This window comes from Streptomyces sp. MGP-BFMKR1 (assembly GCF_057766585.1).
In genome coordinates this window covers 3,501,763-3,557,549 of record NZ_CM173408.1, presented here as the reverse complement: position 1 = coordinate 3,557,549, position 55,787 = coordinate 3,501,763, and the positions used below count along the sequence as shown (strand labels likewise).

Sequence of the window (55,787 nt, the reverse complement as noted above, 5' to 3'; positions counted from 1 at the left end):
CCGCGTCCGCCGCCGCGCTGGCCGTCCTCGCCGTCATGGCCGCCGCCACGATGGTGGGCTCCGCGCTCGCCGCGCTCGCCCAGGACGACATCAAACGCGTGCTGGCCTACTCGACCGTCGGCCAACTCGGCTACATGACCGGCGCGCTGGCCGTCGGCGACCGCGGCGCCGCCGTGTTCCACCTGATGTCGCACGGCGCGTTCAAGGCCCTGCTCTTCCTCGGCGCGGGCGTCATCATCCACGCCGCCGGCACCAACTCGCTCGCCGCCATGTCCCGGATGGGCGGCCTCGCGCGCCGTATCCCCGACGCGTACTGGACGATGAGCGTCGCGCTGCTCGCGCTCGCCGCGATCCCGCCGTTCGCCGGCTTCTTCTCCAAGGAGGCGGTGCTCGGCGCGGCCGAGTCCGTCGCCACCGGGCACGGCGCCACCGAGCCCGCGTACGACGTGCCCGGCGCCGTCGGCTGGGTCGTGCTCGTCGCCGGCCTGGTGACGGCCCTGCTCACCGCCGGGTACGCCGCCCGGCTGTGGCTCCTCGCCTTCCGCGGCAGCGGCCCCGAGGCGCCCGACCACGGCAAGCAGCCGCTCGCCATGAACGTCGTGCTCTGGGTCCTGTTCGTGCCGGCCGCCGGGCTCGGGGTGGCCACCGGCCACCTCCCGAGCTGGTTCGACGACCACTCGCTCGACCCGACCCTGGCCACCTCCGTGCTCGGCACCGGCTTCGCCCTGGTCGGCGGCATCATGACGTACGCGACCTGGCGGCACACCACCGCGCTCGCCGGCCGGCCCCCGCTCGGCGCCGTCGCCGCGCACCCGCGGGCCGAGCCCGCCGTCTCCGAGGCCGAGGCCATCGCCACCCACGAGCCCGCCTACGGCAGCATCGCCTCCGCGCCCGACCCGGCCGACCCCGGCCGGCTCCTGCTCGGCCCGCTGCACCGGCACGCGGCGGTCGGCTTCCACCTGGACGCGCTCTACGCGGCGGCCTTCGTACGCCCCGTACGCGCCGCAGCCCGCCTCGTCCGCTTCCTCGACCGCGAGGTCGTCGAGACGTACGTCAGGGGTGCCGCCACCGCGCCCGGGCTGCTGGGCGCGGCCGTCCGCAGGACGCAGACCGGCAACGTCCAGACGTACCTGAGCGCGCTGCTCGCCGGCTCGCTGGTGCTCGTCGTCGCCGTCGTCGTCACCGCGACGGGAGGCTGAACCATGCCGCTCCCCCCGTACGCCGCCACCCACGAAGCCGCCGGCCGTCACCCGTACGGCGTAGCCGCGCCGGGTCCGTCTTACGCCCCGCCCGGACGCCGTCCGCTGCCCGGCCCGATCGCGCGCGCCGCACAGCCGGCCGACCGGCCCGGCCCGCTCCGGGTCGACCGCCACCCGGCCGCCACCCCGAGGAGCCTTTGAGGTGAGTCAGAACGTGATGCAACTCCTCCTCGCGGCCATCGTCGTCCTCCCCCTGCTCGGCGCGGTCGCCGCGCTGTTGCCCGCCCCGCCCGGACTGCGCGGGCGCGACCCCGAGCAGGCCGTGCTACGGCACGGCGTCACCGTCACCGGACTGGTCCTCGTCCTGTCCGTCGCCCTCGCGATCGGCTTCGACTACGACCGTGCCGAGGCGATGCAGGCCACCACCGACGTCCGGTGGATTCCGGCCCTGGACATCCGCGTCCACCTGGGCATCGACGGCATCTCGCTCCCCCTGCTCGTCATGACCGCGCTGCTCACCTTCCTCTGCGCGCTCTACAGCTACTTCCGGATGCCCCCGGGTGGCTCCCCGATGGCGTTCGTCGCGCTGCTCCTGGTCCTGGAGGCCGGCACGCTCGCCACCTTCGCCGTCCTGGACCTGATCCTCTTCTTCCTCGCGTTCGAGATGGTGCTCATCCCGATGTACTTCCTGATCGCCCGCTGGGGCGGCCAGGAGAACACGGCGGGTGCTACTCCCACCGCGGCCCAGGCGCCGGCCGGCGCCGACGCCCCGGCCGGCAGCGACCGCGAGCGGGCCGCCTGGCGGTTCATCCTCTACACGCTGCTCGGTTCCGTCGTCATGCTGCTCGGCCTCCTCCTCATCGGACTCAAGGGCGGCACCTTCGACATGGTGGCACTCGCCTCTGACAACGGGGCCGGGCTCAGCCACTCCACGCAGGTCATCGCCGTGCTCGCGATCGGCGTCGGGCTCGCGGTGAAGGCCCCGATGTGGCCGCTGCACAGTTGGCTGCCCGACGCGCACACCGCGGCCCCCACCGTGGGCTCCGTACTCCTGGCCGGCGTGCTGCTGAAGATGGGCACCTACGGCCTCGTCCGCATCGCGCTCCCGATGGCCCCCGACGGCGCCCACACCCTCGCGCCGTACCTCGCCGCCTTCGCCGTCGTCGGCATCCTCTACGGCTCCCTCGCCTGCCTCGCCCTGGCCCTGCCCACCTCGGACCGCGACGACAGGCTCGGCCCAGCCGCCGCGCTGACCCCCGCCCGTCCCAAGGCCGACCTCAAGCGCCTCATCGCCTACTCCTCGGTCGGCCACATGGGCTTCGTCCTCCTGGGCATCGCCACCCTCACGCCGACCGGCGTCAACGGCGCGCTGTTCGCCAACATCGCGCACGGCCTCATCACCGGCCTGCTGTTCTTCCTGGTCGGTGCCCTCAAGGAGCGCTTCGGCAGCACCGACCTCGACCTGCTCGCGGGCGGCGCGCGCGCCTCGGGCGCCGCGCTGTACGGCAGGGCTCCGCGCCTCGGCGGCCTGCTGGCCTTCGGCGCCGTCGCCTCGCTCGGCCTGCCCGGCCTCGCCGGCTTCTGGGGCGAGATGCTGGCCATGTTCGGCGCGTACGAGCCGGCGGACGGCCTCAGCCGCCCCGCCTACCTCACCTTCCTCGCACTCGCCGGCCTCGGCACCCTGCTGACCGCCGCGTACCTGCTGATCGTGGTGCGGCGCGTGTGCATGGGCGAGCCCGCCGCCGGCGGCGCCCTCGCCGCGGCCGGCGCCCCGGCGCCGGACGGCACGCCCCCCACGGCGGTCCCGGCCGCCGTCGGCGCCGCCACGGCGGCGAGCGGTACGACCCTTACGGCCGAGACCCCGCCCGACGCCGCGCCGACCGCCACGGCACCGACCGACGCCGCGCCGTCCGACACCGGCTCGCCCGGCCTCGCGTCGCCCGCCGCCGTGGCGACCGTCGGGAGCCCGCGCCGCGATGACGCGATCGCCGACGTCCGAGGCCACGAACTCGCCGCCTGGGCGCCGCTCGTCGTCCTCACCGTCCTCGCCGGGCTCTGGCCCGCGGCCCTGCTGGGGCTGACCGACCCGGCCGTGCAGCACCTCCTCGGAGGCGGGAGCTGATGAACACCACCGCCGCGAGCGCCGTCCAGTCCATCGACTGGCTGGCCATCGCCCCGCCCACCCTCACCGCCGTCGTCGGCCTCGTCGTGCTGGTCGCCGACCTGTTCCTGGCCGAACGGCACAAGCCGCTGCTCGGCTGGGTCTCGATCGCCGGGCTCGCCGTCGCCGGACTGTCCCTGCTGCCGCTGCGGGGCGCCGACAAGGCGACGTTCTGCCTGGTCTCCGACGGTGACGTGTGCAGCTACGTCGCCGACGACTTCACCGTCGCCATCCAGCTCCTGGTACTCGGCGGGGCACTCCTGACCGCCCTCCTTTCGCTGCACACCGTGGCGGAACAGAAGCTTCCGGCCGGCGAGTACTGGTTCCTGCTGCTGTCCTCCGCCGCCGGCGCGGCACTGCTGCCTGCCTCCCGCGACCTGGCCACCCTCGTCATCGCCCTCGAGGTCGCCTCCCTCCCGGCCTTCGCCCTGGTCGGCCTGCGCCGGGACGACCGCCGCTCCTCCGAGGCGGCGCTCAAGTTCTTCCTGTCCTCGGTCGCGGCCACCGCGGTCACGCTGCTCGGCGTGAGCTTCGTCTACGCCACCACCGGCAGCATGCACGTCGCCCGCGTCGCCGACGGCCTCACCCACGTCGACCCGCGCCTGGAGACCCTCGCGCAGACGGGCGTGGCCCTCACCCTGATCGGCTTCGCCTTCAAGACGGCGGCCGTCCCCTTCCACTTCTGGGTCCCCGACACCTACGTCGGCGCACCGCTGCCGATCGCCGCCTACCTCTCCGTCATCGGCAAGGCCGTCGGCTTCACCGGCCTGATCGTCGTGACCGTCCGCGCCTTCCCCTCCTACGCGGACGTGTGGGGGCCGGCGACCGCCGTGCTGGCCGCGCTCACCATGACCGTGGGCAACGTGGCCGCGCTGCGCCAGCGCCCCGAACACGCGCGCAGCGCCGTACGCCTGCTGGCCTGGTCCTCCGTCGGCCAGGCCGGCTATCTGCTGGTCCCCATCGCCGCGGCCGGCTACGCCGACTCCACCGCCGAGGCGGAGCACGCGATCGGCGCCACGGTCGCCTACGCGCTGATGTACGCCGCGGTCAACCTCGGGGCGTTCGCCGTGGTGGCGCTCGTGGCCCACGCCGCGACCCGCCCCGGGACCAGCACGGGCCTGCGCCTCACGGACCACCGCTCCCTGTACGCCACCCGCCCGCTGGCCGCCCTCGCGCTCGGCTTCTTCCTGCTCTGCCTGGCCGGGCTGCCGCCGGGCGTGATCGGCCTGTTCGCCAAGGTGGCCGTCTTCTCCGTGGTGGTCGACGCGGGCCTGGGCTGGCTCGCCGTCGTCATGGCGGTCAACGTCGTGATCGCGCTCTACTACTACCTCCAGTGGACGGCCGCCCTCTTCCGCGCGCCCACCCCCGCCGAGGCCCCGGCCACCGCGACCCCCGCCCCGGGCTCCGGCCAGCCGGCCGTCTCCACCTCGGACGCCGCCGCCGACTCCGGCGCACCGTCCGGGCCGGGCCCGGAGGCCGGCGCGCTCGCGGTACGCACGGCGGCCCCGGCCGGCGAACGCGCCCGCGCGACGGACGCCACGGCGGACGGCGCCCGGCCCCGGGTCCCCGCCTCGTTGACCGCCACGGTCGCCCTGACCGCCGTGGTCGGCGTCGCCCTGTCCGGCGCCCCGCAGCTCGTGCTGCACTTCGCCTCCGGGACCCTCTTCTAACCCGCGCGGCCCCCGCACCCCACCGCCCCGCCCGGCCCCGCCGTCACCCGGCTGACCTGCCGCGATGCCGGGGAGCTGGGCAGGCCGTACGCCGAGCCGCCCGCCCGCGGCCCACGCCAGCACCCCGCCGCGCCCCGGCGGGGCCGCTGTCCGCACCCCCGGCACAAGGGAACTAGCCCCTCTCATCTGGCGTTGACCAGTGATGGAGGGTCCACTGAAAGCTGGAGAAACCGCGAAAGGGTTCCCCCTGCCGTACCACTTGGAGGGCGTACCGTGCACCGCCGGCACAATGGGCTCAAGACCGCCGTACTCCTCGGGGGACTGTCCGCACTCATCATCGTCATCGGTGGGATGTTCGGCCGCACGGGACTGATCATCGCCGTCCTCGTCGCGCTCGGCACCAACGCGTACGCGTACTGGAACAGCGACAAGCTGGCCCTGCGGGCGATGCGGGCCCGCCCGGTCAGCGAGTTCGAGGCGCCCCAGCTCTACCGCATGGTCCGGGAGCTGTCCACGGCCGCGCGACAGCCGATGCCCCGGCTGTACATCTCGCCCACCGACGCCCCGAACGCCTTCGCCACCGGCCGCAACCCGCGCAACGCGGCCGTGTGCTGCACCGACGGCATCCTCCGGCTGCTGAACGAGCGCGAGCTGCGCGGCGTCATCGGCCACGAGCTGAGCCACGTCTACAACCGCGACATCCTCATCTCTTCCATCGCGGGCGCCCTGGCGAGCGTGGTGATGTTCCTGGTCAACTTCGCCTGGCTGATCCCCATCGGCCGGTCCGACGACGACGACGGCCCCGGCTTCCTCGGCATGCTGCTGATCATGATCCTCGGCCCGCTGGCCGCCTCCGTCATCCAGCTCGCGGTCAGCCGTTCGCGCGAGTACGAGGCCGACGCGTCGGGCGCCCAGCTCACCGGCGACCCGATGGCCCTCGCGAGCGCCCTGCGGAAGCTGGAAGCGGGCACGAAGGCGCTCCCGCTGCCGCCGGAGCCACGGCTGGAGACCGCGAGCCACATGATGATCGCGAACCCCTTCCGCCCGGGCGCCGGCATGGCCAAGCTCTTCTCGACCCACCCACCCATGGCGGAGCGCATCAGCCGCCTCGAGAAAATGGCGGGACACTAACCCGATGAAGACGATCCTGAACGTCATCTGGCTGGTCCTGTCCGGCTTCTGGTTGGCCTGCGCGTACGTCCTGGCGGGCCTCATCCTGTGCATCACGATCATCGGCATCCCCTTCGGCATCGCCTCCTTCCGCATCGCCCGCTTCGCGCTGTGGCCCTTCGGCTACACCGCCGTCGAGCGACGCGACGCCGGCGCCCCGTCCTGCGTCGGCAACGTCCTCTGGCTGCTCCTCGCCGGCTGGTGGCTGGCGCTCAGCCACGTCGTGACGGGCCTCCTGCTCTGCGTCACGATCATCGGCATCCCGCTGGGCGTGGCCAACTTCAAGCTGATCCCGGTCTCGCTGACCCCCCTGGGCCGGGACATCGTCCCGACGAACCAGCCCTTCGCCGCCCGCTGAGCGGACCCGACACGACTCCGGGCCGCCCTCCGCCGACCGGCCTGGCCCCGCTCGCCCCAACTCGGCTCTGACCGGTCCGGTACGCGGTTACGCGCCGGGCACCGTGCCACCCAGCTCGGAGGCGGGCGCTGACGGGAACGCGGGCGTGGACGCTGACGTAGGCGTAGACGCAGGAGTGGACGCGGACGCTGACGTGGACGCGGGTGTGGGCACGGTCTCAGCCCGAGTTCCAGGCCCGGGCTCGGGCCGTATCGCCTGGTGCAGCCGCGCGGCGACCCTGAGCAACTCGGCGCGGAACGCCTCCCGTGTGCTGCCCCGGGTCTTCACCGCATGGCAGTTCGGGCACAGCGCGATCATCTGCGAGGGGTGGTCGCGCCCGTCCGCGGTGATCTCCACGACGTGATCGACCTCAAGTATCGGCTGGCCAGCGTCCGTCCGATCGTCCGGCTGACCGGGACAGCGCGGGTTCTCGCAACGCCCGCCGCAGCGCAGCAGGACGGCCTCCCGGGCCGGGGCGGAGCGCAGTGGCCGCTGGCTCTGTCGCGGAACGCGCCGGCCGCGCCGCGCTGCCTCGTCGCGCTCGACCGACCGGCACAGTCGGTCGTACTGCGCCGCGACCCGCACGGCGTGCGGAACCTCGCCGTTCGCGCCGGCGGGCGCATGCGTGACCTCCTCGTCGAGCCCGACGTCGACGAGGAGCGCGCGAACGGCTTGCGGGTCCACGCCGTCGAAGTAGGTGAGCAACGTGCCGACGGCGCGGGCGCGGTCCGAAGCGGAGTCCCGCAACCGCTCGTACACGGGAAGCGGCAGGCCCGTACGCGGCTGGTGGGTCGCGAACCACCGCGCGATGTTGTTGTCGCCGTGCGCGCTCGGCACCGGGCCGCGGTGGTCGCGCATGTCCCACAGGCCGGCGCGATGGAGGGCGGCGGCGGGATAGTCGGGGCGCGGTCGCTCACCCCGCGCGCCGTGCTGCGAGAGCAGCCGCCCCACCTCGCGCTCGGTCGTGCTCCACGTATCGAGACGCGAGTCGCCACGCCGGGCCCGCCCGAGGGCCCACAGCAGCAGGATCGGCTGGTAGAGCGCTGGACCCTGGCGGGTCGACCGCATTCGTAGGTCGGCTATGGCCGCCTCGAACGCGCTGTACTCCAGGGCAGGCCCCCGCTCCCCGTCGTCCTGCCCGGCCCCCGTGTCGACCACCGCGAACCCGAGCTGCCGCAGCAGCGATCCCACGGTCGCCACCCCGCCGGAGAACTCCTCCGCCGCCAGGGCCGACCGCCCCGGCAGATGCCCGTGGGCGGCGCCGACGATCGCCTTGGAGTCGTACAGCTTCCCCTCGTACGAAAGCCGCAGCCGACGCGCCTCCCCGAACCCGTACGCACGCAGGAAGGCGTCCCGACCGAGCCGGTCGCACTCCTCGATGGCGCGGAGCACCTCCACGCGTGTGATGTCTCGCAAGGCCATGAACGCACGGTAAGCGACGGCACTGACAATCAGCCGGGGCCGGGGCCGGGGATGGGGGGAGGCGGGGGACCGGCGGGAGGGGCGGGAGCCGGCGGGCGCGGGACGCGGTCGTCACCCGCCCACGGAGCGAGCGCGTCGACCGGTGGCGGGCGCTGAACGCCCACCGCGGGGTCTCGCCCCGCCCGCGCCCGGGGCGCCGGGCTGCCGCGGGTCGACCTCCGACCGGCGGCAGCCTGGCGACGAAGAAACGCCGGTTACCGGTAGTTCACGAACTGCAGCGCGAAATCGAGGTCCTTGCCCTTGAGGAGCGCCTGCACGGCCTGCAGGTCGTCGCGGCTCTTGGAGGAGACCCGCAGCTCGTCGCCCTGGACCTGCGCCTTGACGCCCTTCGGGCCCTCGTCGCGGATGATCTTGGCGACCTTCTTGGCGTTGTCCTGCGAGATCCCCTCCTGCAACGAGGCGAAGATCTTGTACTCCTTGCCGGACGCCTGCGGCTCGCCCGCGTCCAGCGCCTTCAGCGAGATCCCACGCTTGACCAGCTTCGTCTCGAAGATGTCGAGAACGGCCTTCACCCGCTCCTCGGCGTTGGCCCGCATCTCGATCTTCTCGCCCGACCAGGCGATCGACGCGTCGACGCCCTTGAAGTCATAGCGCTGCGCGATCTCCTTGGCGGCCTGGTTGAGCGCGTTGTCGACCTCCTGCCGCTCGACCTTCGAGACGATGTCGAAACTGGAGTCGGCCATGTTGAGTTGGCTCCTCGTACGTAGATCCGTCAGGGAAGCGGCCCAGCAGGCCGCGCTGCCAGCCTAGCTACCTCGGCCGCGCTCCAGCGGCGATCAACCCGGTGGCGGACCACCCCCTGGCATCGGGTATGGTTTATGTCGTTGCCAGGGAGCCCCAAGCAATCTCAGCAAAGGGCGGAATTCTTGGCTACATCCCAGGCGGTGTGCCCGAGTGGCCAATGGGAGCGGACTGTAAATCCGTCGGCTTAGCCTACCCAGGTTCGAATCCTGGCGCCGCCACGCACTGGGAGACGGCCCCTGATCCGCGGAAACGCGGATTGGGGGCCGTTTTTGTTGTGAGCGGCGAGTGGGGTGGGATGCCTCGCTGCCCCGATGCCCGCACGCTCTCGACCAGCGCTTAGCGCTTATGGACGGGACCTGGACGCGATGTCGGTGGAGAGTCCGCGGTGACGTCCAGGTGGGGCAGGGCATGTGGGTGTCCCGTGTCTGGCGCTCGCGCGGTCGGTGTCCGTTTGCCCGTCGCTGGAAGCGTGCGGAGAGCGGCCAATCACCGGCGTCGGTGTGCGGCACCCCGTTGCTTCTCGCCGCGATCGCGCGGCGGTGGTGATGGCCTGTGGTGCCCCTCCCGGCGGCCTGCTTCTCGTGCCCTGACTGCTTCGGATGAAGCGCTGCGGCACTGTTGCGACCGCTGAGTGGAGTGCGTTGTTGAGGTGCCAGCAGTGGCGCTATCTCAATTTCGAAGCCAGCAGGTTCGTAGTCGCGATTAGGCGGGCGGATCACGAAATGCAGTGACCGGCCGATGACTTCTGTGAGCGAAAGCCACACGCATCAAGCTCGATGTCTCCCCACCGGTGCGTGAACTCGCACCACATAGCGGGAGAAGCGGGCGATGAGTGCGCCGATGGCGCCGCCGAGGGTGTTGAAGAGGAGATCGTCTATGTCGACGGTGCGGCCCGCGGCCATGAGGAATTGCGTGGCCTCGATGGTGGCGCTGGCGAGCAGGCAGGAAAGAACCGCGGAAGTGGTGCCGAGCGAGGGGAAGGAAAACAGCAGAAGCGCCGCCAGGGGGGTGAACATGGCGGCGTTGGCGATCTGGAGGCGCACGATCATGTCGCGTTCTTCGGCGAAGAGGCCGGCGCCGCTGTGGCCGCTGGGCTGCCACATTCCCTCACCGGGAATCCAGGCGATCGCATGGCCGCCGGTGCCCAGCGGCTGAGTGGGGGCCACCGTGGCCACCAGGGTGATGCCGGCCCACAGCAGGAGGAGGGCGCGCGCCGCGCGGGAAGCCCGGTCGCTGTCGCGGGCCAGCCACCGGGCGCCGGCGAGGCACAGGCCCACGGTTGCCGTGAGGAAAAGGGCAAGGGTCGCCGGGCTCACGTACAGCACGACCTGCCACATGCGCACTTCCTCGTAGGTATAGGGCCCAGGTGCGGTGGGCGTCGAGGCTGGGCTCCTGTTTCGGAGGTGCCCAGCCCGTTGAGCGGGTCAGGGGCAGCGCCACTTGGTGACGTACACCTTGCTCTTGTACTCCATCACGCCGCGAATGCACTCGTCCTTGTTGATCTCGTGTTTCCTGCGTAATTCGGCGACGCCGTTCCTCGTTTTCTTGGTGCCGAACCACAGTTCCCAGGCGGTGATATCAGAGTTCTTGCGTTGCGATCCGAGCTTGACCTTGATCTCGCCGCCCTGGTGGCGCACGTACCTGACTCTCCAGGTGAAGGAGCCGGTTTTCCCGACCTTTCCACCCTTGATGCAGAGCGATCCCTTGGAGAGGTCTCCGCAGCCCGCCGGTGTCGCGCTCGCCGCTGGGGCGAACGTCACCGTGCTGCCGAGAATGGCCGCCAAGGCTATGGAAATTCCGAGTGGGTGTACAGCGTGCATCTCCCCTCCCATTCGAATTGGCGTTTCGATATGCGTGGGAGTGGCCCTGGTGGGCCTTTATTACGCTACCAACTGGATACGGTCCATGTGGGAGGTAAACGCGCCAAAGGTGCGTAAATGGGCGCTTCGCATGACGTATCGATTCTTCTTGTGTCGAAAAAGGGCGCCGTTTGGCTCACCACGGGCGGCCCTGATGGCGGGCGCCGCGTGCCATCAGGGGCGGAGCCGTCGCGGAACGCTGTGGGGCGTCGGCGGGGGCTCGGGCCGCTTGCCAACGGTGGCAAGGCCATGGGCGCGCCACGCGCGTCACCGCCGGCGTCGTGGCGGCCGGAGCCGGGGCGTGGAGGGTGGCCGGCTGGGCGGGAGGCCCGGCGTCGCGTTCGGCCCAGTCGTCACGCCCGCCTCGCGGGCCCGCCCCGTCTCGCCCCGCGTGGCCAAGGCGTCCCGTCAGGCCCAGCGGCAACGCGGGGACTCGTACGCGGCAGCAGTCCGGGCCGCACCGCGGGCCTCAGCACGCTGCGCGGGCGTCGCGGAACTGCGCGGCGTCGCGGCGGGTGGCACACCGTGCGGGGCGTGTCCGATAACGCCGTGGAAGGTCTCCCTCCGGGCCGGACCGGACGGAACCAGAGTTGGACCGGGCCGTACCGGGGTCATGGTCGGGCCGGGCCGGGCCGGGCCGCCGCGCGGGCCCCGGCCCGGCCGGCCTCCCGGTCAGCGTGCGGCTGCCGCCCGCACGGCTTCCGCGATCGGGGTGGTGCCGCCGATGAGTTCCAGGGTCTGGCCCGCGGTGCCCGGCTCGTCGAGGAGGGCGGCCAGGACCGCTGCCACGTCCTGCCGGGTGACCTCCGCCCGGCCCGTGGACTCGGCGAGGGTGACCAGGTCGGTGCCGGGGTCGTCGGTGAGGCGGCCGGGGCGCAGGATGGTCCAGTCGAGCGCGGAGCGGGCGCGTACGTCGGCGTCGGCCGCGCCCTTGGCGCGCAGATACGCCGCGAAGACCGGGTCGGTGTCCGCGCTCGGCTCCCGGTCGGCGCCCATCGCGGAGACCACGACGAAGCGGCGTACGCCGGCGCGCTCGGCCGCGTCCGCGAAGAGGACCGCTGCCGCGTGGTCCACCGTCTGCTTACGGTCCACGCCGCTGCCGGGGCCGGCTCCCGCCGCGAAGACCGCCGCGTCCGCGCCCTCCAGGTGCTGGGCCACCTCGGCGAGCGAGGCGTGTTCCAGATCGCACACGACGGGCTCCGCGCCCGCCGCCAGCAGGTCGCCCGCCTGCTCCGGCCTGCGGATGATCCCCGCGACCTCGTCCCCGCGCCCGGCGAGCAGCCGCTCAAGCCGGAGCGCGATCTGACCATGTCCACCAGCGATGACAATGCGCATGCCCTCGACCGTACGCCGGAGTGGCGTGCAACCATCGGTGCCACTCACGCGTCTCTTATCCGTCCCTGACCGGTTGTCGTGGATGTGTCCGTTCGCCGCGGCGCGTCGGTCGCGGGGCACGGACGCAGGGTGGGGCGGGTGCCGGATCGCGCGGGCGCCGCGCGCCCGCGTAGCGCGATGGCGTGGGCGCCTCGGGGCGCGCGCGGGCTCGCGGTACGCGTACGTCACCGCGTACGGCGCGGCACTCCGACACGGCACGCGGCACGGTGCGTACGGCACCGGCCCGAGCCGAAGTTGGGGGGTGGGCGTTGCGCATGGTGACCGATATCCGGGGGGCAACGGCCCGCCGGGTACGTACCATCTGTGCGTCAGTCGTCTCGCGGTATGGGGCGCGGCGGTGCGGGGACGCACCGGCTCGCCGGCCGGGACACGTCATGATCCACGCGAGAACACACGTGGTCACCAAGGGGAGCGCGGGGGAGGGGCAGCCTCGCTCGTGCCGCCACGCAAGAGGAGCTTGCCATTACCGCCATCCGTAAGTCCCTGGTCGCTGTCGGCTGCACGGTCGCGCTCGCAGCCGGTTCCACTGCCTGCGGTAGCGAGGAAAACCTCTCCGCCGGGCAGCGCCTTTCGCGTGCCACCGACAACCTCGGTGAGCGGGACGCGATCTCCGTGCAGATGTCCTTCGACGCCACGCCCGAGAAGATGCGGCTGTTCGCCGAGGACGCGGAAGACCCGATGCCGCCCGAGGTGGCCGAATTCCTGTCCAAGATGAAGGTGACGTTCTCCGCGAAGTCCGACAAGCCCCTGGAAGACTCCGGGGAGAAGGACATGACGAGCAGCCAGCTCAAGATATCGGGCCCCGGCGGGGACGTGGCCGAGTACCGGCTGGTGGGCAAGACCGCGTACTACCGGCTGGACCTGCAGCAGTTCGCCAAGCTCAGCGGCGAGACGATGCCCTCGGCGGACGAGCTGAAGGGCCAGCTCCCCAAGGGCTTCGAGGCCGGTGAGGCGCTTCTCACCGGGAAGTGGATCAAGATCGAGGCGGCCGACCTCGAGAACCTCCGGCGCGACATGACGGACATGGCGAAGTCCGAGGGTGGCGCCGACGCGCCCACCGAGGACCCCACCCTGAGCCCGGAGACCAGCAAGAAGCTGCTGAACTCCATCCGGAACGCCTTCGCGGGCCAGGTCACCACCAAGGAGGCCGGCCGCAAGGACGGCGCCGACCACGTGTTGGCCACGGTGCCGGTACGGCCGCTGGCGACGGCCATCGTGAACGGGCTGCGGCCGATCGCGAAGGAACTGCCCGGCGGCGAGAAGGAACTGCCGACCGAGAAGGACCTGAAGGACGTTCCCAACAACAAGGTGACGGTCGATTTCGCGGTCAAGGGCAGCGAACTCAGCGGCGCCACGGTGGACCTGACCGAGTTCGACAACAAGCTCAAGAAGAAGCTGGCCGGTCAGGGTGATGGAAAGCTGCCGATGAACCTGTCGTTCGACGAGCCCGTCGACGTCAGCGCCCCGTCCGACGCCGTCAAGGTGGACGTCAAGCAGCTCATGATGGGCCTCGGCTCGCTCTTCACCGGCGGCCTGGGCCAGGACGACGAGGCCGGCGCCACCGACGACCCGTTCGGCGGCGACGGCTCCCTCGACGAGAGCTTCGCGGGCCTCGAGTAACCGTCAGATCAGCCCGCCCGGCAGGGGCGCCCGCCACGCGCGAGCGCCCCTGCCGGCGTTTCCGCGGGCGCGTCCCGCGCCGGCGCCGCCACGGGGCGAGGTGGTCAGTTCCGGGGCGGCTGGCGGCCGTCGCCCTGCGTCGTCCGCGCCTGGCGGGGCAGGTCGAGCGCGACCACGGCGGCCGAGTCGCAGTACTCGCGCACCGCGCTGGTCCGCGCCACCACCCGGCCCCGGTGCACCACCAGGCGGCTGTACGCGAGCGAGAGGGCGCCGGCCACGCTCTCGCCGCGCACGGCCAGCAGCTCCGCGGGGAATCCCGCCTCCACCCGCACCTCCGGCAGCCCCATGGCCGCCCTCGCCTGGCCACTGATGGCCTCGTACGCCTCCTCCGGGGTCAGCCCCTCGCGCGAGGCGAGCAGGAACCCGGCCTCCAACGGGTCGCCGCGCCCCACCGGGTTGGCCGTGTCGCGCAGGGCGCCGCTGCCCGCGGCGACGCGTACGCCGGCGGCGCGCAGCAGCCGCACCGGCGCGCACGGCGAGACGGGCGAGCGCCGTTCCTCCAGCGCGCCGCACTCGGCCTGTGGCAGCGCGCACACCGTGATCCCGGCCGCGGCGAGCTGGTCGGCCGCCCGCGTGGCGAGCTGGCGCGGCAGCCGGGTGAGGCCGCCGCACGGGCCGAGCGTGACGCCGGGGCGCAGCCCGCCGGCCATCGCCGCGAAGCGGGCGAGCAGGGCCGGGTCGTCGCCGTCCAGGTGCAGGTCGACGGCGCAGCCGTGCTCGGCGGCCAGCGCCAGCACGGCCTCCACGTGGCCGGTCGGGTCGGGGTCGAGGTCGGGGCAGCCGCCGATGACGCCGGCGCCCATCTTGACCGCGTCCCGCAGCATCGCGAGCCCCTCGGCCCCGGCGATCCCGGTCAGCGTGCGCGGCATGGCCACCGCCGAGACGTCGATGAGCCCACCCAGCGCCCTGCGGGCGAGCAGCACCGCCTCCAGCGCGCCGAGCCCCGACACGTCCCCGACGCGCACGTGGGTGCGCAGCGCGGTCGCGCCGTGGCCGAGTTGCAGCAGCGCGGCCTCGGTGGTGCGCCGCTGGACGTCGTCGGGGGCGTACGCGGCTGGGCCGTCCGCGTCGGCGGTGAGGGCGAGGTCGCAGTGGGCGTGGGGTTCGGCGGGGGCGGGCAGCAGGAGGTAGCCGCTGAGGTCGACGCGGGCTCCGGGGGCGAGGCTGCCCGCGGTGCCCACCGCGTCGACGCGACCGCCGCTGAGCCGTACGTCGACGGTGCGCCCGTCCGCGAGCCGGGCGCCGCTGAGCAGCAGGGCGGTCGCGTCGGATGCCGCGCCGTCGTTTCTCGGGGGCTGCTGCGGCTGGCTGTCAGGCATCGCGCTCCTGTGAGTGGCGAGAAGTGCGGGCTGGGGGCGGTGACCTGCGGCGTCCGGCGGCCGGGCGGCCACGGGGCGAGTCGGGGACGGGTGCTGGGTTCCGGGCGGGAGCCAGCGCGGGCGACGGGGCGTGCGCGGGCGCGCGGGGGCGCGCTGCGCCAAGATCACTCGGTGCGCTCCGAGCCTAGGGCGCGGCCGGGACCGCTTCGAGGAGGAGCCGAATAGTCGTACCGGTGTGGTGCGGGAGGCATCCGCCAGCCGCACCACAGGGCGGGTGGATACGGATTTCACGATCGGCGGCAGAGCGTGTAATGTCTTCATCGCTCGCCCCAATAGCTCAGTCGGCAGAGCGTCTCCATGGTAAGGAGAAGGTCTACGGTTCGATTCCGTATTGGGGCTCTGATGTGTGAGGTTGCCTACCCGAGATAATCGGGTAGGTGCCGCTCGCATCACAGCGGTGTAGCTCAGTCGGTAGAGCAAGCGGCTCATAATCGCTGTGTCACCGGTTCAAGTCCGGTCACCGCTACTGACAGTAGCCGATTGTGGGGTCGGTCCTTCGATCGGCTACTCTTTTCTGCGTTCATCCATCCGTCCCCTCGGGCTGATCCCCTGGGGCGGCCCCACGTTCAAGGAGCACTCACGTGGCTGCCACCGACGTCCGCCCGAAGATCACGCTGGCCTGCGTGGAGTGCAAGGAGCGGAACTACATCACCAAGAAGAACCGGCGTAACAACCCGGACCGTCTTGAGATGAAGAAGCACTGCCCTCGTTGCAACTCGCACACCGCGCACCGCGAGACGCGATAATTCAGGCTCGTTCACGAGGCCGCTCCCAGCCTGGGGGCGGCCTCGTGGCGTTCTACGTAAAGATCACGACAGTCGCAGGAGGTGCGAGCGATGCCGCTCGATGAGAGCTACGTCGGACGGGCCTATCCGCCCACCGAGCCGTACGAGGTCGGTCGCGAGAAGATCCGGGAGTTCGCCGAGGCGATCGGGGAGACCAACGGCGTCTACACCGACCCCACGGCCGCGCGGGCGCTCGGGCATCCCGACGTGATCGCCCCGCCGACTTTTGTGTTCTCCATCTCCTATCGCGCGGCGCATCAGGTCATTCACGACCCGCAACTCGGTCTCGACTACAACCGGGTCGTGCACGGCGACCAAGCCTTCAGCTACGTCCGTCCGGTGCGGGCGGGCGACTGCCTGTCGGTCACTTCCACCATTGAGTCGGTCAGAACCATGGCGGGTAACGACATCCTCGTCGTGCGCGGCGACGTGCACGATAAGAGCGGCGAACTCGTGGTGACCGCGCGCACGATGCTCGTGGCCCGTGGCGCTGACGGGAAGTGAGACAGATGACAGCGAAGATTTCGTACGACGAGGTCGAGGTCGGTACCGAACTGCCTGGCCAGTCCTTTCCGGTGACGCGTGAGACCCTCGTGCGCTACGCGGGGGCGTCCGGCGACTTCAATCCGATCCACTGGAACGAGAAGTTCGCCAAGGAGGTCGGGCTGCCCGACGTGATCGCGCACGGCATGTTCACCATGGCCTCCGCGATCCGCGTGGTGACCGACTGGGTCGGGGACCCGGCCGCCGTCGCGGAGTACGGGGTGCGGTTCACCAAGCCCGTCGTCGTGCCGAACGACGACAAGGGCGCGCTCATCGAGGTCAGCGCCAAGGTCGGCGCCAAGCTCGACGACGAGGCGCGCACCGTGCGCGTCGACCTCACGGCGGTCAGCAACGACCAGAAGGTGCTGGGGCGCTCCCGCGCCGTCGTGCGCCTCGCCTGATCGCCGCCTGTCGCCGCCGGGCCGCCGTCCGCCCTGGTCAGAGGGTGCGGCGGCCCCGCGCGTCGCTCGCCCGGGCGCGGGCCGGCCGGGCCGCCGGCCGGCCGGGTGGACGGGGCCGTCCGGGCGGGAAGCGGTGGTCGAGGGCGGCTCGGGGGCACGCGGTCACCGCGTCGCGGTGGCCGGAGTCACTTGACGGCGAAAGTTATTGAGTAATAACTTATGGTCATGGCGCACTCCACACCCCGTATGAGCGCGGACGAGCGGCGTAGGGTCGCGGTCCGGGTGGCGATGTCGGAGTTCGCCAAGGGCGGGTACTACGGCACCTCGACCGAGGCCATCGCGCGGCGCGTCGGGGTCTCCCAGCCGTACCTGTTCCGGCTCTTTCCCAACAAGCGGGCCCTCTTCAAGGCCGCCGCCGAGCTGTGCTTCACGCGGACGACCGAGACCTTCGTACGCGTCGCTGACGGGCTGTACGGCGAAGAGGCGCTGGCGGCGATGGGCCAGGCGTACTCCGAGCTGATCGTCGACCGCGAGCTGCTGCTGATGCAGATGCAGCTCTACGTCACCGCCGGCGGCTCGGACGACGAGGACGTCGTGGCGTACGTGCGGGAGGGCTGGACGGGCATGTGGGAGACCGTTCGCGAGCTGAGTGGGGCGTCGAGCGAGGAGCTGGACGAGTTCTTCTCCCGCGGGATGCTCATCAACGTGCTCGTGGCGCTGGGCGTGCCGGGGGACAACCAGTGCTGGGCGGCCTTCGACGAGTACAGCAAGGCCGCCGCGACGCAGGCGGTGGCCCGCGGCGCGGCGGATGGCCTGCCGGACGGCGCCGCCGAGACGGGGTCGCCGTGACCCCGCGCCGGGTGGGGCCGTGAGCTGAGCGGCCCACGGCCGGCGCCCGCCGGCGTTCGGTAGCCGGCGGCCAGCCGTACGGCGGGCGTGGCCCGACGACCGGACGACCGGCGACCAGACGCCCCACGACCACAACCGACAGCGCGGCGATCCACGCGTGCCCCTCGGGGTTCCGCGTTCCCTCATGACCGAGAAACTTAGTAAGCAATAACTAATTTTGGAGCCTGTCATGCACACGGATCGGCCACCGACCAAAGCCACCGCCGTCTGGACCCTGGTGATCACCAGCATCGCCGGGTTCATGGCGGCGCTGGACAACCTCATCGTCATCACCGCCATCCCCGACATCGGCGAGGACCTCGGGGGCGGCATCGAGGAACTCGAATGGACCGTCAACGCGTACACGCTCAGCTTCGCCGTGCTGCTGATGCTCGGCGCCGCGCTCGGTGACCGTTTCGGGCGCCGGCGTATGTTCGGCGTGGGCATCGCGCTGTTCACCGCCTCGTCGGCCGGCGCGGCGCTCTCCTCCGACATCGGCCTACTGATCGCCGCCCGGGCCGCGCAGGGGGTCGGCGCGGCGCTGCTGATGCCGCTCAGCCTCACCCTGCTCACGGCGGCCGTGCCGGCGGAGCGGCGCGGCATGGCGTACGGGATCTGGGGCGCCGTCAACGGGCTCGCCGTCGCCTCCGGGCCGCTGATCGGCGGCGCGGTGGTCGAACACATCTCCTGGCAGTGGATCTTCTGGCTGAACGTGCCCATCGGCATCGCGCTGCTGCCGCTGGCCCGGCTGCGGCTGGTCGAGAGCCGCGGCCCGGCCGACCGGCTCGACGTCGTCGGCACCGTGCTGGCCAGCCTCGGCCTCCTCGGCATCACCTTCGCGCTGATCCAGGGCAACATCGACGGTTGGACGAGCGCGCCGGTGCTGGGCGGCTTCGGCCTCGGCGCGGCCCTGCTGGTGGCCTTCGTCCGCTGGGAACTGCACACCGACGCGCCGATGCTGCCGATGCGGCTCTTCCGCTCCCGCGCGTTCAGCACGGTCAACGCGGCGGGGCTGCTCATGTACCTCGGCATGTTCGGCTCGATCTTCCTGCTCACCCAGTTCCTCCAGCTCATCCAGGGCTACTCGCCGCTGGAGGCGGGGGTGCGGATGCTGCCGTGGACCGCGATGCCGATGATCATCGCGCCGCTGGCCGGCGCCCTCTCGGACCGGATCGACGGCCGGCTGATCGTCGCCACCGGGCTCGCGCTGATGGCGGTGGGCATCGGCTGGCAGGCGGCCATCGCCGAACCCGGCCTCTCGTACGCGGCCCAGGTCGCGCCCTTCGCGATCAGCGGCGTGGGCATGGCCCTGTTCTTCGCGCCGGTCTCGGCCCTGGTGATGAACTCCGTACGCCCCGCCGAGCAGGGCATCGCCTCGGGCGCGAGCAACGCCCTGCGCGAGATCGGCGGCACGCTCGGCGTCGCCCTGCTCGCCTCCGTCTTCAGCGCGCGCGGCGGCTACGGGGCGCCCCGCGAGTTCACCGACGGCCTCACCCCCGCGCTGTGGGTGGGCAGCGGCGCGCTGGCGCTCGCCGCGGTCCTGGTGCTGCTGGCCCCGCGCCAGCGCCCCGCCGGATCGGTCGCGGAGGGCAAGACGCCCGCGCTGGCCGAGCCCGGGCCGGCGCGACACTCCGCGCCGGTGTAGCCGGGGCCACGCGCGGCCAGGGCGGCGCCGGCGCTCGGCCCGGCGGTCGGACCCGGCGCACGGCCCGGCGGTCGGACCCGGTGCGGGCCCGGCCGCCGGGCCGCCCGCCCGGCGCCGAGTGTCTGTGGTGTTCCGTACGCTTGTGCCCGTGCAGGAACTCCATGACGCCCCCCTCGCCCCGCTGACCACCTTCCGGCTCGGCGGCCCCGCCACCCGGCTGGTGACGGCCACCACCGACGCCGAGGTGATCGCCGCCGTCCGCGAGGCCGACGCCGCGGGCACCCCGCTGCTGCTCGTCGGCGGCGGCAGCAACCTGGTCATCTCCGACAAGGGCTTCGACGGCACCGCGCTGCGCATCGCCACCGCCGGCTTCGCCCTCGAAGCCGCGGGCCCCGAGGCGGGCGGCGGCGCCCACCTGGAGTTGGCGGCGGGCGAGAACTGGTCGGCCGCCGTGGCCCGCACGGTCGAGGCCGGGTACGCGGGAATCGAGTGCCTGGCGGGTATCCCGGGCTCCGCCGGCGCCACCCCGATCCAGAACGTGGGGGCGTACGGGCAGGAGGTCTCCTCGGTCATCACCGAGGTCGTGGCGTACGACCGACAGGCCGACGAGGTGGTCACCATCCCGCGCGCGGAGTGTGGTTTCTCCTACCGGCACAGCCGCTTCAAGCAGCACCCGGACCGGCACGTGGTGCTGCGGGTGCGGTTCGCGCTGGAGGACGCGGGCGGCCTCTCGGCGCCGCTGAGGTACGCCGAGACGGCGCGGGCGCTCGGGGTGGAGCCGGGCGACCGGGTGGCGGTGGGCGCCGCCCGCGAGACCGTGCTGCGGCTGCGGGCGGGCAAGGGCATGGTGCTCGACCCCGAGGACCACGACACCTGGTCGGCGGGCTCCTTCTTCACCAACCCGATCCTCGACGAGGCCGCGCACGCCGCGTTCCTGGCCCGGGTCGCCGAGCGGCTCGGCCCGGACGTGCTGCCGCCGGCCTACCCCGCCGGCGACGGGCTGACCAAGACGTCCGCGGCCTGGCTGATCGACAAGGCCGGCTTCACCAAGGGGTACGGGCAGGGCGCGGCCCGCATCTCCACCAAGCACACGCTGGCGCTGACCAACCGCGGCGCGGCCACCACCGAGGACCTGCTCGCGCTGGCCCGCGAGGTGGTCGCCGGCGTCCGCGCCGCCTTCGGAGTCACGCTGGTCAACGAGCCGGTCATGGTCGGCGTCGAGCTGTAGCCGACCAGCCGACCAGCCGACCAGCCGACCAGCCGCCCGGCGCTCTCGCCGCGACGGCGGGCCGCAGCGCCCGCTCGTCCGTGAGGTCGGGGGCGGTGACGACGGTCAGCTCCGGGTGGGTCACCGTCAGCCGCGCCGGGTCCCTGACCACGGCCGTGACCTGGTGGCCCGCGTCCAGGGCCTGTCGCACCAGGAGGCGGCCGGTGCCGCCGGTCGCGCCGAACACCGTGAGTCGCATGGCTCCTCCTTCAAGGGTGGGTAAGTATTCACTCACCTCTAGGGTGGGTGCCCACTCACGGCCGCGTCACGTCGCGCCGGAGGCCCAGCGAAGACGACGCGGCGCGCGCGACACAGCCACGCCACCAGGGAGCCCCCCCCATGACCCCCACCCGGGCCCGGATTCTCGACGCCGCCGAACGGCTGCTGCGCACCATCGGCCTGGCCCGCGCCACCACCAAGGAGATCGCCCGCGCGGCCGGCTGCTCGGAGGCGGCCCTCTACAAGCACTTCCGCAACAAGGAGGACATCTTCGTACGCGTCCTGGAGGAGCGGCTGCCCAAGCTCGGCCCGCTGCTCGCCGAGCTGACCGAGCACCCGGGCGAGCGCGACATGACCGAGAACCTGACCGAAATCGCCCGCAGGGCCGCCGAGTTCTACGCCTCCAGCGTCCCGATCATCGCGGCCCTGTACGCCGAACCCACCCTGCTCAAGCGGCACAACGAGGGGCTGCGCGAGATCAACGCGGGCCCGCGCCGGCCGCTGGACGGGCTCGCCGACTACCTGCGCGCCGAGCGCGCGGCCGGCCGCCTGCGCCCCGACGCCGACTGCGACAGCGCCGCCGCGCTCCTGCTCGGCGCCTGCTGCCAGCGCGCGTTCCTGCTCAGCACGGACGAGAGCGAGCCCCCGCTCGCGGAGTTCGCCGCCGACCTCGCCCGCACGGTGCTGCGCGGCATCGGCTGACGGCGCGCGCCCCGGGGCGACCCGCCACCGGGCCGCGCACTCGCGCGCGCCCCGCACTCCGCTACGTCGCCGCCAACCAGGCGTCGATCTCCGCGATCAACCCGTCGCGGACCGGCGTCGGCGCGGCCGAGCCACGGATCGACTGCCGGGCCAGCTCGGCCAGCTCCGCGTCGGTGAACCCGTGGCTCGTGCGGGCCAGCTCGTACTGGTCGGCGAGCCGGGCCCCGAACAGCAGCGGGTCGTCCGCGCCCAGCGCCATCGGCACCCCGGCCTCGAACAACGCCCGCAACGGCACGTCCTCCGCCTTGTCGTACACGCCGAGCGCCACGTTCGACGCCGGGCACACCTCGCAGGTGACCTGCCGGTCGGCCAGCCGGCGCAGCAGCCGCGGGTCCTCGGCCGCCCGCACGCCGTGCCCCACCCGGGCCGCGCGCAGGTCGTCCAGGCAGTCGCGGACGCTGCTGGGGCCGGCCAACTCGCCGCCGTGCGGCGCGGCCAGCAAGCCACCCTCGCGGGCGATGGCGAACGCCCGGTCGAAGTCGCGGGCGAAACCGCGCCGTTCGTCGTTGGAGAGCCCGAAGCCCACGACGCCGCGGTCCGCGTAGCGCACCGCGAGCCGGGCCAGGGTGCGCGCGTCCAGCGGGTGCTTCATGCGGTTGGCGGCCACCAGCACCCGCATCCCCAGACCCGTGTCGCGCGCGGCGCGGTCCACCGCGTCCAGGATGATCTCCAACGCCGGGATCAGCCCGCCGAGCCGCGGGGCGTACGAGGTCGGATCGACCTGGATCTCCAGCCAGCGGGAGCCGTCCCGCACGTCCTCCTCGGCCGCCTCGCGCACCAGCCGCTGGATGTCCTCCGGCTCCCGCAGGCACGAGCGCGCGATGTCGTACAGGCGTTGGAAGCGGAACCAGCCGCGCTCGTCGGTCGCGCGCAGCCTGGGCGGCTCGCCGCTGCTGAGCGCCTCCGGTAGGTGAACGCCGTACTTGTCGGCCAGTTCGATGAGCGTGTCCGAACGCATCGAGCCGGTGAAGTGCAGATGCAGGTGGGCCTTGGGCAGCAGCCGCAGGTTTCGTCCGGTGGGCGCGTCGGTGGCACGCCCACCGGGAGAGGCGGAGGCGGGGAAGTGCAACATCCCCAGATCTTGCCGTATGCCCGACGCGCCCGGAAGCCGGATTCCCCGATCGGCGCGGACCCCGCACACGCGGACGGGCGCCCGGCTCGCGCCGGACGCCCGTCCTCCCGCATCGGCCGCGGCGCGGCCGAACACACCGTCAGCGGGCCTCCGCCAGCAGCTTCTGCATCCGACCCACGCCCTCGGCCAGGTCCTCGTCGCCCAGCGCGTACGAAAGGCGCAGGTAGCCCGGGGTGCCGAATGCCTCACCCGGCACGACCGCCACCTCGACCTCCTCCAGGATCAGCTCGGCCAGCTCCACCGACGTGGCGGGCCGCCTGCCGCGGATCTCCTTGCCGAGCAGGCCCTTCACCGACGGGTACGCGTAGAACGCGCCCTCGGGGACGGGGCACTCGACGCCGTCGATCTCGTTCAGCATCCGCACGATCGTCTTCCGCCGCCGGTCGAACGCCTCGCGCATCGCCGCCACCGCGTCCAGCTCGCCGGAGACCGCCGCGAGCGCCGCCCGCTGCGCCACGTTGGACACGTTGGAGGTGGCGTGCGACTGGAGGTTGGTCGCGGCCTTGACGACGTCCTTGGGGCCGACGACCCAGCCCACCCGCCAGCCGGTCATGGCGTACGTCTTGGCCACGCCGTTGACCACGACGCACTTGTCGCGCAGCTCGGGCACGACCACCGGCAGCGAGTGGAACTCGGCGTCCCCGTAGACCAGGTGCTCGTAGATCTCGTCGGTCAGCACCCACAGGCCGTGCTCGACGGCCCAGCGGCCGACCGCCTCGACCTGCTCACGGGAGTAGACGGCGCCGGTCGGGTTGGAGGGGGAGACGAACAGCACGACCTTGGTCCGGTCGGTGCGCGCGGCCTCAAGCTGCTCGACGGAGACCCGGTACCCCGTCGTCTCGTCCGCGACCACCGGCACCGGCACGCCACCCGCGAGCCGGATCGACTCGGGGTAGGTGGTCCAGTACGGGGCGGGGACGATGACCTCGTCGCCCGGGTCGAGGATGGCGGCGAACGCCTCGTAGATCGCCTGCTTGCCACCGTTGGTGATCAGCACCTGGGACGCCTCGACCTCGTAGCCCGAGTCGCGCAGCGTCTTGGCGGCGATGGCGGCCTTCAGCTCGGGCAGTCCACCGGCCGGCGTGTAGCGGTGGTTCTTCGGGTCGCGGCAGGCTTCCACCGCGGCCTCGACGATGTAGTCGGGCGTCGGGAAGTCCGGCTCGCCCGCGCCGAATCCGATCACCGGGCGCCCGGCGGCCTTGAGAGCCTTGGCCTTGGCGTCGACGGCGAGGGTGGCGGACTCGGAGATCGAACCGACCCGGGTCGATACCCGTCGGTCGGTGGGGGCGGTCTCTTGCGGAGTAGCAGCGGTCATGTCTGCATCGTCGCAGACCGCCAGCGGGAGCGGCACGGGGGTTTGCGAGGCGAACGCGGAGCCGCCGTGCGGTCGCCGCGCAGCCGAACGTTCGACGGTTGGCCGTTCAGCACGTACACTCATGCGTCGTCGGGTCCCAACAACCGCGTCCGCTCACGCACTCCGTGCAGCCGGCCGGATGCTGTACGTTGGGGGCCACAAAGGGTCGTAGCTCAATTGGTAGAGCACTGGTCTCCAAAACCAGCGGTTGGGGGTTCAAGTCCCTCCGGCCCTGCTACACACATCCAGCACGGACGGGTGTGTGCATGCGCAGTACTCAAATGCACCGCTGTGCGGCCGGACCGGACGCGGCACGGCCACGATCCGGATTCAGGTGAGGACGAGTGACGGAAGCCCTTGGCTCCACCGCGACGCCTGAAAGCGGTCGTCCAGACGACGAGGCCGCCAAGAAGGGCCGCCGCGGGGGCAAGCGCGGGAAGAAGGGGCCGTTCGGTCGCCTCGCGCTGTTCTACCGCCAGATTGTCGCCGAGCTGCGCAAGGTTGTCTGGCCTTCGCGTAACCAGCTCTCGACGTACACCACCGTAGTGATCGTCTTCGTGGTCATCATGATCGGTCTTGTTACCGTGATTGACTACGGGTTCAACGAAGCCGTCAAGTACATCTTCGGCTGATCCCGCGTAGGGCACCGCGATCCCGTGCGGCGCCCCTATCGCACGTTCCACCCCTCTTGTAGCCAGGAAGAAGCAGCCACCGTGTCTGACCCGAACCTGAACGACGCCATCGAGCCCCGCGAGGGCGAAGAGGCTGCGGCGACGGCCGACCCGGCGGCTGCCCCGGCCGAGGAGGGCGTCGCGCTCGACGGTGCCGAGGGGACGGACGCCCCGGAGGCGGACGCCCCGGCCGCCGCCGACGAGGCGACGGACGCGGACATCGCGGCGGAGGAAGCCGACACCGAGGCGACGGACGAGGCGGATGAGCCCGCCGACGTTGCGGACGAGGCCACCGAAGAAGCGGACGAGGCAGCCGAGGAAGCGGACGAGGACGGCGAGGAGCCCGCCGAGGCCGCGGCGGAAGAGGCCGTGGACCCGGTCGAGGCGCTGCGCGAGGAACTGCGCACGCTTCCCGGCGAGTGGTACGTCATCCACACCTACGCGGGCTACGAGAACCGCGTGAAGACCAACCTCGAGCAGCGCGCCGTCTCGCTCAACGTCGAGGACTACATCTTCCAGGCCGAGGTGCCGCAGGAGGAGGTCGTCCAGATCAAGAACGGCGACCGCCGCACGGTGCGGCAGAACAAGCTCCCCGGCTACGTCCTGGTCCGCATGGACCTGACGAACGAGTCCTGGGGCGTCGTGCGGAACACGCCGGGCGTCACCGGCTTCGTGGGCAACGCCTACGACCCGTACCCGCTGACCCTCGACGAGATCGTCAAGATGCTCGCCCCGGAGGCCGAGGAGGCAGCGGCCAAGGCCGCCGCCGCCGAGTCCGGCCTCCCGGCGCCGAGCCGCAAGGTCGAGGTCCAGGTCCTCGACTTTGAGGTGGGCGACTCCGTCACCGTCACCGACGGCCCGTTCGCGACGCTGCAGGCGACGATCAACGAGATCAACGCCGACTCGAAGAAGGTCAAGGGCCTCGTCGAGATCTTCGGTCGCGAGACCCCGGTCGAGCTGAGCTTCGACCAGATCCAGAAGAACTGATCCCGCGGATCACCCAGCCACAGCCGAGCAGGTCGGAAGGCCCGCCCGAGGCGCCCGCAAGGGCCCCCGGGCACCCCTTCTGACCTGCTTGGTTTTTGGCCGCATAGCTATACCCGTTATCGTTGTGCGGTATGCCTCCATCCGGATGACCGGATGGCCGGCGAAAACCTCTCACTCAGACCCGGAGAGAGCACATGCCTCCCAAGAAGAAGAAGGTCACGGGGCTGATCAAGCTCCAGATCCAGGCTGGTGCCGCCAACCCGGCGCCGCCGGTCGGCCCCGCGCTGGGCCAGCACGGCGTCAACATCATGGAGTTCTGCAAGGCCTACAACGCCGCGACCGAGTCGCAGCGTGGCATGGTCGTGCCGGTGGAGATCACGGTCTACGAGGACCGCTCCTTCACCTTCATCACCAAGACTCCGCCGGCCGCCAAGCTGATCCTCAAGGCCGCGGGCGTGGACAAGGGCTCCGGCGAGCCGCACAAGACCAAGGTCGCCAAGATCACCCGCGACCAGGTCCGCGAGATCGCCACCACCAAGATGCCCGACCTGAACGCCAACGACCTCGACGCCGCCGAGAAGATCATCGCGGGCACCGCCCGTTCGATGGGCGTCACGGTCGAGGGCTGAGCACCTCCACGTCCCCGGGGCCACGGCCCCCAGTGGCAGGGCCAGGCGCTGGCCCGGACCACGACTCCATCCCTGACTCGCGGCGGTAGCCGTGAGAGTGACTACCAGGAGCAGCAGTGAAGCGCAGCAAGGCTCTCCGCAGCGCGGACGAGAAGATCGACCGGGAGCGGCTCTACGCCCCGCTTGAGGCCGTCCGTCTCGCGAAGGACACCACCAGCACCAAGTTCGACGCGACCGTCGAGGTCGCCATGCGTCTGGGCGTCGACCCGCGCAAGGCCGACCAGATGGTCCGTGGCACCGTGAACCTGCCGCACGGCACCGGCAAGACCGCCCGGGTCCTGGTCTTCGCGACCGGTGACCGTGCTGCTGCCGCGGAGGCCGCGGGGGCCGACATCGTCGGCTCCGACGAACTGATCGACGAGGTCTCCAAGGGCCGCCTCGACTTCGACGCCGTCGTCGCCACCCCGGACCTGATGGGCAAGGTCGGCCGCCTCGGCCGCGTGCTCGGTCCGCGTGGTCTGATGCCGAACCCGAAGACCGGCACCGTGACCCCCGACGTCGCCAAGGCCGTCACCGACATCAAGGGCGGCAAGATCGAGTTCCGCGTCGACAAGCACTCGAACCTGCACTTCATCATCGGCAAGGTGTCGTTCGGTGAGCAGCAGCTGGTCGAGAACTACGCGGCGGCGCTGGACGAGATCCTGCGTCTGAAGCCCTCCGCCGCGAAGGGCCGCTACATCAAGAAGGCCGCGGTGACCACCACCATGGGTCCGAGCATCCCGCTCGACTCCAACCGCACCCGCAACCTCCTCGCGGAGGACGACGCCGTCTGATCGTCAGGCGTCAAAGCGACCACGCGAGCCCCGCATCTCCTCGGAGGTGCGGGGCTTGCGCGTTGTCCCCGTCTCTGCTCAGCTACTCTGCGAGGGTTTGTAAACAGCAGTTAAAGAGGGGGACCTGTGCGTAGTTCCGGTATGGCAGTACGGATTGGCACGCGTGCCGCCGCCGCGGTCGGCGGCCTGGCGTTGCTGGCGGGCCTGACGGCGTGTGGGAGCGACTCCGGTGACGGCGAGGGTACGAAGAAGTCGGGAGACCCCGCGAAGAACGCGATAGCCGCCCTCCAGCTCGCCTCGCAGAGCACCACCAAGCAGCACTCGGCGAAGGTGGACGGCACCACCGCCATGGCGGGCATGACCTCCACCATGTCCGGCAGCATGGACTGGTCGAACGGCATGCGCGCCACGATGAACATCACGCAGAGCGGCGGCGGCCAGCCGGGCGCGAACGGCAAGGCGCGCGAGGCCCGCTACACCCCGGACGCGATGTTCATGAACCTGGGCGACGAGCTGGCCAGCTCGCCGCAGGGCAAGGGCAAGCACTGGATGAAGTACGACTACGCCACCCTCGTCGAGAAGGCCGGTCCCTCGGGCAAGTTCCTCAAGGACCAGATGCAGAACACCGACCCGTCGCGGGCCGTGCAGATCCTGATCGCCACGGGCAAGGTGCGCGAGGTCGGCAAGGAGGACGTGCGGGGCACGAAGGCCACCCACTACACGGGCGTGGTGAACGTCTCCGAGCTGGCCCGGATGCAGTCCAAGGACCTCTCCAAGCAGGACCTGCTGGACCTGCAGCAGCAGCTCCAGCAGAGCGGCATGGAGACCGAGACCATCGACCTGTGGATCGACGGCGACAACCTCCTGGTCAAGAAGCGCGAGCAGGCCGACAGCAGCCAGGGGAAGTTCGACGCCACCGTCTTCTACTCCGACTACGGCACCCAGGTCACCGTCGAGGAGCCGCCCGCCTCGGACACCATCAACTTCGAAGACGTGATGCCGCAGGGCTGACGGCCCCGATTTGCCCGCGCGCGACACGTTCGCGTACTCTTCCACAGAAGCCAAAGACCGCTGGTCGTCGCGGTGTCTCCGCAGGAGACACGGTGACCGAAGGATTCCGCTAGCTGCGGACGGCCTGCGCAGGTGACTGTGGATGAGTTCCCGGAGTTCTTCCGGTTGAGCCACGCCCCGTGCGCCTGCGCCGGGGCGTTTCGTTTTGCCCAGTCTCCTTCCTTCAGCCAATGCGGTCCGATCACCCGGAAGGAGGCCGAGGCTCATGGCGAGGCCCGACAAGGCTGCCGCGGTTGCCGAGCTGACGGACAAGTTCCGCAGCTCCAACGCCGCAGTGGTCACGGCGTACACCGGCCTGAGTGTCGCGCAGCTCAAGGAGCTGCGCCGCGCTCTCGGTGAGAACGCCCAGTACCGCGTGGCGAAGAACACGCTGACCAAGATCGCGGCCAACGAGGCCGGGATCACCTCGCTCGACGACCTGTTCACGGGTTCGACGGCGATCGCCTTCGTCACCGGTGACCCGGTGGAGTCGGCGAAGGGTCTGCGCGACTTCGCCAAGGACAACCCTCACCTCGTCATCAAGGGCGGTGTCCTTGACGGTGAGGCGCTGTCCGCCGACGAGATCAACAAGCTTGCGGACCTCGAGTCCCGCGAGGTTCTGCTCGCCAAGCTGGCGGGTGCCATGAAGGGCAAGCAGTCCCAGGCTGCCGCGCTCTTCCAGGCGCTTCCGTCGAAGTTCGTCCGCACCGCGGAAGCGCTTCGCGCCCAGAAGGCCGAGCAGGGCGGTGCCGAGTAATTCGGCTCACGCATTGACCGCCGCCTAGGGCGACGGTCGCAGCGGGCCCGTCTACGGAGCAATGCCGTCAGGCACACGCCCGCCGACATGTACATCCGGCACCAGCCGAATTAGTGGAAGGACCGCCATCATGGCGAAGCTCAGCCAGGAAGACCTGCTTGCCCAGTTCGAGGAGATGACCCTCATCGAGCTCGCCGGCTTCGTGAAGGCCTTCGAGGAGAAGTTCGACGTCACCGCCGCCGCCCCGGTCGCCGTGGCCGCGCAGGGTGCCGCTGGTGGCGCCGCCGCCGAGACGGTCGAGGAGAAGGACGAGTTCGACGTCATCCTCACCGGTGCGGGCGAGAAGAAGATCCAGGTCATCAAGGTCGTGCGTGAGCTGACCTCGCTGGGTCTGAAGGAGGCCAAGGACCTCGTCGACGGCACCCCGAAGCCGGTTCTGGAGAAGGTCAACAAGGAGGCCGCGGACAAGGCCAAGGAGTCCCTCGAGGGCGCCGGCGCCTCCGTCGAGGTCAAGTAAGACCTCACTCCGCGCGCTGCCGCGCGTGGCCTGAGTCGCTGACTCGGTCGTTTCCAGGGCGATCACCCAAGCGGGTGGTCGCCCTGGCGCGTTCGGGCACGGGGTACGGTGTCTTGTCGATCGCCTGTCGGTGCCTGCGGGTATGGTGATCTTCGTTGCCCCCGCCGGTGTGCGTGTGATGATCTCGGCGCCCGGGTGGCCCTTGACGAACGGCACGTGGCGCGCAATTCTCAGGACGCGAGGTCGGACCGGACTCAGATCGGTCGACGGGCGAAGGCATGGAACGAGCGCGAAGCGGGAAGCCTTGCCGCAGGCGTTGGAAGACGGCGTTGGAAGACAACGAGGGGGCGACCCCTCCCGGAGGGAGAGGTTGGCACTGCCAGTCTCCGGATATCCGCTCTGGACATCAGTGGGCCAAGTGGCTACACTGACCCTTTGCGCTGCCGTTTAGCTGCCCCCTGCCCGTCACCAGGGGCAAGCCCGCACGTGAGTACGCCGACCGATCCACCCTGACCAGGGAATTCTTTCTGCGTGCTCCGTAGGGGACCGGTATGCGCGTAGTGAGTCCGAGCCCTCGGAAGGACCCCCTCTTGGCCGCCTCGCGCAACGCCTCGACTGCCAATACGAACACCGGCGACAGCACTGCCCCGCTGCGCATTTCATTTGCGAAGATCAAGGAGCCCCTCGGGGTTCCGAACCTCCTCGCGCTGCAGACCGAAAGCTTCGACTGGCTGCTCGGCAATGCCGCCTGGAAGGCTCGCGTCGAGGCTGCGCTGGAGAGTGGGCAGGACGTCCCCACCAAGTCCGGTCTGGAGGAGATCTTCGAGGAGATCTCCCCGATCGAGGACTTCTCTGGGTCGATGTCGCTCACGTTCCGTGACCATCGCTTCGAGCCTCCGAAGAACTCGATCGACGAGTGCAAGGAGCGCGACTTCACGTACGCCGCGCCGCTCTTCGTCACCGCCGAGTTCACCAACAACGAGACCGGCGAGATCAAGTCTCAGACGGTCTTCATGGGCGACTTCCCGCTCATGACCAACAAGGGCACCTTCTGCATCAACGGCACCGAGCGTGTCGTCGTCTCGCAGCTGGTCCGCTCCCCGGGCGTCTACTTCGACAGCTCCATCGACAAGACCTCCGACAAGGACATCTTCACCGCCAAGATCATCCCGTCCCGGGGTGCCTGGCTGGAGATGGAGGTCGACAAGCGCGACATGGTCGGTGTGCGCATCGACCGCAAGCGCAAGCAGTCCGTCACCGTCCTGCTCAAGGCGCTCGGCTGGACCACCGAGCAGATCCTGGAGGAGTTCGGCGAGTACGAGTCCATGCGCGCCACCCTGGAGAAGGACCACACCCAGGGGCAGGACGACGCGCTGCTCGACATCTACCGCAAGCTGCGTCCGGGCGAGCCCCCCACGCGTGAGGCCGCGCAGACGCTCCTTGAGAACCTGTACTTCAACCCCAAGCGCTACGACCTCGCCAAGGTCGGCCGCTACAAGGTGAACAAGAAGCTCGGTGCCGACCAGCCGCTGGACGCCGGCGTGCTGACCACCGAGGACGTCATCGCGACGATCAAGTACCTGGTCAAGCTGCACGCGGGTGAGACCGAGACGACCGGCGAGAGCGGCAACACGATCGTCGTCGAGACCGACGACATCGACCACTTCGGCAACCGTCGTCTGCGTAACGTCGGCGAGCTCATCCAGAACCAGGTCCGCACCGGCCTGGCCCGGATGGAGCGCGTCGTGCGTGAGCGCATGACCACCCAGGACGTCGAGGCGATCACGCCGCAGACCCTGATCAACATCCGGCCGGTCGTCGCCTCCATCAAGGAGTTCTTCGGCACCAGCCAGCTGTCGCAGTTCATGGACCAGACCAACCCGCTGTCGGGCCTGACGCACAAGCGGCGTCTTTCGGCGCTCGGCCCCGGTGGTCTCTCCCGTGAGCGGGCCGGCTTCGAGGTCCGTGACGTGCACCCCTCGCACTACGGCCGGATGTGCCCGATCGAGACGCCGGAAGGCCCGAACATCGGCCTGATCGGCTCGCTCGCCTCCTACGGCCGGGTCAACGCCTTCGGCTTCGTGGAGACCCCGTACCGCAAGGTCACCGGCGGTCAGGTCACGGACGACGTGGACTACCTGACCGCGGACGAGGAAGACCGCTTCGTCATCGCGCAGGCCAACGCGCCGCTCACCGACGACCTGCGGTTCGCCGAGTCCCGCGTGCTGGTGCGCCGCCGTGGTGGTGAGGTCGACTACATCCCGGGCGACGAGGTCGACTACATGGACGTCTCGCCGCGCCAGATGGTGTCGGTCGCGACGGCCATGATCCCCTTCCTCGAGCACGACGACGCCAACCGCGCGCTCATGGGCTCCAACATGATGCGCCAGGCCGTGCCGCTGATTAAGGCGGAGGCGCCGCTGGTGGGCACCGGCATGGAGTACCGCTGCGCGGTCGACGCCGGTGACGTCATCAAGGCCGAGAAGGACGGTGTCGTCCAGGAGGTCTCCGCCGATTACGTGACGGTGGCCAACGACGACGGCACGTACACCACGTACCGGGTCGCCAAGTTCTCCCGCTCCAACCAGGGCACCTCCTTCAACCAGAAGGTCGTCGTGGACGAGGGCGCCCGCGTGGTCACCGGTCAGGTGCTCGCCGACGGTCCGTCCACCGACGAGGGTGAGATGGCGCTCGGCAAGAACCTCCTCGTGGCGTTCATGCCGTGGGAGGGCCACAACTACGAGGACGCGATCATCCTCAGCCAGCGGCTGGTCCAGGACGACGTCCTCTCCTCGATCCACATCGAGGAGCACGAGGTCGACGCGCGGGACACCAAGCTCGGCCCCGAGGAGATCACCCGGGACATCCCGAACGTCTCCGAGGAGGTCCTGGCCGACCTCGACGAGCGCGGCATCATCCGCATCGGTGCCGAGGTCGTCGCGGGCGACATCCTCGTCGGCAAGGTCACGCCCAAGGGTGAGACCGAGCTGACCCCCGAGGAGCGGCTGCTGCGCGCGATCTTCGGTGAGAAGGCCCGTGAGGTCCGTGACACCTCGCTCAAGGTGCCGCACGGCGAGATCGGCAAGGTCATCGGCGTCCGCGTCTTCGACCGCGAGGAGGGCGACGAGCTGCCGCCCGGCGTGAACCAGCTCGTCCGCGTCTACGTGGCGCAGAAGCGCAAGATCACCGACGGTGACAAGCTCGCCGGCCGCCACGGCAACAAGGGCGTCATCTCCAAGATCCTGCCGGTCGAGGACATGCCGTTCATGGAGGACGGCACCCCGGTCGACATCATCCTGAACCCGCTGGGTGTCCCGTCCCGAATGAACCCGGGACAGGTCCTGGAGATCCACCTCGGCTGGCTGGCCTCCCAGGGCTGGAAGGTCGAGGGCGACGCGGACTGGATGCAGCGGCTCCAGGCGATCGGCGCCGACGAGGTGGCCTCGGGCACCAACGTCGCGACCCCGGTCTTCGACGGCGCCCGCGAGGACGAGATCGCCGGCCTCTTCCAGGCCGCGATCCCGAACCGGGACGGCGAGCGGATGGTCCAGCCGTCCGGCAAGGCGCGGCTGTTCGACGGCCGCTCCGGCGAGCCGTTCCCGGACCCGATCTCGGTCGGCTACATGTACATCCTCAAGCTGCACCACCTGGTGGACGACAAGCTGCACGCCCGGTCCACCGGCCCGTACAGCATGATCACCCAGCAGCCGCTGGGTGGTAAGGCCCAGTTCGGTGGCCAGCGATTCGGCGAGATGGAGGTGTGGGCGCTGGAGGCTTACGGCGCCGCGTACGCCCTCCAGGAGCTGCTGACCATCAAGTCCGACGACGTCACCGGTCGCGTGAAGGTCTACGAGGCCATCGTCAAGGGCGAGAACATCCCGGAGCCCGGCATCCCGGAGTCCTTCAAGGTGCTCATCAAGGAGATGCAGTCCCTGTGCCTCAACGTGGAGGTGCTCTCCTCGGACGGCATGTCCATCGAGATGCGTGACACTGACGAAGATGTCTTCCGCGCGGCGGAGGAGCTCGGAATCGACCTGTCCCGGCGCGAGCCGAGCAGCGTCGAAGAGGTCTGACGGGCCTGACCGGGGCGCCCACCCGGGCGTCCCGGTCGCCCAGGACCCGTACAGACCATGATGAAGAGCCCCAATTCTCGCTGACGCGAGGGGCACGACCCTGAAAGAGGGATTGACGACAAGTGCTCGACGTCAACTTCTTCGACGAGCTGCGGATCGGCCTGGCCACCGCGGACGACATTCGGCAGTGGTCCCACGGCGAGGTCAAGAAGCCGGAGACCATCAACTACCGCACCCTGAAGCCCGAGAAGGACGGACTCTTCTGCGAGAAGATCTTCGGCCCGACCCGGGACTGGGAGTGCTACTGCGGCAAGTACAAGCGCGTCCGGTTCAAGGGCATCATCTGCGAGCGCTGTGGCGTTGAGGTCACCCGCGCCAAGGTGCGCCGCGAGCGGATGGGCCACATCGAGCTGGCCGCCCCCGTCACCCACATCTGGTACTTCAAGGGCGTCCCGTCGCGCCTGGGCTACCTGCTCGACCTCGCGCCGAAGGACCTCGAGAAGGTCATCTACTTCGCCGCGTACATGATCACCTGGGTGGACGAGGAGCGCCGCACGCGCGACCTGCCCTCGCTGGAGGCGCACGTCTCCGTGGAGCGGCAGCAGATCGAGCAGCGCCGCGACGCCGACCTGGAGGCCCGGGCCAAGAAGCTCGAGACCGACCTGGCCGAGCTGGAGGCCGAGGGCGCCAAGGCCGACGTGCGCCGCAAGGTGCGCGAGGGCGCCGAGCGCGAGATGAAGCAGCTCCGCGACCGTGCCCAGCGCGAGATCGACCGCCTGGACGAGGTGTGGAACCGCTTCAAGAACCTCAAGGTCCAGGACCTCGAGGGCGACGAGCTGCTCTACCGCGAGCTGCGCGACCGCTTCGGCACCTACTTCATGGGTGGCATGGGCGCCGCCGCGCTGCAGAAGCGTCTGGAGTCCTTCGACCTGGAGGAGGAGGCCGAGCGGCTGCGGGAGATCATCCGCACCGGCAAGGGCCAGAAGAAGACCCGTGCGCTCAAGCGGCTCAAGGTCGTCTCGGCGTTCCTGCAGACCCGCAACAGCCCCAACGGCATGGTCCTGGACTGCGTCCCGGTCATCCCGCCGGACCTGCGCCCGATGGTGCAGCTCGACGGTGGCCGCTTCGCGACCTCGGACCTGAACGACCTGTACCGCCGCGTCATCAACCGGAACAACCGCCTCAAGCGTCTCCTTGACCTCGGTGCCCCCGAGATCATCGTGAACAACGAGAAGCGGATGCTCCAGGAGGCCGTCGACGCGCTGTTCGACAACGGCCGCCGCGGCCGTCCGGTCACCGGCCCGGGCAACCGCCCGCTGAAGTCCCTGAGCGACATGCTCAAGGGCAAGCAGGGTCGTTTCCGGCAGAACCTGCTCGGTAAGCGCGTCGACTACTCGGCCCGTTCCGTCATCGTCGTCGGCCCGCAGCTCAAGCTGCACCAGTGTGGTCTGCCCAAGGCCATGGCGCTGGAGCTGTTCAAGCCGTTCGTGATGAAGCGCCTGGTGGACCTGAACCACGCGCAGAACATCAAGAGCGCCAAGCGGATGGTCGAGCGCGGTCGCACCGTGGTGTACGACGTGCTCGAAGAGGTCATCGCCGAACACCCGGTGCTCCTCAACCGCGCGCCCACCCTGCACCGCCTCGGCATCCAGGCGTTCGAGCCGCAGCTCGTCGAGGGCAAGGCCATCCAGATCCACCCGCTCGTGTGCACCGCGTTCAACGCGGACTTCGACGGTGACCAGATGGCCGTGCACCTGCCGCTGTCCGCGGAGGCGCAGGCCGAGGCCCGCATCCTGATGCTGTCCTCGAACAACATCCTCAAGCCCGCCGACGGCCGGCCGGTGACGATGCCGACCCAGGACATGGTCCTCGGTCTGTTCTTCCTCACCACCGACGAGGCGGAGCGCGAGGTCATCGGCGAGGGCCGGTCCTTCGGCTCGACCGCCGAAGCGATCATGGCGTTCGACAACCGGGAGCTCTCCCTCCAGGCCAAGGTGGACATCCGCTTCCCGGTCGGCACCATGCCGCCGCGGGGCTGGACCCCGCCGGAGCCGACGGAGGACGAGCACGGCGAGCTGACCCGGCCGTACCAGCCGGGTGACAGCTTCCGGCTGACCACCTCGCTGGGCCGCGCGCTCTTCAACGAGCTGCTGCCCGAGGACTACCCGTTCGTCGACTACTCGGTGGGTAAGAAGCAGCTCTCCGAGATCGTCAACGACCTGGCCGAGCGCTACCCCAAGGTCATCGTGGCGGCGACGCTGGACAACCTGAAGGCGGCCGGCTTCCACTGGGCCACCCGCTCGGGCGTGACCGTCGCGTTCTCCGACATCCTCGGCCCGCCGGAGAAGCCGGCGATCCTGGACGAGTACGAGGCCAAGGCGCTGCACGTCCAGAAGCAGTTCGAGCGCGGTCTGATCACCCGGGACGAGCGTCACCAGGAGCTCGTGGTCATCTGGAACAAGGCGACCAACGAGGTCTCCGAGGCCATGCAGCGGAACTTCCCGCGCACCAACCCGATCTTCATCATGATCGAGTCCGGCGCGCGCGGAAACATGATGCAGATGCGTCAGATCGCCGGTATGCGTGGTCTGGTGTCCAACGCCAAGAACGAGACCATCTCGCGCCCGATCAAGGCGTCCTACCGTGATGGCCTCTCCGTTCTGGAGTACTTCATCGCCACCCACGGTGCCCGTAAGGGTCTCGCGGACACCGCCCTGCGTACCGCCGACTCGGGTTACCTGACCCGTCGTCTGGTGGACGTCTCGCAGGACGTCATCATCCGCGAGGAGGACTGCGGCACCGAGCGCGGCCTCAAGCTGGCCATCGCCACCAAGGGCCCGGACGGCGTGCTGCGCAAGACGGAGGACGTCGAGACCAGCGTGTACGCGCGGATGCTCGCCGAGGACGTCGTGGTGGACGGCAAGGTCATCGCGCCGGCCAACGTCGACCTGGGCGATGTCCTCATCGACCAGCTCGTCAAGCACGGTGTGACCACGGTCAAGACCCGCTCGGTCCTCACCTGCGAGTCCGCCGTCGGCACCTGCGCCTTCTGCTACGGCCGCTCGCTGGCCACCGGCAAGCTGGTGGACATCGGCGAGGCCGTCGGCATCATCGCGGCCCAGTCCATCGGTGAGCCCGGCACCCAGCTCACGATGCGTACCTTCCACACCGGTGGTGTGGCCGGTGACGACATCACCCAGGGTCTGCCGCGTGTCGTCGAGCTCTTCGAGGCCCGTACGCCCAAGGGTGTCGCCCCCATCTCGGAGGCGGCCGGTCGGGTGCGCATCGAGGAGACCGAGAAGACCAAGAAGATCGTCGTCACCCCGGACGACGGCTCCGACGAGACGTCGTACGGCGTCTCGAAGCGAGCCCGACTCCTGGTCGGCGAGGGCGACCACGTCGAGGTGGGCCAGGCGCTGACGCTCGGCGCCACCAACCCGCACGACGTGCTGCGCATCCTCGGCCAGCGTGCCGTGCAGGTGCACCTGGTCGGCGAGGTCCAGAAGGTCTACAACTCGCAGGGTGTGTCGATCCACGACAAGCACATCGAGATCATCATCCGGCAGATGCTGCGCCGTGTGACGATCATCGAGTCCGGCGACGCGGAGCTGCTGCCGGGCGAGCTGGTGGAGCGCTCGCGCTTCGAGAACGAGAACCGCCGCGTGGTGCAGGAGGGTGGTCACCCGGCTTCGGGTCGTCCGCAGCTCATGGGCATCACCAAGGCATCGCTGGCCACCGAGTCGTGGCTGTCGGCGGCGTCCTTCCAGGAGACGACCCGGGTGCTCACCGACGCGGCGATCAACGCCAAGTCGGACTCCCTGATCGGCCTCAAGGAGAACGTCATCATCGGTAAGCTCATCCCGGCCGGTACGGGCCTGTCCCGCTACCGCAACATCCGGGTCGAGCCGACCGAGGAGGCCAAGGCCGCGATGTACTCGGCCGTCGGCTACGACGACATCGACTACTCGCCCTTCGGGACGGGTTCGGGTCAGGCCGTCCCGCTGGAGGACTACGACTACGGTCCGTACAACCAGTAGGCCGGCGCACGGCGTACGGCTCGGTCACGGCCTTCGGGCCGGCCGGGCCCGCCGGGTGGCGGAACATCGGTAGAACCGCGGGGCGGTCATCCCAGTGTGGGATGACCGCCCCGCGGTTCGTCGTGGATGATAGAGGGAGCTGTCTAGCTGGGGGAGGTACAGGGGTGGCGTTCCAACCGTGGCAGGGCGGACAACCGGCCCAGCCGATGAATCAGTCGCCGATGATGCGTGTCTCGCACGCCGAGCGGGAGCGGGCGGTGGACGTCCTGAAGGCCGGCTTCGCCGAGGGGCGGCTCCCACAGCCCGAGTACGAGGAGCGCATCACCCGGGCCTACCAGGCGCAGACGTACGGCGAACTCCAGGTGTTGGTCGGGGACCTGCCCCAAGGGCCGCTGGCCCAGCCGCAGTTCGTGCCGCGGCCGGTGGCGCCGATGGTGCCGCAGACCTTCCTGCCGGCGTCGGCGCGGACCAACGGGAGCGCGACGGGTGCCCTGGTGTGCGGCATCCTCGGCACCATGGTCGGCGTCACGGCGATCCCGGCGGTGATCCTGGGGCACAAGGCGCGGGGTGAGATCCGTCGCACGGGGGAGCAGGGCGAGGGCATGGCCATCGCCGGCCTGGTGCTCGGCTACGGGGTGCTCAGCTTCGGGGCCCTGTTGGTCATACTCTTCGGCCTGGTGGCGGTGAGCCTCTGACCCGCTCTCGGCTCACGGCCCTGACCTGGGCGAACGGCTCCGAGCCCGGCGGCTCCCGGCGCGCCAGCGGGGGCGCTGGGGGACGCGGGGGCGTGCCGGCGCGGCCGGGGTTCGGCGGCTGAGACGTGCTTCCGCGACGGGAGCGGGCGCACTACGGTAAGCGGGAGCGCCGCGAGCCGCCCGGCGTGTCCTACGCGTGTGCATTTGTTTTGACCGGAGCCGATGCGGTAGGTACGCTCTGACCTTGTGCCTGGCGTGTCCCTGGGCTCCCGTGCGCGCACACTTCCTTGACTTCCGTCGAGGTGAGGTGCCCCGGACGGAGCCTGGAGGAGTACCCCCAAGTTTTTGGGGATCGAGGTGTTCCGCACCAAACTCCGCACTCTCTCGCTCATCGCAGCGGTCTGGAGTGCGCGACACACCCGACCGCGTGGGTCGGAGAAACCCCAGGTTAGCTTTACTAGACGGCACACAGAAACCGGAGAAACGGTGCCTACGATCCAGCAGTTGGTCCGCAAGGGCCGGCAGGACAAGGTCGAGAAGAACAAGACGCCCGCGCTGGAGGGTTCCCCCCAGCGTCGCGGCGTCTGCACGCGTGTTTTCACGACCACCCCGAAGAAGCCGAACTCGGCCCTGCGTAAGGTCGCGCGTGTGCGTCTGACCAGCGGCATCGAGGTCACCGCTTACATTCCGGGTGAGGGCCACAACCTGCAGGAGCACTCGATCGTGCTCGTGCGTGGCGGTCGTGTGAAGGACCTGCCGGGCGTTCGCTACAAGATCATTCGTGGCTCGCTCGACACCCAGGGCGTCAAGAACCGCAAGCAGGCTCGCAGCCGCTACGGCGCCAAGAAGGAGAAGTAAGAATGCCTCGTAAGGGCCCCGCCCCGAAGCGCCCGGTCATCATCGACCCGGTCTACAGCTCTCCTCTTGTCACCTCCCTCATCAACAAGGTGCTCCTGAACGGCAAGCGCTCCACCGCCGAGCGCATCGTCTACGGCGCCATGGAGGGGCTGCGCGAGAAGACCGGCAACGACCCGGTCATCACGCTCAAGCGCGCTCTGGAGAACATCAAGCCGACCCTTGAGGTGAAGTCCCGCCGCGTCGGTGGCGCCACCTACCAGGTGCCGGTCGAGGTCAAGCCCGGCCGCGCCTCCACCCTCGCGCTGCGCTGGCTCGTGGGCTACTCGCGCGCCCGTCGCGAGAAGACCATGACCGAGCGCCTGATGAACGAGCTCCTGGACGCCAGCAACGGTCTGGGCGCCGCGGTCAAGCGTCGCGAGGACACCCACAAGATGGCCGAGTCCAACAAGGCCTTCGCGCACTACCGCTGGTAGTCGCTACCCCCATCGAAACCGAGAGAAGACTGAGCCAGATGGCCACCACTTCACTTGACCTGGCCAGGGTCCGCAACATCGGGATCATGGCCCACATCGACGCGGGCAAGACGACGACCACCGAGCGGATTCTGTTCTACACCGGTGTGAGCTACAAGATCGGTGAGGTCCACGACGGCGCTGCCACGATGGACTGGATGGAGCAGGAGCAGGAGCGCGGCATCACGATCACGTCGGCCGCGACCACCTGTCACTGGCCGGTGGACGATGTCGACCACACCATCAACATCATCGACACCCCGGGCCACGTCGACTTCACCGTCGAGGTGGAGCGTTCGCTGCGCGTGCTCGACGGTGCCGTGACGGTGTTCGACGGTGTCGCCGGTGTGGAGCCGCAGTCCGAGACGGTGTGGCGTCAGGCCGACCGTTACAACGTTCCGCGCATCTGCTTCGTGAACAAGCTGGACCGCGTCGGTGCCGAGTTCCACCGCTGCGTCGACATGATCGTCGACCGCCTCGGTGCGACCCCGCTCGTCATGCAGCTCCCGATCGGCGCCGAGGCCGACTTCAAGGGCGTGGTCGACCTCGTCCAGATGAAGGCCCTGGTGTGGTCCGCCGAGGCGGCCAAGGGTGAGATGTACGACGTCCTGGACATCCCGGACACGCACGTCGAGGCCGCCGCCGAGTGGCGTGACAAGCTCCTGGAGACCGCCGCCGAGGGCGACGAAGAGCTGATGGAGCTGTACCTGGAGGGCCAGGAGCCCACCGTGGAGCAGCTCAAGGCCGGCATCCGCCGCGCCACCATCGCCGGTAACCTCACGCCGGTCTTCTGTGGCACCGCGTTCAAGAACAAGGGCGTCCAGCCCCTGCTCGACGCGGTGGTCGCCTACCTCCCGTCCCCCGTGGACGTCGAGGGCGTGACCGGCCACAAGGTCGACGACGAGGACACCGAGATCTTCCGCAAGGCCTCGGACGACGAGCCGCTCGCCGCGCTTGCCTTCAAGATCATGAGCGACCCGCACCTCGGCAAGCTCACCTTCGTCCGGATCTACTCCGGCCGCATGGAGGCCGGCACCCAGGTGCTGAACTCCGTGAAGGGCAAGAAGGAGCGCATCGGCAAGATCTACCGGATGCACGCGAACAAGCGTGAGGAGATCGCCAGCGTGGGCGCCGGCGACATCGTCGCCGTCATGGGTCTCAAGCAGACCACCACCGGTGAGACGCTCTCCGACTCCGGTAACCCGGTGATCCTGGAGTCCATGAACTTCCCGGCTCCGGTGATCCAGGTCGCCATCGAGCCGAAGTCCAAGGGCGACCAGGAGAAGCTGGGTGTCGCCATCCAGCGCCTCGCCGAGGAGGACCCGTCCTTCCAGGTCCACACCGACGAGGAGACCGGCCAGACCATCATCGCGGGTATGGGCGAGCTGCACCTCGACGTGCTGGTCGACCGTATGAAGCGCGAGTTCAAGGTCGAGGCCAACGTCGGTAAGCCGCAGGTCGCGTACCGCGAGACGCTGCGCAAGGCCGTCGAGCGGATCGACTACACGCACAAGAAGCAGACTGGTGGTTCCGGCCAGTTCGCCAAGGTGCAGATCGCGATCGAGCCGCTTGAGGGCGACGGGTACGAGTTCGAGAACAAGGTCACCGGTGGCCGCATCCCGCGGGAGTACATCCCGTCCGTGGACGCGGGCTGCCAGGAGGCCCTGGAGTTCGGCGTGCTGGCCGGCTACCCGCTGACCGGCGTCAAGGTGACGCTGCTCGACGGCGCCTACCACGAGGTCGACTCCTCCGAGCTCGCCTTCAAGATCGCTGGCTCCATGGCGTTCAAGGAGGGTGCTCGCAAGGCGTCGCCGGCTCTGCTGGAGCCGATGATGGCCGTCGAGGTCACCACCCCCGAGGACTACATGGGCGACGTCATCGGCGACATCAACTCCCGCCGTGGACAGATCCAGTCCATGGAGGACCGCAGCGGCGCCAAGGTCGTCAAGGGCCTGGTTCCGCTCTCGGAGATGTTCGGCTACGTCGGTGACCTGCGGAGCAAGACCTCCGGTCGCGCGAGCTACTCCATGCAGTTCGACTCCTACGCCGAGGTTCCGCGGAACGTCGCCGAGGAGATCATCGCGAAGGTCAAGGGCGAGTAACGAGGGTCCGTCCCCGCAGCAGCGGGGATGAGCCCACACCGTTGCTCAGCCTTTAGGCTGGAGCAAAGGCATCGGGGCATTCCGCCACAGAACGCACCACGCGTCCTGTGGCGGGGCCCCGGGCGCCGGCCCCCAAGCGAATACGGCCAAGGGCATCCCCTCGGGGTCCTGGTCGGTTCGGTCAAGACCACCTGAACCCATCCGCAAGGTGTGGATGGAGTACAGCACCAGTCCACAGGAGGACCCCAGTGGCGAAGGCGAAGTTCGAGCGGACTAAGCCGCACGTCAACATCGGCACCATTGGTCACATTGACCACGGTAAGACGACGCTTACGGCGGCGATCACCAAGGTGCTGCACGACGCGTACCCGGACCTGAACGAGGCCTCGGCCTTCGACCAGATCGACAAGGCTCCTGAGGAGCGCCAGCGCGGTATCACCATCTCCATCGCGCACGTCGAGTACCAGACCGAGTCGCGTCACTACGCCCACGTTGACTGCCCGGGTCACGCGGACTACATCAAGAACATGATCACCGGTGCCGCCCAGATGGACGGCGCGATCCTCGTGGTCGCCGCGACCGACGGTCCGATGCCGCAGACCAAGGAGCACGTGCTCCTCGCCCGCCAGGTGGGCGTGCCGTACATCGTTGTCGCGCTGAACAAGGCCGACATGGTGGACGACGAGGAGATCATGGAGCTCGTCGAGCTTGAGGTTCGCGAGCTGCTCTCCGAGTACGAGTTCCCGGGCGACGACCTGCCGGTCGTCAAGGTCTCCGCGCTCAAGGCCCTTGAGGGCGACGCGGAGTGGGGCAAGTCCGTCCTCGACCTGATGAAGGCCGTCGACGAGTCGATCCCGCAGCCCGAGCGCGACGTCGACAAGCCGTTCCTGATGCCGATCGAGGACGTCTTCACGATCACCGGTCGTGGCACCGTCGTCACCGGTCGTATCGAGCGAGGCATCCTGAAGGTCAACGAGACCGTTGACATCATCGGGATCAAGCAGGAGAAGACCACCACCACGGTCACCGGCATCGAGATGTTCCGCAAGCTGCTCGACGAGGGCCAGGCCGGTGAGAACGTCGGTCTGCTCCTCCGTGGCATCAAGCGCGAGGACGTCGAGCGCGGCCAGGTCATCATCAAGCCCGGTTCGGTCACGCCGCACACCGAGTTCGAGGCCCAGGCCTACATCCTGTCGAAGGACGAGGGTGGCCGTCACACCCCGTTCTTCAACAACTACCGCCCGCAGTTCTACTTCCGTACCACGGACGTGACGGGCGTTGTGACCCTCCCCGAGGGCACCGAGATGGTCATGCCGGGCGACAACACCGAGATGTCCGTCCAGCTCATCCAGCCGGTCGCCATGGAAGAGGGCCTGAAGTTCGCCATCCGTGAGGGTGGCCGGACGGTGGGCGCCGGTCAGGTCACCAAGATCAACAAGTGATCTGACGCTTCCGGTTCCCACGCCGGCTCCGCCCCCGGGCGTGGCCGGCCCAGGAACGGAAGGTCGCGCTCTCGCGGCATCGGCCCGGGCCCCACTCGCTTCACCGCGAGTGGGGCCCGGGCTTTTTCCGTGCCCGGACGCGCGCGGGCCCGGCTCTTACGCGTGCCCGGCCCGCGCGTGGTGCCCGGCCGTCGGCCGCTCCCGGGGCTCTCGCGTACGCACGGCGGCCCGGCGGCCCCCACGGGTGCGGTGGGCGCGCCGGGCCGTCGTGGCGGGCCGGGCCGGGCTTGTCGGGCTACGCCTGCCCGGTGGGGCGGGGCTGCCAGAGCCAGGGCGTGGCGGCGGGGGAGAGGCCGACGACGCGGGCCGGCGCGGCCCGCGGGCCCGACGGAACCAGGGCCGGCAACCCCACCGGCCGCAGCCGTGCGGGTGAGCGCAGGGGGCGTACGCCCGGGCCGGTGCCGTACTGCAGGACCGCCTCGCCGTCCCGGCCCCGGCCGAGGGCCAGCGCCTGCGGCTCGGGCTCCTCGGCGTCCTCGTCGGCCGGCGCGTACGAGGTGCTCAGCGGCCCGTACCCGGCGAAGCCGCGCAGCCGCGTGGCGGGGTTGTCGACCTGGTCGCCGCCGAAGACGTAGCTGATCGGCTCGGTCGCGGCGGGGGTGCGGTAGGTGAGCAGCAGGGCGCCGGAGGGGGCGAGGGCGACGGCCGGCTGTTCGCCGGGGGCGGGCAGCCCGGTCGGCGGCTGGGCGCTGACCGGCTCGCCGGCGCCGGTCTGCGCCCAGTGGCGCAGCGTGCCGCGCCCCGCGGCGAAGACGTGGACCAGGCCGTGGGCGTCGAGCGTGACGCTGAGCCCGTCCTGGATCTCGTCGGCCTCCGCCAGGGGCGCCGCGCCGGTGCCGGGCGCGCCCGCGTCGGGGATCGGCTGCCAGGGCGCCCAGTCCCCGCGCGCGTCCCGGACCCGGGTGGCCAGGCCCTTGTCAGCCGTACGGGCGAACAGGTGGACGCGGCCGTCGGGCGTCGCGATGGCGACCGGACAGCCCACCCGGCGGCCCCGCTCGGGGTCCTCCTCCGGGGTGCCGAGCCCGCGCCAGGGCCGGAACGGGCCGCCGGCGCGTCGCTGTTCGAGGACCACCAACTCCCGTACGTTGGCGCCGCCCTGGCCCTCCAGGGCGGCGAACCGCAGCGCGAAGACCAACTGCTTGCCGGCCCGGTCGACCACGGCGCACAGCGCGGGGGCCAGCGGGCCGCCGCCGAGGTTGTGCGGGGCGCCCCAGCGCCCGCTGCCGGGCGCGGTCTCGCGCCAGCGCACCGCCTGGGTGCCGAGCACGCCGTACGCGACGGTCCGGCCGTCCGGCTCGGTGAGCGGGGCGAGCCGTGGGCCGGGGTGGCGGTAGTGGGTGCTGCGTATCCACCCCTTGCGGTTGCGCAGCGGGCGGGTGCCGCCCTGGCCGTAGTCGCCGCAGCCGGCCGGGTTGCCGCACTCCCAGTCGGGCCCGCCGCCGTACGCGGCCAGGAAACGGGCCTTGTCGCCCACGACGTCGGCCGGCAGGTTCTTCGGCCAGCGCTGGTTGTAGTAGCCCCGGAAGGCGGTGGTGGTGAACCGGGGGGCGCGGCCGTCGCGGCGCGCGGCGTCGGCGGCCCACTGGAACATCGCCTTCCAGGTGAACAGCGCGACCGGCGTGTGGTCGCGGTGGTCGGAGCAGCCCGGCTGGTCGCTGTCGCGCCGGTGGGTGGCGTCGTGCACCTGGAAGTCGGGGTCGGGGTCCATGGTGTGCACGAGGGTGGGCCGGAACTGGTCCATGAGGTGCGCGAGCACGTCGACCAGCGTCTCGTGGCGGTACGTGCTGACGGCGCGCAGCGGCGACCCGGTGGGCAGCAGCGTCTCCATGGTGGTGCCCGGGGTGTCCCACAGGTGCGGGGTGCGGGCGCCGGCGGCGGAGAGCGTGGCGATGTTCAGGAAGATCAACCGCACCGAACGGGCGCCCTGCGCGAGGAAGTTGGTCTCCGCGCTCAGCCCGCCGGGCAGTTCGAGCACCGAGCGCTGCCAGCGGGTGAACCGGTGCATCCCGAGCATCTCGGCGTACGCCTGGCGCAGCCCCTGCTGCCGGGCGGAGGCGTAGCCGGGCTTGTCGGGCGGCGGGAGCGGGCGGCCCGGCGCGTTGTTGACGCCCAGCGCCTCGCCCGCGGTGACGTACACGGACACCACGGGTATGCCGGCCTCCAGCACGTGCCGGGCGTCCGGGTTCATGAAGTACAGGTCGTCGTCCGGGTGCGCGAGGACCTGGAGGAGCAGCGCGTCCTTCTCGCCGGTGACGGTGGTGAACGGCTCGGCGGCGTGCGGGTCCACCGACCGTACGGGCGCGGCCGAGCCGCCCGGCAGCGCGCTCTGGCTGGCGCTGGAGCGCCGCGCCCGACCGCCGACGACGCCGGCCGCCGTGAGAGCCGCCAGCGCCGCCACCACCTGTCGCCGTCCCGGCGGCGACCACGGGGTCGTGCTATTCACCTGCTGTGCCTCGCGATGTCGTTCCAGGGCAGCACCTATGTCCCTGGGCTGCGCTCGCGCTAGGGCAGACGGCGCGCCGTGCGCGTTGGTTGCCCGGGATGGGGGAGTTCGGTGGTCACAAGTTGATCACCGCGGGACGGTTGCGCTGTCTTTCGGACAGGTCAACTGGGGTGGTGGGGTGGGGGGTTGGGCCGCCCTCGGGTACGGGGGGGGCGGTGCCCCCGGTGATCCGCCGGCGCGGCCTCGTGGTGCGGCCGGAGCGCGAGGTGGCGGCCCGCGGCATGGCGGCGCCGGCGGCTTCGCCCCCTCTTCACCCGTACGAGCGGCAACGAGCGCCCACCGGAGCGCTACGGTGAGAAGGCGGTGCAGGATCTCACCCATGGGAGGGGCCATGACTGCCGAATCGTTGAGCCCGTGGCCGGTGCCGCCGCCGGACGGCTACACGGTGGACGATCTCTTCACGCTGCCCGACCTCCCGCCCCACACGGAGTTGATCGACGGGAGCCTGGTCTTCGTGAGCCCGCAGCGGATCTTTCACATGGCGACGCTGTACCTGCTGGAGAGCGGGTTGCGTCGGACCGTGCCGGATCACCTGCTGGTCGGTCGGGAGATGACCGTGGTGCTGGGGCCGCGCAACGCGCCGGAGCCCGACCTGTTCGTCGTCCGCGAGGAGGCGGTGCGCAGCCGGCGGCAGACCAGCTTCGAGGCCGCGGACGTGCTGCTCGTCGTCGAGGTGGTCTCCCCGGACTCCGAGGCCAGGGACCGCGACACCAAGCCCCGCAAGTACGCCGCCGCTGGTATCCCGCACTTCTGGCTGGTCGAGATGGCCGGCGACGAGGACCACCCCGTGGTGCACACCTACGAGCGGGACCCGGTGACCCAGGTCTACGCCCTCACCGGCATCCACCACGAGCGGCTCAGGCTGACGGTCCCGTTCACCCTGGACATCGACCTCACGTCGGGCCCGAGCTGAGTCGGGACGCGCGGCACTATGGCACGGCTATGGTGACGGTATGGCGACGACGACTATCCAGGTTTCACGGGACACGCGTGATCACCTCGCCGAGCTGGCGAGAGAGCGCGGGCTCAGCATCGGGCAGTACGTCGAGCAGCTGGCCAGGCAGCAACCGACTGAGGCTCAGCGAGCCGAGCGGCTCGCCGCGGACCGGGCCGCGCTGCGTGCCCTGACCGGCTGCGACATGAGCGACGAGCAGTTCGATCGGGCTCCCGACGTGCTCGCCAACATCTACCGGATGGCCGCCGAGAAGGTTCGCGGAGGACGGGCCGACGCTGCGTGATCATCCTCGATACCAGTGCCGTGACGGCGCTCGCCGGTGGGCACAAGGCGTTGACCCTGCTGGCCGGGAACATGGCTCGAACGCCGAACGATTTTCTGTACGTGCCCGCCCTGTGTCTCATGCAGGCGGAGATCCGCGATGAGACTGTCTCGCGCATCGTTCTCGCCATGTCCGGCGTCATGGTCGACGATCTGAACACGGTGGCGGCTGTCGCCGTCGGCACGATGATGCGCGACGGCTTCGGCGGGCCTGACACGTGCCACGCCCTGTACTGCGCGCTCCCGCGAGCGGAGTTCACCGGCACGTCCATCCTGCTCACCGGCGATGAGGACGCCTATCCGCCAGGCACGCTCGCCATCGACATCGACTCTCCGGGCATGCTTGGCTTCTAGGGGCCGGGACGCCCCCGTCGCCGAGCCGACCACGCCGTCGCTTCCCCCGGTGACGATTCGCCGCCACTCCTGTGGGGTACCCTCCAAGGCTCGATTCGCGACCGGCATGCCCCGTATGGCACACTGTCCAGGTTGCTCGGTTGAGTGCCGATGTTGCGCGCCTCCCGCCGGGGGGACTGGAAGCGAGTCCCGCAGTACTCGTCGCCCCATGCTGTGTGCCGCAAGGCGCAGGGGCGGAAGTACGGGAATCTTCCGGGAAGCGTAGCGGGGCCCCAGCCAGGCGCCCGGTGGGTGATCTTCCCCCACAACCCCCTTCAGCAGGGAATTCTCCTGTGGAGAATTACAAGAAGGAGGGCGACACGCCCGACCGCGTGGGTCGGGGAAAGGTCGCAAACGCACCGGGTCCCAGAGCGTTACGAGAGACAGGACTACGAAGTAGCCATGGCGGGACAGAAGATCCGCATCCGGCTCAAGGCCTACGACCACGAGGTCATCGACTCTTCGGCGAAGAAGATCGTCGAGACGGTGACTCGCACTGGTGCGTCGGTCGCGGGCCCGGTGCCGCTGCCCACTGAGAAGAACGTGTACTGCGTCATCAAGTCGCCGCACAAGTACAAGGACTCGCGCGAGCACTTCGAGATGCGCACGCACAAGCGCCTCATCGACATCCTCGACCCCACGCCGAAGACCGTTGACTCGCTCATGCGTCTCGACCTGCCGGCGGGCGTCGACATCGAGATCAAGCTCTGAGGTGACGCGCGAGATGGCTAAGCAGATCAAGGGCGTCCTGGGCGAGAAGCTCGGCATGACGCAGGTGTGGGACGAGAACAACCGCGTTGTTCCGGTCACCGTCGTCAAGGCCGGGCCGTGCGTCGTGACCCAGGTCCGTACCGCTGACTCGGACGGCTACAACGGCGTCCAGATCGCCTTCGGCGAGATCGACCCCCGCAAGGTGAACAAGCCCCTCAAGGGCCACTTCGCCAAGGCGGACGTGACCCCGCGCCGCCACCTGGTGGAGCTGCGTACCGCTGACGCCAGCGAGTACACGCTCGGCCAGGAGGTCACGGCCGAGGTGTTCGAGTCCGGTGTCAAGGTCGACGTGACCGGCACCAGCAAGGGCAAGGGCACCGCCGGTGTCATGAAGCGCCACGGCTTCGCCGGCCTCGGCGCTGGCCACGGCACGCAGCGCAAGCACCGCTCGCCCGGCTCCATCGGCGGCTGCGCCACCCCGGGCCGCGTGTTCAAGGGCCTGCGCATGGCTGGCCGCATGGGCAACGAGCGGGTCACCACCCAGAACCTGACCGTCCATGCCGTTGACGCGGAGAAGGGCCTGCTCCTGATCAAGGGCGCGGTTCCTGGTCCGAACGGCGGCCTCGTCCTGGTCCGTACCGCGGCCAAGGGGGCCTGAGGTAACCGATGAGCACCATTGACATCCTTTCGCCGGCAGGCGACAAGGCCGGGACCGTCGAACTCCCCTCGGAGATCTTCGACGCGCAGGTCAGCATTCCGCTGATCCACCAGGTCGTCGTCGCCCAGCTGGCCGCTGCCCGTCAGGGCACGCACAAGACCAAGACCCGTGGCGAGGTCCGCGGCGGTGGCAAGAAGCCCTACCGCCAGAAGGGCACCGGCCGCGCCCGTCAGGGCTCGACCCGCGCGCCGCAGTTCGCCGGCGGTGGCGTCGTGCACGGCCCCGTGCCGCGCGACTACTCGCAGCGCACCCCGAAGAAGATGAAGGCCGCCGCCCTGCGCGGTGCCCTCTCGGACCGGGCGCGTCACAACCGCGTCCACGTCGTCACCGGCGTGGTCGAGGGCGAGGTCTCCACCAAGGCCGCGAAGAACCTGTTCGGCAAGATCAGCGAGCGCAAGAACCTGCTCCTGGTCGTCGACCGGTCCGACGAGGCTGCGTGGCTGTCCGCCCGCAACCTGCCCCAGGTGCACATCCTGGAGCCGGGCCAGCTCAACACGTACGACGTGCTCGTCTCCGATGACGTGGTCTTCACGCAGGCTGCCTACGAGTCCTTCGTGGCCGGTCCGGCCGCGTCTGCCAAGGCTGTCGCCTCCGAGGCCGAGCTCGAAGGGAGCGACGCCTGATGAGTGAGGCAACCGCGCAGACGATCACCAGCAAGACCTTCACGGACCCCCGTGACATCCTGGTCAAGCCGGTGGTCTCGGAGAAGAGCTACGCGCTGCTTGACGAGAACAAGTACACGTTCATCGTCGACCCGCGCGCGAACAAGACCCAGATCAAGCAGGCCGTCGAGGCGGTCTTCTCGGTCAAGGTCACTGGGGTCAACACGATCAACCGCCAGGGCAAGCGCAAGCGCACCCGCACCGGTTTCGGCAAGCGCAAGGACACCAAGCGCGCCATCGTGACCCTCGCCGAGGGCGACCGTATCGACATCTTCGGCGGCCCGGTCTCCTAACGGAGATCGGAACGTCCAGAAGTCCGGAATCTTCCGAGGACTGAGAAATGGGTATCCGCAAGTACAAGCCGACGACTCCGGGCCGTCGTGGCTCCAGCGTCGCCGACTTCGTCGAGATCACGCGGTCCACGCCGGAGAAGTCGCTGGTCCGCCCGCTGCACAGCAAGGGCGGTCGTAACAACGCCGGTCGCGTGACCGTTCGCCACCAGGGTGGCGGACACAAGCGCGCGTACCGCGTGATCGACTTCCGCCGTCATGACAAGGACGGCGTCCCGGCGAAGGTCGCACACATCGAGTACGACCCCAACCGCACCGCGCGCATCGCGCTCCTGCACTACGCGGACGGCGAGAAGCGCTACATCATCGCCCCCGCGGGCCTGAAGCAGGGCGACCGGATCGAGAACGGCCCCGGGGCCGACATCAAGCCGGGCAACAACCTGCCGCTGCGCAACATCCCGGTCGGTACGGTCATCCACGCCATCGAGCTGCGGCCCGGCGGCGGCGCGAAGTTCGCCCGCTCCGCCGGTGCCTCCGTGCAGCTGCTGGCGCGTGAGGGCTCCATGGCCCACCTGCGTATGCCGTCCGGCGAGATTCGCCTGGTCGACGTCCGCTGCCGCGCCACCGTCGGCGAGGTCGGCAACGCCGAGCAGTCGAACATCAACTGGGGCAAGGCCGGCCGTATGCGCTGGAAGGGCGTTCGCCCGACCGTCCGCGGTGTCGTGATGAACCCTGTCGACCACCCGCACGGTGGTGGTGAGGGCAAGACCTCCGGTGGTCGCCACCCGGTCTCGCCGTGGGGTCAGAAGGAGGGCCGTACGCGCTCGCCGAAGAAGGCCAGCAACAAGTACATCGTCCGCCGCCGCAAGACGAACAAGAAGCGCTAGGAGCGGGTTTAGATGCCGCGCAGTCTCAAGAAGGGGCCCTTCGTCGACGACCACCTGATCAAGAAGGTGGACGTACAGAACGAGGCAGGCACCAAGAACGTCATCAAGACCTGGTCCCGCCGCTCCATGATCGTCCCGGCCATGCTCGGCCACACGATCGCGGTGCACGACGGCCGCAAGCACGTCCCGGTGTTCGTCACCGAGTCGATGGTCGGCCACAAGCTCGGCGAGTTTGCGCCGACCCGCACCTTCCGCGGCCACGAGAAGGACGACCGCAAGTCGCGTCGTCGCTGATCTGCGGAAAGCGAAGACCGAAAGGTGGGGTTCCCCGCTCCGGCGGGGGTGCACCGACCATGACAGACACCGAAGGGACAACCATGGAAGCCAGGGCCCAGGCGCGGTACATCCGCGTCACGCCCATGAAGGCCCGCCGCGTGGTGGACCTTATCCGTGGCATGGATGCCACGGAGGCTCAGGCGGTCCTGCGTTTCGCCCCGCAGGCCGCCAGCGTGCCGGTTGGCAAGGTGCTCGACAGCGCCATCGCCAACGCCGCGCACAACTACGACCACACCGACGCTCAGAGCCTCGTCATCTCCGAGGCCTACGTGGATGAGGGCCCGACCCTGAAGCGGTTCCGGCCGCGCGCCCAGGGCCGTGCCTACCGGATCCGCAAGCGGACCAGCCACATCACCGTGGTCGTCAGCAGCAAGGAAGGAACCCGGTAATGGGCCAGAAGGTAAACCCGCACGGGTTCCGGCTCGGCATCACCACGGACTTCAAGTCCCGCTGGTACGCCGACAAGCTGTACAAGGACTACGTCAAGGAAGACGTCGCGATCCGTCGCATGCTCACCCAGGGCATGGAGCGGGCCGGCATCTCCAAGGTCGAGATCGAGCGCACCCGGGACCGGGTCCGCGTCGACGTCCACACCGCCCGGCCGGGCATCGTCATCGGCCGCCGCGGCGCGGAGGCCGACCGGCTCCGGGGCAACCTGGAGAAGCTCACCGGCAAGCAGATCCAGTTCAACATCCTTGAGGTGAAGAACCCGGAGACGGACGCTCAGCTGGTGGCCCAGGCCGTCGCCGAGCAGCTCTCCTCGCGTGTCTCCTTCCGTCGCGCCATGCGTAAGAGCATGCAGTCGACGATGAAGGCGGGCGCCAAGGGCATCAAGATCCAGTGCGGTGGCCGTCTCGGCGGCGCCGAGATGTCCCGCTCGGAGTTCTACCGCGAGGGCCGCGTGCCCCTGCACACCCTGCGCGCCAACGTGGACTACGGCTTCTTCGAGGCCAAGACGTCCTTCGGCCGCATCGGCGTGAAGGTGTGGATCTACAAGGGCGACGTCAAGAACATCGCCGAGGTCCGCGCCGAGAACGCCGCGGCCCGCGCGGGCAACCGCCCCTCGCGTGGCGGCGGCAACGAGCGCCCGGCCCGTGGTGGCCGGGGTGGCGAGCGTGGCGGCCGCGGCCGCAAGCCGCAGCAGCAGTCGGCCCCGGCTGCCGAGGCCCCCAAGGCCGAGGCGCCCGCCGCCGCTGCTCCGGCGGAGACCACCGGAACGGAGGCCTGACCGACATGCTGATCCCTCGCAGGGTCAAGCACCGCAAGCAGCACCACCCGAAGCGGTCGGGTATGGCCAAGGGCGGCACGGAGCTGGCGTTCGGCGAGTACGGCATCCAGGCCGTCACGCCGGCGTACGTCACGAACCGCCAGATCGAGGCCGCTCGTATCGCCATGACCCGCCACATCAAGCGTGGCGGCAAGGTCTGGATCAACATCTACCCGGACCGGCCGCTCACCAAGAAGCCCGCCGAGACCCGCATGGGTTCCGGTAAGGGTTCGCCGGAGTGGTGGATCGCGAACGTCAAGCCCGGTCGGGTGATGTTCGAGCTGTCCTACCCGAACGAGAAGGTCGCTAAGGAGGCGCTGACCCGCGCCGCCCACAAGCTTCCGATGAAGTGCCGGATCGTCCGGCGCGAGGCAGGTGAGTCGTGATGGCGGCCGGTACCAAGGCGACCGAGCTGCGCGAGCTGAACGACGAGGATCTCGTCGCCAAGCTGCGCGAGGCCAAGGAGGAGCTGTTCAACCTCCGCTTCCAGGCGGCGACCGGACAGCTTGAGAACCACGGCCGGCTGAAGGCCGTCCGCAAGGACATCGCCCGGATCTACACCCTGATGCGTGAGCGCGAGCTCGGCATCGAGACGGTGGAGAGCGCCTGATGAGCGAGACGAATGTGACTGAGAACAAGCAGGACCGCGGCTTCCGCAAGACCCGTGAGGGTCTGGTCGTCAGCGACAAGATGGACAAGACCGTCGTCGTCGCCGTTGAGGACCGCGTCAAGCACGCGCTGTACGGCAAGGTCATCCGTCGTACGAACAAGCTCAAGGCGCACGACGAGCAGAACGCCGCCGGTGTCGGTGACCGCGTCCTCCTGATGGAGACCCGGCCGCTGTCCGCGACGAAGCGCTGGCGCATCGTCGAGATCCTCGAGAAGGCCAAGTAATCCCCTCCGAGGGGGACCCCCTCGGAATAGTTCCGCCAGGCTCGGCGGGGACCCGGGCGACCGCGTCCCCGCCGGGAACCGGCAGACGATCAGGAGATAGACGTGATCCAGCAGGAGTCGCGACTGCGCGTCGCCGACAACACTGGTGCGAAGGAGATCCTTTGCATCCGTGTTCTCGGTGGTTCCGGTCGCCGCTACGCGGGCATCGGTGACGTCATCGTCGCCACCGTCAAGGATGCGATCCCCGGTGGCAACGTGAAGAAGGGTGACGTCATCAAGGCGGTCATCGTGCGCACCGTCAAGGAGCGCCGTCGCCCCGATGGCTCGTACATCCGCTTCGACGAGAACGCCGCCGTCATTCTGAAGAACGACGGCGACCCCCGCGGCACCCGTATCTTCGGCCCGGTCGGCCGTGAGCTGCGCGAGAAGAAGTTCATGAAGATCGTCTCGCTCGCGCCGGAGGTGCTGTAACCGATGAAGATCAAGAAGGGCGACCTGGTCCAGGTCATCACCGGTAAGGACAAGGGCAAGCAGGGCAAGGTCATCGTGGCCTACCCCCGCGAGGACCGCGTCCTGGTCGAGGGTGTCAACCGGGTCAAGAAGCACACGAAGGCCGGCCAGACCGCTCGCGGTTCGAAGACCGGCGGCATCGTGACGACCGAGGCCCCCATCCACGTGAGCAACGTTCAGCTCGTGGTGGAGAAGGACGGCCAGAAGGTCGTCACCCGCGTCGGGTACCGCTTCGATGACGAGGGCAACAAGATCCGCGTTGCCAAGCGGACCGGTGAGGACATCTGATGACTGCCACCACCAACGCGCCGCGTCTGAAGCAGCGCTACCGCGAAGAGATCACGGCCAAGCTGCGTGAGGAGTTCTCGTACGAGAACATCATGCAGGTCCCCGGCCTCACCAAGATCGTGGTCAACATGGGTGTGGGCGACGCCGCCCGCGACTCCAAGCTGATCGAGGGCGCCATCCGCGACCTCACCACGATCACCGGTCAGAAGCCGGCCGTCACCAAGGCCCGCAAGTCCATCGCGCAGTTCAAGCTGCGTGAGGGTCAGCCGATCGGTGCCCACGTCACCCTCCGCGGTGACCGGATGTGGGAGTTCCTGGACCGCACGCTGTCGCTGGCGCTCCCGCGCATCCGCGACTTCCGCGGCCTGTCGCCCAAGCAGTTCGACGGCCGGGGCAACTACACCTTCGGTCTCACGGAGCAGGTCATGTTCCACGAGATCGACCAGGACAAGATCGACCGGGTCCGGGGCATGGACATCACCGTGGTGACGACCGCCCAGAACGACGATGAGGGCCGTGCCCTGCTTCGTCACCTCGGCTTCCCGTTCAAGGAGAACTGACCGTGGCGAAGAAGGCACTGATCGCTAAGGCCGCCCGCAAGCCGAAGTTCGCTGTGCGCGCGTACAACCGCTGCCAGCGCTGTGGCCGGCCGCACTCCGTCTACCGCAAGTTCGGCCTGTGCCGGGTGTGCCTTCGTGAGATGGCCCACCGTGGCGAGCTGCCGGGCGTGACCAAGAGCTCCTGGTAATACCGTTCCCCGCCTGGTGAACGCCCCTCGGGGCGGCCACCGCGGCGGACCGTACGGAATCACCGGAGCTCTCGGTAAGCATCGGACCGGCGGGGACCCCGCCCTTCGTCCCGTAAGGTAGAAGGGTTGGGCGCCCCGCCGTCCGAGACCACTGCGGACGATGCGTCCGCAAGAAGTCGCTTACTACGCCGAAGGTCCCCGCGCCGCACCCGTCCCGAGCTGATCGGGGAGAGGGATGGCGCAGATAGGAAACCCCGGCGAGAGAGGCCGAAGGCCAATTCATGACCATGACTGATCCCATCGCAGACATGCTGACGCGTCTGCGAAACGCGAACTCGGCGTACCACGACTCGGTGGCGATGCCGCACAGCAAGATCAAGTCGCACATCGCAGAGATCCTCCAGCAGGAGGGTTACATCACCGGCTGGAAGGTCGAGGACGCCGAGGTCGGCAAGAACCTCATCCTCGAGCTGAAGTTCGGCCCGAACCGTGAGCGTTCGATCGCCGGCATCAAGCGCATCTCGAAGCCGGGCCTGCGGGTCTACGCAAAGTCCACCAACCTGCCGAAGGTGCTCGGCGGCCTGGGCGTGGCGATCATCTCCACGTCGCACGGTCTCCTCACCGGCCAGCAGGCGCAGAAGAAGGGCGTGGGTGGGGAAGTCCTCGCCTACGTCTGGTAACCGGGAACGGAGGAATAGCCAATGTCGCGTATTGGACGGCTGCCCATCCAGGTTCCCGCTGGTGTGGACGTCACCATCGATGGCCGTACGGTCCAGGTGAAGGGCCCCAAGGGCACCCTCAGCCACACCGTAGCCGCGCCCATCGAGATCGCTAAGGGCGAGGACGGCGTGCTCAGCGTCACACGCCCCAACGACGAGCGTCAGAACAAGGCCCTGCACGGCCTGTCCCGGACGCTGGTGGCGAACATGATCACCGGCGTGACCGCGGG

General features: G+C 69.9%; 56 protein-coding genes, 4 tRNA genes and 1 pseudogene (2 of these 61 only partly in view). 51 read left to right on the top strand and 10 right to left on the bottom strand.

The features are described 5' to 3' along the window. From AC3CHW_RS13530 to AC3CHW_RS13510, 5 genes are all read left to right on the top strand, one after another. On the top strand, window positions 1-1,199 hold the 3' portion of the coding sequence (locus AC3CHW_RS13530) for an NADH-quinone oxidoreductase subunit 5 family protein (protein WP_488470598.1). Its footprint begins 814 nt before the window's first position; only the last 1,199 of its 2,013 coding nucleotides appear in the window; its start codon lies beyond the left edge, outside the window; it ends in the stop codon at window positions 1,197-1,199. A 217-nt stretch (window positions 1,200-1,416) separates the two neighbouring features. Continuing rightward, entirely contained in the window at window positions 1,417-3,321 is a 1,905-nt protein-coding gene (locus tag AC3CHW_RS13525) for a complex I subunit 4 family protein (RefSeq protein ID WP_488471038.1), read from the top strand. Further along, window positions 3,321-5,030 carry an NADH-quinone oxidoreductase subunit N gene (locus tag AC3CHW_RS13520; RefSeq protein WP_488470597.1) on the top strand — a complete coding sequence of 570 codons (1,710 nt, stop codon included), beginning with the start codon at window positions 3,321-3,323 and terminating at the stop codon, window positions 5,028-5,030. Before AC3CHW_RS13525 ends, AC3CHW_RS13520 begins: the two co-directional genes overlap by 1 nt. A gap of 273 nt (window positions 5,031-5,303) precedes the next feature. Continuing rightward, window positions 5,304-6,161: a zinc metalloprotease HtpX gene (gene htpX / locus AC3CHW_RS13515; protein ID WP_387591320.1), complete on the top strand. Its 858-nt coding sequence runs from the start codon at window positions 5,304-5,306 to the stop codon at window positions 6,159-6,161. A 4-nt stretch (window positions 6,162-6,165) separates the two neighbouring features. Then, window positions 6,166-6,558 carry a YccF domain-containing protein gene (locus AC3CHW_RS13510; RefSeq protein ID WP_176163470.1) on the top strand — a complete coding sequence of 131 codons (393 nt, stop codon included), beginning with the start codon at window positions 6,166-6,168 and terminating at the stop codon, window positions 6,556-6,558. Between the two features lie 87 nt (window positions 6,559-6,645). Here AC3CHW_RS13510 and AC3CHW_RS13505 read toward each other — a convergent pair whose 3' ends face one another. Further along, window positions 6,646-8,019: an HNH endonuclease gene (locus AC3CHW_RS13505; RefSeq protein ID WP_488470596.1), complete on the bottom strand. Its 1,374-nt coding sequence runs from the start codon at window positions 8,017-8,019 to the stop codon at window positions 6,646-6,648. A 254-nt stretch (window positions 8,020-8,273) separates the two neighbouring features. Beyond that, window positions 8,274-8,762 (bottom strand): YajQ family cyclic di-GMP-binding protein, encoded by a 489-nt coding sequence (locus AC3CHW_RS13500; RefSeq protein WP_176163472.1) that lies wholly within the window; start codon window positions 8,760-8,762, stop codon window positions 8,274-8,276. Window positions 8,763-8,959: 197 nt separating this feature from the next. Between AC3CHW_RS13500 and AC3CHW_RS13495 the strand changes: the two genes are divergently transcribed. Further along, window positions 8,960-9,041, top strand: a tRNA-Tyr gene (locus AC3CHW_RS13495). 549 nt (window positions 9,042-9,590) lie between these two features. Here the strand turns inward: AC3CHW_RS13495 and AC3CHW_RS13490 are convergent. The 3 genes from AC3CHW_RS13490 to AC3CHW_RS13480 form a co-directional block, all read right to left on the bottom strand. Then, the gene (locus tag AC3CHW_RS13490; RefSeq protein WP_488470595.1) at window positions 9,591-10,160 is read right to left on the bottom strand and encodes a VanZ family protein; all 570 of its coding nucleotides are present in this window, start codon (window positions 10,158-10,160) and stop codon (window positions 9,591-9,593) included. A gap of 87 nt (window positions 10,161-10,247) precedes the next feature. After that, on the bottom strand, window positions 10,248-10,607 hold the full coding sequence (locus tag AC3CHW_RS13485) for a hypothetical protein (RefSeq protein WP_488470594.1): 360 nt from the start codon (window positions 10,605-10,607) through the stop codon (window positions 10,248-10,250). Window positions 10,608-11,354: 747 nt separating this feature from the next. Further along, window positions 11,355-12,017 (bottom strand): NAD(P)H-binding protein, encoded by a 663-nt coding sequence (locus tag AC3CHW_RS13480; RefSeq protein WP_398609625.1) that lies wholly within the window; start codon window positions 12,015-12,017, stop codon window positions 11,355-11,357. 678 nt (window positions 12,018-12,695) lie between these two features. On the opposite strand from AC3CHW_RS13480, the gene AC3CHW_RS13475 reads away from it, so the two are divergent. Then, on the top strand, window positions 12,696-13,697 hold the full coding sequence (locus AC3CHW_RS13475) for a hypothetical protein (protein WP_488470593.1): 1,002 nt from the start codon (window positions 12,696-12,698) through the stop codon (window positions 13,695-13,697). 104 nt (window positions 13,698-13,801) lie between these two features. Here AC3CHW_RS13475 and AC3CHW_RS13470 read toward each other — a convergent pair whose 3' ends face one another. Beyond that, window positions 13,802-15,076: an amidohydrolase family protein gene (locus AC3CHW_RS13470; protein ID WP_398609627.1), complete on the bottom strand. Its 1,275-nt coding sequence runs from the start codon at window positions 15,074-15,076 to the stop codon at window positions 13,802-13,804. A 326-nt stretch (window positions 15,077-15,402) separates the two neighbouring features. On the opposite strand from AC3CHW_RS13470, the gene AC3CHW_RS13465 reads away from it, so the two are divergent. The 8 genes from AC3CHW_RS13465 to AC3CHW_RS13430 all read left to right on the top strand — a co-directional run bounded on the left by AC3CHW_RS13465 (window position 15,403) and on the right by AC3CHW_RS13430 (window position 20,626). Next, window positions 15,403-15,475, top strand: a tRNA-Thr gene (locus AC3CHW_RS13465). A gap of 54 nt (window positions 15,476-15,529) precedes the next feature. After that, window positions 15,530-15,602: transfer RNA gene (locus tag AC3CHW_RS13460), tRNA-Met, on the top strand. A gap of 115 nt (window positions 15,603-15,717) precedes the next feature. Continuing rightward, window positions 15,718-15,882 (top strand): 50S ribosomal protein L33, encoded by a 165-nt coding sequence (gene rpmG, locus AC3CHW_RS13455; protein ID WP_003956487.1) that lies wholly within the window; start codon window positions 15,718-15,720, stop codon window positions 15,880-15,882. 90 nt (window positions 15,883-15,972) lie between these two features. Continuing rightward, the gene (locus AC3CHW_RS13450) at window positions 15,973-16,425 is read left to right on the top strand and encodes a MaoC family dehydratase N-terminal domain-containing protein (protein WP_176163478.1); all 453 of its coding nucleotides are present in this window, start codon (window positions 15,973-15,975) and stop codon (window positions 16,423-16,425) included. A gap of 5 nt (window positions 16,426-16,430) precedes the next feature. Beyond that, the gene (locus AC3CHW_RS13445; protein WP_187061261.1) at window positions 16,431-16,865 is read left to right on the top strand and encodes a MaoC family dehydratase; all 435 of its coding nucleotides are present in this window, start codon (window positions 16,431-16,433) and stop codon (window positions 16,863-16,865) included. 225 nt (window positions 16,866-17,090) lie between these two features. Beyond that, a complete protein-coding gene (locus AC3CHW_RS13440) occupies window positions 17,091-17,714 on the top strand; it encodes a TetR/AcrR family transcriptional regulator (RefSeq protein ID WP_398609628.1) in 624 nt (207 codons plus the stop codon). Between the two features lie 229 nt (window positions 17,715-17,943). Then, window positions 17,944-19,398, top strand: coding sequence for a DHA2 family efflux MFS transporter permease subunit (locus AC3CHW_RS13435; RefSeq protein WP_488470592.1), 1,455 nt, complete (start codon window positions 17,944-17,946; stop codon window positions 19,396-19,398). A gap of 148 nt (window positions 19,399-19,546) precedes the next feature. Further along, on the top strand, window positions 19,547-20,626 hold the full coding sequence (locus tag AC3CHW_RS13430) for a UDP-N-acetylmuramate dehydrogenase (protein WP_488470591.1): 1,080 nt from the start codon (window positions 19,547-19,549) through the stop codon (window positions 20,624-20,626). A 43-nt stretch (window positions 20,627-20,669) separates the two neighbouring features. On the opposite strand, the pseudogene AC3CHW_RS13425 reads toward AC3CHW_RS13430, so the two are convergent. Then, a pseudogene (locus AC3CHW_RS13425) lies at window positions 20,670-20,864 on the bottom strand (NAD(P)H-binding protein); the annotation flags it as partial. Between the two features lie 140 nt (window positions 20,865-21,004). Between AC3CHW_RS13425 and AC3CHW_RS13420 the strand changes: the two are divergent. Continuing rightward, on the top strand, window positions 21,005-21,586 hold the full coding sequence (locus AC3CHW_RS13420) for a TetR/AcrR family transcriptional regulator (protein WP_488470590.1): 582 nt from the start codon (window positions 21,005-21,007) through the stop codon (window positions 21,584-21,586). A 61-nt stretch (window positions 21,587-21,647) separates the two neighbouring features. Here AC3CHW_RS13420 and AC3CHW_RS13415 read toward each other — a convergent pair whose 3' ends face one another. Continuing rightward, window positions 21,648-22,718, bottom strand: a complete 1,071-nt coding sequence (locus AC3CHW_RS13415; protein ID WP_488470589.1) for an adenosine deaminase — start codon at window positions 22,716-22,718, stop codon at window positions 21,648-21,650. Between the two features lie 139 nt (window positions 22,719-22,857). Next, on the bottom strand, window positions 22,858-24,093 hold the full coding sequence (locus tag AC3CHW_RS13410) for a pyridoxal phosphate-dependent aminotransferase (RefSeq protein ID WP_488470588.1): 1,236 nt from the start codon (window positions 24,091-24,093) through the stop codon (window positions 22,858-22,860). Window positions 24,094-24,294: 201 nt separating this feature from the next. Between AC3CHW_RS13410 and AC3CHW_RS13405 the strand changes: the two genes are divergently transcribed. The 15 genes from AC3CHW_RS13405 (at window position 24,295) to tuf (ending at window position 43,295) form a co-directional block, all read left to right on the top strand. After that, a tRNA-Trp gene (locus AC3CHW_RS13405) sits at window positions 24,295-24,367 on the top strand. A 109-nt stretch (window positions 24,368-24,476) separates the two neighbouring features. Further along, the gene (secE, locus tag AC3CHW_RS13400; RefSeq protein WP_176163486.1) at window positions 24,477-24,764 is read left to right on the top strand and encodes a preprotein translocase subunit SecE; all 288 of its coding nucleotides are present in this window, start codon (window positions 24,477-24,479) and stop codon (window positions 24,762-24,764) included. A gap of 81 nt (window positions 24,765-24,845) precedes the next feature. After that, on the top strand, window positions 24,846-25,790 hold the full coding sequence (nusG, locus tag AC3CHW_RS13395; protein WP_488470587.1) for a transcription termination/antitermination protein NusG: 945 nt from the start codon (window positions 24,846-24,848) through the stop codon (window positions 25,788-25,790). A gap of 194 nt (window positions 25,791-25,984) precedes the next feature. Beyond that, window positions 25,985-26,419, top strand: coding sequence for a 50S ribosomal protein L11 (rplK, locus tag AC3CHW_RS13390; RefSeq protein WP_176163488.1), 435 nt, complete (start codon window positions 25,985-25,987; stop codon window positions 26,417-26,419). 116 nt (window positions 26,420-26,535) lie between these two features. Continuing rightward, window positions 26,536-27,252 carry a 50S ribosomal protein L1 gene (gene rplA, locus AC3CHW_RS13385; RefSeq protein ID WP_398609634.1) on the top strand — a complete coding sequence of 239 codons (717 nt, stop codon included), beginning with the start codon at window positions 26,536-26,538 and terminating at the stop codon, window positions 27,250-27,252. Window positions 27,253-27,393: 141 nt separating this feature from the next. Continuing rightward, window positions 27,394-28,263 (top strand): SCO4651 family lipoprotein, encoded by an 870-nt coding sequence (locus tag AC3CHW_RS13380; protein WP_398609635.1) that lies wholly within the window; start codon window positions 27,394-27,396, stop codon window positions 28,261-28,263. 265 nt (window positions 28,264-28,528) lie between these two features. Next, window positions 28,529-29,059 carry a 50S ribosomal protein L10 gene (rplJ, locus tag AC3CHW_RS13375; protein WP_187085932.1) on the top strand — a complete coding sequence of 177 codons (531 nt, stop codon included), beginning with the start codon at window positions 28,529-28,531 and terminating at the stop codon, window positions 29,057-29,059. A 130-nt stretch (window positions 29,060-29,189) separates the two neighbouring features. After that, window positions 29,190-29,576 (top strand): 50S ribosomal protein L7/L12, encoded by a 387-nt coding sequence (rplL, locus tag AC3CHW_RS13370; RefSeq protein WP_398609636.1) that lies wholly within the window; start codon window positions 29,190-29,192, stop codon window positions 29,574-29,576. Between the two features lie 590 nt (window positions 29,577-30,166). Continuing rightward, window positions 30,167-33,649, top strand: coding sequence for a DNA-directed RNA polymerase subunit beta (gene rpoB, locus AC3CHW_RS13365; RefSeq protein ID WP_176163493.1), 3,483 nt, complete (start codon window positions 30,167-30,169; stop codon window positions 33,647-33,649). A gap of 122 nt (window positions 33,650-33,771) precedes the next feature. Beyond that, window positions 33,772-37,686 carry a DNA-directed RNA polymerase subunit beta' gene (locus AC3CHW_RS13360; protein ID WP_176163494.1) on the top strand — a complete coding sequence of 1,305 codons (3,915 nt, stop codon included), beginning with the start codon at window positions 33,772-33,774 and terminating at the stop codon, window positions 37,684-37,686. A gap of 224 nt (window positions 37,687-37,910) precedes the next feature. Continuing rightward, window positions 37,911-38,381, top strand: a complete 471-nt coding sequence (locus tag AC3CHW_RS13355) for a DUF1707 and DUF4190 domain-containing protein (protein ID WP_398609758.1) — start codon at window positions 37,911-37,913, stop codon at window positions 38,379-38,381. A 486-nt stretch (window positions 38,382-38,867) separates the two neighbouring features. Then, window positions 38,868-39,239: a 30S ribosomal protein S12 gene (gene rpsL / locus AC3CHW_RS13350; protein WP_003948652.1), complete on the top strand. Its 372-nt coding sequence runs from the start codon at window positions 38,868-38,870 to the stop codon at window positions 39,237-39,239. Window positions 39,240-39,241: 2 nt separating this feature from the next. Further along, window positions 39,242-39,712, top strand: a complete 471-nt coding sequence (gene rpsG, locus AC3CHW_RS13345) for a 30S ribosomal protein S7 (RefSeq protein ID WP_176163495.1) — start codon at window positions 39,242-39,244, stop codon at window positions 39,710-39,712. A gap of 38 nt (window positions 39,713-39,750) precedes the next feature. Further along, the gene (gene fusA / locus AC3CHW_RS13340) at window positions 39,751-41,853 is read left to right on the top strand and encodes an elongation factor G (RefSeq protein ID WP_459248630.1); all 2,103 of its coding nucleotides are present in this window, start codon (window positions 39,751-39,753) and stop codon (window positions 41,851-41,853) included. A 248-nt stretch (window positions 41,854-42,101) separates the two neighbouring features. Next, a complete protein-coding gene (gene tuf, locus AC3CHW_RS13335; protein WP_176163497.1) occupies window positions 42,102-43,295 on the top strand; it encodes an elongation factor Tu in 1,194 nt (397 codons plus the stop codon). Between the two features lie 295 nt (window positions 43,296-43,590). On the opposite strand, the gene AC3CHW_RS13330 is transcribed toward tuf, so the two are convergent. Continuing rightward, complete coding sequence (locus tag AC3CHW_RS13330; RefSeq protein WP_488470586.1) at window positions 43,591-45,798, bottom strand: PIG-L family deacetylase; 2,208 nt, start codon at window positions 45,796-45,798, stop codon at window positions 43,591-43,593. A 379-nt stretch (window positions 45,799-46,177) separates the two neighbouring features. On the opposite strand from AC3CHW_RS13330, the gene AC3CHW_RS13325 reads away from it, so the two are divergent. From AC3CHW_RS13325 to rplF, 20 genes are all read left to right on the top strand, one after another. Continuing rightward, the gene (locus AC3CHW_RS13325) at window positions 46,178-46,771 is read left to right on the top strand and encodes a Uma2 family endonuclease (protein WP_398609641.1); all 594 of its coding nucleotides are present in this window, start codon (window positions 46,178-46,180) and stop codon (window positions 46,769-46,771) included. Between the two features lie 40 nt (window positions 46,772-46,811). Beyond that, entirely contained in the window at window positions 46,812-47,096 is a 285-nt protein-coding gene (locus tag AC3CHW_RS13320; RefSeq protein WP_398609642.1) for a hypothetical protein, read from the top strand. Continuing rightward, window positions 47,093-47,488, top strand: a complete 396-nt coding sequence (locus AC3CHW_RS13315) for a hypothetical protein (protein ID WP_398609643.1) — start codon at window positions 47,093-47,095, stop codon at window positions 47,486-47,488. Before AC3CHW_RS13320 ends, AC3CHW_RS13315 begins: the two co-directional genes overlap by 4 nt. 441 nt (window positions 47,489-47,929) lie before the next feature. Further along, the gene (rpsJ, locus tag AC3CHW_RS13310; RefSeq protein ID WP_003948644.1) at window positions 47,930-48,238 is read left to right on the top strand and encodes a 30S ribosomal protein S10; all 309 of its coding nucleotides are present in this window, start codon (window positions 47,930-47,932) and stop codon (window positions 48,236-48,238) included. 13 nt (window positions 48,239-48,251) lie between these two features. Continuing rightward, on the top strand, window positions 48,252-48,896 hold the full coding sequence (rplC, locus tag AC3CHW_RS13305) for a 50S ribosomal protein L3 (RefSeq protein WP_176163501.1): 645 nt from the start codon (window positions 48,252-48,254) through the stop codon (window positions 48,894-48,896). 8 nt (window positions 48,897-48,904) lie between these two features. Then, a complete protein-coding gene (rplD, locus tag AC3CHW_RS13300; protein WP_176163502.1) occupies window positions 48,905-49,579 on the top strand; it encodes a 50S ribosomal protein L4 in 675 nt (224 codons plus the stop codon). Next, a complete protein-coding gene (gene rplW / locus AC3CHW_RS13295) occupies window positions 49,579-49,911 on the top strand; it encodes a 50S ribosomal protein L23 (protein ID WP_176163503.1) in 333 nt (110 codons plus the stop codon). The genes rplD and rplW overlap by 1 nt, the downstream gene beginning before the upstream one ends. A gap of 47 nt (window positions 49,912-49,958) precedes the next feature. Beyond that, on the top strand, window positions 49,959-50,795 hold the full coding sequence (gene rplB, locus AC3CHW_RS13290) for a 50S ribosomal protein L2 (protein WP_176163504.1): 837 nt from the start codon (window positions 49,959-49,961) through the stop codon (window positions 50,793-50,795). 12 nt (window positions 50,796-50,807) lie between these two features. Next, window positions 50,808-51,089 carry a 30S ribosomal protein S19 gene (gene rpsS / locus AC3CHW_RS13285; protein WP_014178772.1) on the top strand — a complete coding sequence of 94 codons (282 nt, stop codon included), beginning with the start codon at window positions 50,808-50,810 and terminating at the stop codon, window positions 51,087-51,089. A gap of 83 nt (window positions 51,090-51,172) precedes the next feature. Continuing rightward, window positions 51,173-51,520, top strand: coding sequence for a 50S ribosomal protein L22 (rplV, locus tag AC3CHW_RS13280; RefSeq protein ID WP_176166333.1), 348 nt, complete (start codon window positions 51,173-51,175; stop codon window positions 51,518-51,520). After that, complete coding sequence (gene rpsC / locus AC3CHW_RS13275; protein ID WP_176163505.1) at window positions 51,520-52,359, top strand: 30S ribosomal protein S3; 840 nt, start codon at window positions 51,520-51,522, stop codon at window positions 52,357-52,359. The genes rplV and rpsC overlap by 1 nt, the downstream gene beginning before the upstream one ends. Before the next feature lie 5 nt (window positions 52,360-52,364). Next, entirely contained in the window at window positions 52,365-52,784 is a 420-nt protein-coding gene (rplP, locus tag AC3CHW_RS13270) for a 50S ribosomal protein L16 (RefSeq protein ID WP_176163506.1), read from the top strand. After that, window positions 52,784-53,008 (top strand): 50S ribosomal protein L29, encoded by a 225-nt coding sequence (rpmC, locus tag AC3CHW_RS13265; RefSeq protein ID WP_030890741.1) that lies wholly within the window; start codon window positions 52,784-52,786, stop codon window positions 53,006-53,008. The genes rplP and rpmC overlap by 1 nt, the downstream gene beginning before the upstream one ends. After that, entirely contained in the window at window positions 53,008-53,292 is a 285-nt protein-coding gene (gene rpsQ, locus AC3CHW_RS13260) for a 30S ribosomal protein S17 (protein ID WP_187064896.1), read from the top strand. Before rpmC ends, rpsQ begins: the two co-directional genes overlap by 1 nt. A 102-nt stretch (window positions 53,293-53,394) precedes the next feature. Beyond that, complete coding sequence (rplN, locus tag AC3CHW_RS13255; protein WP_176163508.1) at window positions 53,395-53,763, top strand: 50S ribosomal protein L14; 369 nt, start codon at window positions 53,395-53,397, stop codon at window positions 53,761-53,763. 3 nt (window positions 53,764-53,766) lie between these two features. Then, window positions 53,767-54,090, top strand: coding sequence for a 50S ribosomal protein L24 (gene rplX, locus AC3CHW_RS13250; protein WP_176163509.1), 324 nt, complete (start codon window positions 53,767-53,769; stop codon window positions 54,088-54,090). Next, entirely contained in the window at window positions 54,090-54,650 is a 561-nt protein-coding gene (rplE, locus tag AC3CHW_RS13245) for a 50S ribosomal protein L5 (RefSeq protein WP_176163510.1), read from the top strand. Before rplX ends, rplE begins: the two co-directional genes overlap by 1 nt. Before the next feature lie 2 nt (window positions 54,651-54,652). Beyond that, window positions 54,653-54,838 carry a type Z 30S ribosomal protein S14 gene (locus AC3CHW_RS13240; protein WP_030890724.1) on the top strand — a complete coding sequence of 62 codons (186 nt, stop codon included), beginning with the start codon at window positions 54,653-54,655 and terminating at the stop codon, window positions 54,836-54,838. Window positions 54,839-55,119: 281 nt separating this feature from the next. Next, the gene (gene rpsH / locus AC3CHW_RS13235; protein WP_176163511.1) at window positions 55,120-55,518 is read left to right on the top strand and encodes a 30S ribosomal protein S8; all 399 of its coding nucleotides are present in this window, start codon (window positions 55,120-55,122) and stop codon (window positions 55,516-55,518) included. A gap of 21 nt (window positions 55,519-55,539) precedes the next feature. Continuing rightward, window positions 55,540-55,787, top strand: partial view of a 50S ribosomal protein L6 gene (gene rplF, locus AC3CHW_RS13230; protein WP_176163512.1) — the 5' portion only. The gene runs 292 nt beyond the window's last position; only the first 248 of its 540 coding nucleotides appear in the window; the start codon lies at window positions 55,540-55,542; the stop codon falls past the right edge of the window.

Excerpts from the sequence above, each read along its gene's own strand:
- rpsJ (WP_003948644.1), top strand. The coding sequence starts at position 47,930 with ATGGCGGGACAGAAGATCCGCATCCGGCTCAAGGCCTACGACCACGAG.
- AC3CHW_RS13435 (WP_488470592.1), top strand. The coding sequence starts at position 17,944 with ATGCACACGGATCGGCCACCGACCAAAGCCACCGCCGTCTGGACCCTG.
- AC3CHW_RS13440 (WP_398609628.1), top strand. The coding sequence starts at position 17,091 with ATGGCGCACTCCACACCCCGTATGAGCGCGGACGAGCGGCGTAGGGTC.
- AC3CHW_RS13380 (WP_398609635.1), top strand. The coding sequence starts at position 27,394 with ATGGCAGTACGGATTGGCACGCGTGCCGCCGCCGCGGTCGGCGGCCTG.
- AC3CHW_RS13415 (WP_488470589.1), bottom strand. The coding sequence starts at position 22,718 with ATGTTGCACTTCCCCGCCTCCGCCTCTCCCGGTGGGCGTGCCACCGAC.
- rpsQ (WP_187064896.1), top strand. The coding sequence starts at position 53,008 with ATGAGCGAGACGAATGTGACTGAGAACAAGCAGGACCGCGGCTTCCGC.
- AC3CHW_RS13470 (WP_398609627.1), bottom strand. The coding sequence starts at position 15,076 with ATGCCTGACAGCCAGCCGCAGCAGCCCCCGAGAAACGACGGCGCGGCA.
- rpmC (WP_030890741.1), top strand. The coding sequence starts at position 52,784 with ATGGCGGCCGGTACCAAGGCGACCGAGCTGCGCGAGCTGAACGACGAG.
- AC3CHW_RS13525 (WP_488471038.1), top strand. The coding sequence starts at position 1,417 with ATGCAACTCCTCCTCGCGGCCATCGTCGTCCTCCCCCTGCTCGGCGCG.
- rpsH (WP_176163511.1), top strand. The coding sequence starts at position 55,120 with ATGACCATGACTGATCCCATCGCAGACATGCTGACGCGTCTGCGAAAC.
- AC3CHW_RS13505 (WP_488470596.1), bottom strand. The coding sequence starts at position 8,019 with ATGGCCTTGCGAGACATCACACGCGTGGAGGTGCTCCGCGCCATCGAG.
- rplJ (WP_187085932.1), top strand. The coding sequence starts at position 28,529 with ATGGCGAGGCCCGACAAGGCTGCCGCGGTTGCCGAGCTGACGGACAAG.
- rplB (WP_176163504.1), top strand. The coding sequence starts at position 49,959 with ATGGGTATCCGCAAGTACAAGCCGACGACTCCGGGCCGTCGTGGCTCC.
- AC3CHW_RS13320 (WP_398609642.1), top strand. The coding sequence starts at position 46,812 with ATGGCGACGACGACTATCCAGGTTTCACGGGACACGCGTGATCACCTC.
- rplE (WP_176163510.1), top strand. The coding sequence starts at position 54,090 with ATGACTGCCACCACCAACGCGCCGCGTCTGAAGCAGCGCTACCGCGAA.
- rplW (WP_176163503.1), top strand. The coding sequence starts at position 49,579 with ATGAGTGAGGCAACCGCGCAGACGATCACCAGCAAGACCTTCACGGAC.
- AC3CHW_RS13475 (WP_488470593.1), top strand. The coding sequence starts at position 12,696 with ATGTCCTTCGACGCCACGCCCGAGAAGATGCGGCTGTTCGCCGAGGAC.
- rplP (WP_176163506.1), top strand. The coding sequence starts at position 52,365 with ATGCTGATCCCTCGCAGGGTCAAGCACCGCAAGCAGCACCACCCGAAG.
- fusA (WP_459248630.1), top strand. The coding sequence starts at position 39,751 with ATGGCCACCACTTCACTTGACCTGGCCAGGGTCCGCAACATCGGGATC.
- AC3CHW_RS13325 (WP_398609641.1), top strand. The coding sequence starts at position 46,178 with ATGGGAGGGGCCATGACTGCCGAATCGTTGAGCCCGTGGCCGGTGCCG.
- AC3CHW_RS13480 (WP_398609625.1), bottom strand. The coding sequence starts at position 12,017 with ATGCGCATTGTCATCGCTGGTGGACATGGTCAGATCGCGCTCCGGCTT.
- rpsG (WP_176163495.1), top strand. The coding sequence starts at position 39,242 with ATGCCTCGTAAGGGCCCCGCCCCGAAGCGCCCGGTCATCATCGACCCG.
- AC3CHW_RS13520 (WP_488470597.1), top strand. The coding sequence starts at position 3,321 with ATGAACACCACCGCCGCGAGCGCCGTCCAGTCCATCGACTGGCTGGCC.
- AC3CHW_RS13490 (WP_488470595.1), bottom strand. The coding sequence starts at position 10,160 with ATGTGGCAGGTCGTGCTGTACGTGAGCCCGGCGACCCTTGCCCTTTTC.
- rplD (WP_176163502.1), top strand. The coding sequence starts at position 48,905 with ATGAGCACCATTGACATCCTTTCGCCGGCAGGCGACAAGGCCGGGACC.
- AC3CHW_RS13445 (WP_187061261.1), top strand. The coding sequence starts at position 16,431 with ATGACAGCGAAGATTTCGTACGACGAGGTCGAGGTCGGTACCGAACTG.
- rplK (WP_176163488.1), top strand. The coding sequence starts at position 25,985 with ATGCCTCCCAAGAAGAAGAAGGTCACGGGGCTGATCAAGCTCCAGATC.
- rplX (WP_176163509.1), top strand. The coding sequence starts at position 53,767 with ATGAAGATCAAGAAGGGCGACCTGGTCCAGGTCATCACCGGTAAGGAC.
- AC3CHW_RS13410 (WP_488470588.1), bottom strand. The coding sequence starts at position 24,093 with ATGACCGCTGCTACTCCGCAAGAGACCGCCCCCACCGACCGACGGGTA.
- AC3CHW_RS13450 (WP_176163478.1), top strand. The coding sequence starts at position 15,973 with ATGCCGCTCGATGAGAGCTACGTCGGACGGGCCTATCCGCCCACCGAG.
- rpsS (WP_014178772.1), top strand. The coding sequence starts at position 50,808 with ATGCCGCGCAGTCTCAAGAAGGGGCCCTTCGTCGACGACCACCTGATC.
- rplL (WP_398609636.1), top strand. The coding sequence starts at position 29,190 with ATGGCGAAGCTCAGCCAGGAAGACCTGCTTGCCCAGTTCGAGGAGATG.
- AC3CHW_RS13500 (WP_176163472.1), bottom strand. The coding sequence starts at position 8,762 with ATGGCCGACTCCAGTTTCGACATCGTCTCGAAGGTCGAGCGGCAGGAG.
- rplC (WP_176163501.1), top strand. The coding sequence starts at position 48,252 with ATGGCTAAGCAGATCAAGGGCGTCCTGGGCGAGAAGCTCGGCATGACG.
- AC3CHW_RS13420 (WP_488470590.1), top strand. The coding sequence starts at position 21,005 with ATGACCCCCACCCGGGCCCGGATTCTCGACGCCGCCGAACGGCTGCTG.
- AC3CHW_RS13510 (WP_176163470.1), top strand. The coding sequence starts at position 6,166 with ATGAAGACGATCCTGAACGTCATCTGGCTGGTCCTGTCCGGCTTCTGG.
- rpsC (WP_176163505.1), top strand. The coding sequence starts at position 51,520 with ATGGGCCAGAAGGTAAACCCGCACGGGTTCCGGCTCGGCATCACCACG.
- AC3CHW_RS13355 (WP_398609758.1), top strand. The coding sequence starts at position 37,911 with ATGCGTGTCTCGCACGCCGAGCGGGAGCGGGCGGTGGACGTCCTGAAG.
- rplV (WP_176166333.1), top strand. The coding sequence starts at position 51,173 with ATGGAAGCCAGGGCCCAGGCGCGGTACATCCGCGTCACGCCCATGAAG.